Annotated in this window: 41 protein-coding genes; 23 read left to right on the top strand and 18 right to left on the bottom strand. The window is 71.2% G+C overall.

All coding sequences use genetic code 11. The features are described from left to right. The first annotated feature begins 83 nt into the window (after window positions 1-83). From ACWDS7_RS13320 to ACWDS7_RS13300, 5 genes are all read left to right on the top strand, one after another. Window positions 84-2,222, top strand: coding sequence for a protein kinase domain-containing protein (locus tag ACWDS7_RS13320; RefSeq protein WP_451929484.1), 2,139 nt, complete (start codon window positions 84-86; stop codon window positions 2,220-2,222). Continuing rightward, complete coding sequence (locus ACWDS7_RS13315) at window positions 2,219-4,195, top strand: protein kinase domain-containing protein (protein WP_451929483.1); 1,977 nt, start codon at window positions 2,219-2,221, stop codon at window positions 4,193-4,195. Before ACWDS7_RS13320 ends, ACWDS7_RS13315 begins: the two co-directional genes overlap by 4 nt. A 59-nt stretch (window positions 4,196-4,254) precedes the next feature. Continuing rightward, the gene (locus ACWDS7_RS13310; protein ID WP_451929482.1) at window positions 4,255-5,703 is read left to right on the top strand and encodes a serine/threonine-protein kinase; all 1,449 of its coding nucleotides are present in this window, start codon (window positions 4,255-4,257) and stop codon (window positions 5,701-5,703) included. A gap of 384 nt (window positions 5,704-6,087) precedes the next feature. Further along, entirely contained in the window at window positions 6,088-6,867 is a 780-nt protein-coding gene (locus ACWDS7_RS13305) for an electron transfer flavoprotein subunit beta/FixA family protein (protein WP_451929481.1), read from the top strand. 19 nt (window positions 6,868-6,886) lie between these two features. Further along, on the top strand, window positions 6,887-7,840 hold the full coding sequence (locus ACWDS7_RS13300) for an electron transfer flavoprotein subunit alpha/FixB family protein (RefSeq protein ID WP_451929480.1): 954 nt from the start codon (window positions 6,887-6,889) through the stop codon (window positions 7,838-7,840). Between the two features lie 110 nt (window positions 7,841-7,950). Here ACWDS7_RS13300 and ACWDS7_RS13295 read toward each other — a convergent pair whose 3' ends face one another. Together ACWDS7_RS13295 and ACWDS7_RS13290 are read right to left on the bottom strand one after the other, a co-directional pair. After that, window positions 7,951-9,144, bottom strand: coding sequence for an MFS transporter (locus ACWDS7_RS13295; RefSeq protein WP_451929479.1), 1,194 nt, complete (start codon window positions 9,142-9,144; stop codon window positions 7,951-7,953). A gap of 108 nt (window positions 9,145-9,252) precedes the next feature. Next, a complete protein-coding gene (locus ACWDS7_RS13290; protein WP_306864766.1) occupies window positions 9,253-9,759 on the bottom strand; it encodes a TetR/AcrR family transcriptional regulator in 507 nt (168 codons plus the stop codon). Between the two features lie 110 nt (window positions 9,760-9,869). Between ACWDS7_RS13290 and ACWDS7_RS13285 the strand changes: the two genes are divergently transcribed. Continuing rightward, window positions 9,870-11,033 (top strand): cysteine desulfurase family protein, encoded by a 1,164-nt coding sequence (locus ACWDS7_RS13285; RefSeq protein ID WP_451929478.1) that lies wholly within the window; start codon window positions 9,870-9,872, stop codon window positions 11,031-11,033. A 201-nt stretch (window positions 11,034-11,234) separates the two neighbouring features. Here the strand turns inward: ACWDS7_RS13285 and ACWDS7_RS13280 are convergent, their stop codons facing one another. After that, entirely contained in the window at window positions 11,235-12,281 is a 1,047-nt protein-coding gene (locus ACWDS7_RS13280; protein ID WP_451929477.1) for a DUF695 domain-containing protein, read from the bottom strand. Between the two features lie 59 nt (window positions 12,282-12,340). On the opposite strand from ACWDS7_RS13280, the gene mnmA reads away from it, so the two are divergent. The 4 genes from mnmA to ACWDS7_RS13260 all read left to right on the top strand — a co-directional run bounded on the left by mnmA (window position 12,341) and on the right by ACWDS7_RS13260 (window position 16,695). Continuing rightward, window positions 12,341-13,411: a tRNA 2-thiouridine(34) synthase MnmA gene (gene mnmA / locus ACWDS7_RS13275; protein ID WP_451929476.1), complete on the top strand. Its 1,071-nt coding sequence runs from the start codon at window positions 12,341-12,343 to the stop codon at window positions 13,409-13,411. A 210-nt stretch (window positions 13,412-13,621) separates the two neighbouring features. Further along, window positions 13,622-14,017, top strand: coding sequence for a YbaB/EbfC family nucleoid-associated protein (locus ACWDS7_RS13270; protein WP_451929475.1), 396 nt, complete (start codon window positions 13,622-13,624; stop codon window positions 14,015-14,017). Beyond that, complete coding sequence (locus ACWDS7_RS13265) at window positions 14,014-14,331, top strand: hypothetical protein (protein WP_451929474.1); 318 nt, start codon at window positions 14,014-14,016, stop codon at window positions 14,329-14,331. Before ACWDS7_RS13270 ends, ACWDS7_RS13265 begins: the two co-directional genes overlap by 4 nt. A 6-nt stretch (window positions 14,332-14,337) precedes the next feature. Beyond that, entirely contained in the window at window positions 14,338-16,695 is a 2,358-nt protein-coding gene (locus ACWDS7_RS13260; RefSeq protein WP_451929473.1) for a WXG100-like domain-containing protein, read from the top strand. A gap of 55 nt (window positions 16,696-16,750) precedes the next feature. Here the strand turns inward: ACWDS7_RS13260 and ACWDS7_RS13255 are convergent, their stop codons facing one another. The 4 genes from ACWDS7_RS13255 to ACWDS7_RS13240 all read right to left on the bottom strand — a co-directional run bounded on the left by ACWDS7_RS13255 (window position 16,751) and on the right by ACWDS7_RS13240 (window position 19,661). Then, window positions 16,751-17,002, bottom strand: a complete 252-nt coding sequence (locus ACWDS7_RS13255) for a hypothetical protein (protein WP_451929472.1) — start codon at window positions 17,000-17,002, stop codon at window positions 16,751-16,753. A 438-nt stretch (window positions 17,003-17,440) separates the two neighbouring features. Further along, complete coding sequence (locus ACWDS7_RS13250; RefSeq protein ID WP_306864791.1) at window positions 17,441-18,082, bottom strand: MBL fold metallo-hydrolase; 642 nt, start codon at window positions 18,080-18,082, stop codon at window positions 17,441-17,443. Window positions 18,083-18,126: 44 nt separating this feature from the next. Further along, on the bottom strand, window positions 18,127-19,362 hold the full coding sequence (locus ACWDS7_RS13245) for a transglycosylase SLT domain-containing protein (RefSeq protein WP_451929471.1): 1,236 nt from the start codon (window positions 19,360-19,362) through the stop codon (window positions 18,127-18,129). Continuing rightward, entirely contained in the window at window positions 19,359-19,661 is a 303-nt protein-coding gene (locus tag ACWDS7_RS13240; protein ID WP_451929470.1) for a hypothetical protein, read from the bottom strand. Before ACWDS7_RS13240 ends, ACWDS7_RS13245 begins: the two co-directional genes overlap by 4 nt. Before the next feature lie 494 nt (window positions 19,662-20,155). On the opposite strand from ACWDS7_RS13240, the gene ACWDS7_RS13235 reads away from it, so the two are divergent. Genes ACWDS7_RS13235 through ACWDS7_RS13225 form a run of 3 tightly spaced genes read left to right on the top strand, consistent with a single transcriptional unit; the run spans window position 20,156 to window position 22,988 of the window. Beyond that, the gene (locus ACWDS7_RS13235) at window positions 20,156-20,689 is read left to right on the top strand and encodes a hypothetical protein (RefSeq protein WP_451929469.1); all 534 of its coding nucleotides are present in this window, start codon (window positions 20,156-20,158) and stop codon (window positions 20,687-20,689) included. Between the two features lie 5 nt (window positions 20,690-20,694). Then, complete coding sequence (locus ACWDS7_RS13230) at window positions 20,695-21,615, top strand: hypothetical protein (RefSeq protein ID WP_451929468.1); 921 nt, start codon at window positions 20,695-20,697, stop codon at window positions 21,613-21,615. Window positions 21,616-21,650: 35 nt separating this feature from the next. Then, window positions 21,651-22,988 carry a hypothetical protein gene (locus tag ACWDS7_RS13225; protein ID WP_451929467.1) on the top strand — a complete coding sequence of 446 codons (1,338 nt, stop codon included), beginning with the start codon at window positions 21,651-21,653 and terminating at the stop codon, window positions 22,986-22,988. A 153-nt stretch (window positions 22,989-23,141) separates the two neighbouring features. Here the strand turns inward: ACWDS7_RS13225 and eccCa are convergent, their stop codons facing one another. Further along, window positions 23,142-27,212, bottom strand: coding sequence for a type VII secretion protein EccCa (eccCa, locus tag ACWDS7_RS13220; RefSeq protein WP_451929466.1), 4,071 nt, complete (start codon window positions 27,210-27,212; stop codon window positions 23,142-23,144). A 148-nt stretch (window positions 27,213-27,360) separates the two neighbouring features. On the opposite strand from eccCa, the gene eccD reads away from it, so the two are divergent. From eccD to ACWDS7_RS13200, 4 genes are all read left to right on the top strand, one after another. After that, on the top strand, window positions 27,361-28,806 hold the full coding sequence (gene eccD / locus ACWDS7_RS13215) for a type VII secretion integral membrane protein EccD (protein WP_451929465.1): 1,446 nt from the start codon (window positions 27,361-27,363) through the stop codon (window positions 28,804-28,806). 77 nt (window positions 28,807-28,883) lie between these two features. After that, window positions 28,884-29,381, top strand: coding sequence for a YbaB/EbfC family nucleoid-associated protein (locus ACWDS7_RS13210; protein ID WP_451929464.1), 498 nt, complete (start codon window positions 28,884-28,886; stop codon window positions 29,379-29,381). Between the two features lie 13 nt (window positions 29,382-29,394). After that, window positions 29,395-30,468: a scabin-related ADP-ribosyltransferase gene (locus tag ACWDS7_RS13205; protein WP_451929463.1), complete on the top strand. Its 1,074-nt coding sequence runs from the start codon at window positions 29,395-29,397 to the stop codon at window positions 30,466-30,468. A gap of 14 nt (window positions 30,469-30,482) precedes the next feature. Then, window positions 30,483-31,043: a type VII secretion system-associated protein gene (locus ACWDS7_RS13200; RefSeq protein WP_451929462.1), complete on the top strand. Its 561-nt coding sequence runs from the start codon at window positions 30,483-30,485 to the stop codon at window positions 31,041-31,043. 50 nt (window positions 31,044-31,093) lie between these two features. Here the strand turns inward: ACWDS7_RS13200 and ACWDS7_RS13195 are convergent, their stop codons facing one another. The 7 genes from ACWDS7_RS13195 to ACWDS7_RS13165 all read right to left on the bottom strand — a co-directional run bounded on the left by ACWDS7_RS13195 (window position 31,094) and on the right by ACWDS7_RS13165 (window position 36,565). Continuing rightward, on the bottom strand, window positions 31,094-31,432 hold the full coding sequence (locus ACWDS7_RS13195; protein ID WP_451929461.1) for a hypothetical protein: 339 nt from the start codon (window positions 31,430-31,432) through the stop codon (window positions 31,094-31,096). Then, window positions 31,429-31,839, bottom strand: coding sequence for a YbaB/EbfC family nucleoid-associated protein (locus tag ACWDS7_RS13190; protein WP_451929460.1), 411 nt, complete (start codon window positions 31,837-31,839; stop codon window positions 31,429-31,431). Before ACWDS7_RS13190 ends, ACWDS7_RS13195 begins: the two co-directional genes overlap by 4 nt. A 10-nt stretch (window positions 31,840-31,849) precedes the next feature. Then, window positions 31,850-33,838 carry a hypothetical protein gene (locus tag ACWDS7_RS13185; protein ID WP_451929459.1) on the bottom strand — a complete coding sequence of 663 codons (1,989 nt, stop codon included), beginning with the start codon at window positions 33,836-33,838 and terminating at the stop codon, window positions 31,850-31,852. Further along, window positions 33,835-35,373 (bottom strand): WXG100 family type VII secretion target, encoded by a 1,539-nt coding sequence (locus tag ACWDS7_RS13180; RefSeq protein ID WP_451929458.1) that lies wholly within the window; start codon window positions 35,371-35,373, stop codon window positions 33,835-33,837. The genes ACWDS7_RS13185 and ACWDS7_RS13180 overlap by 4 nt, the downstream gene beginning before the upstream one ends. Before the next feature lie 68 nt (window positions 35,374-35,441). Beyond that, window positions 35,442-35,801: a hypothetical protein gene (locus tag ACWDS7_RS13175; protein ID WP_451929457.1), complete on the bottom strand. Its 360-nt coding sequence runs from the start codon at window positions 35,799-35,801 to the stop codon at window positions 35,442-35,444. A gap of 81 nt (window positions 35,802-35,882) precedes the next feature. Beyond that, complete coding sequence (locus ACWDS7_RS13170) at window positions 35,883-36,188, bottom strand: WXG100 family type VII secretion target (protein WP_306864836.1); 306 nt, start codon at window positions 36,186-36,188, stop codon at window positions 35,883-35,885. Window positions 36,189-36,226: 38 nt separating this feature from the next. Further along, on the bottom strand, window positions 36,227-36,565 hold the full coding sequence (locus tag ACWDS7_RS13165; protein ID WP_451929456.1) for a WXG100 family type VII secretion target: 339 nt from the start codon (window positions 36,563-36,565) through the stop codon (window positions 36,227-36,229). Window positions 36,566-36,888: 323 nt separating this feature from the next. Here ACWDS7_RS13165 and ACWDS7_RS13160 point away from each other — a divergent pair, with 323 nt between their 5' ends. Then, on the top strand, window positions 36,889-38,067 hold the full coding sequence (locus ACWDS7_RS13160; RefSeq protein WP_451929455.1) for a hypothetical protein: 1,179 nt from the start codon (window positions 36,889-36,891) through the stop codon (window positions 38,065-38,067). 13 nt (window positions 38,068-38,080) lie between these two features. Continuing rightward, on the top strand, window positions 38,081-38,944 hold the full coding sequence (locus tag ACWDS7_RS13155) for a hypothetical protein (protein ID WP_451929454.1): 864 nt from the start codon (window positions 38,081-38,083) through the stop codon (window positions 38,942-38,944). A gap of 63 nt (window positions 38,945-39,007) precedes the next feature. Here ACWDS7_RS13155 and ACWDS7_RS13150 read toward each other — a convergent pair whose 3' ends face one another. Together ACWDS7_RS13150 and ACWDS7_RS13145 are read right to left on the bottom strand one after the other, a co-directional pair. Continuing rightward, on the bottom strand, window positions 39,008-39,793 hold the full coding sequence (locus ACWDS7_RS13150) for a hypothetical protein (protein ID WP_451929453.1): 786 nt from the start codon (window positions 39,791-39,793) through the stop codon (window positions 39,008-39,010). 24 nt (window positions 39,794-39,817) lie between these two features. Then, window positions 39,818-40,117 carry a hypothetical protein gene (locus ACWDS7_RS13145; protein ID WP_451929452.1) on the bottom strand — a complete coding sequence of 100 codons (300 nt, stop codon included), beginning with the start codon at window positions 40,115-40,117 and terminating at the stop codon, window positions 39,818-39,820. A gap of 159 nt (window positions 40,118-40,276) precedes the next feature. Here ACWDS7_RS13145 and ACWDS7_RS13140 point away from each other — a divergent pair, with 159 nt between their 5' ends. Beyond that, entirely contained in the window at window positions 40,277-40,717 is a 441-nt protein-coding gene (locus ACWDS7_RS13140) for a YbaB/EbfC family nucleoid-associated protein (protein WP_451929485.1), read from the top strand. A gap of 141 nt (window positions 40,718-40,858) precedes the next feature. Here ACWDS7_RS13140 and eccB read toward each other — a convergent pair whose 3' ends face one another. Next, the gene (gene eccB / locus ACWDS7_RS13135; protein WP_451929451.1) at window positions 40,859-42,307 is read right to left on the bottom strand and encodes a type VII secretion protein EccB; all 1,449 of its coding nucleotides are present in this window, start codon (window positions 42,305-42,307) and stop codon (window positions 40,859-40,861) included. A gap of 206 nt (window positions 42,308-42,513) precedes the next feature. On the opposite strand from eccB, the gene ACWDS7_RS13130 reads away from it, so the two are divergent. The 3 genes from ACWDS7_RS13130 to ACWDS7_RS13120 are packed head-to-tail and all read left to right on the top strand — an operon-like array spanning window position 42,514 to window position 44,063. Beyond that, window positions 42,514-42,816, top strand: a complete 303-nt coding sequence (locus ACWDS7_RS13130) for a hypothetical protein (protein WP_451929450.1) — start codon at window positions 42,514-42,516, stop codon at window positions 42,814-42,816. Window positions 42,817-42,831: 15 nt separating this feature from the next. After that, window positions 42,832-43,644 (top strand): hypothetical protein, encoded by an 813-nt coding sequence (locus ACWDS7_RS13125; RefSeq protein WP_306864855.1) that lies wholly within the window; start codon window positions 42,832-42,834, stop codon window positions 43,642-43,644. Further along, the gene (locus ACWDS7_RS13120) at window positions 43,644-44,063 is read left to right on the top strand and encodes a YbaB/EbfC family nucleoid-associated protein (protein ID WP_451929449.1); all 420 of its coding nucleotides are present in this window, start codon (window positions 43,644-43,646) and stop codon (window positions 44,061-44,063) included. Before ACWDS7_RS13125 ends, ACWDS7_RS13120 begins: the two co-directional genes overlap by 1 nt. Window positions 44,064-44,268 lie beyond the last annotated feature (205 nt).

The following is a 44,268-nucleotide window of genomic DNA, read 5'->3' as shown; positions in this document are numbered from 1 at the left end:
CCGGCAGACGTTGTTCAATCGAAGAATATGGCCTGATGGTTCATCTCATGGGCGGTGTTTAAGCCGGTATGGTTCTTCATGCCATGAATCAGGACGACCGACTGGGCCCCTACCGACTGCTCCGGCGGCTCGGTGAAGGCGGCATGGGTGTGGTCCATCTCGCGGTCGACCCCCAGGGCCGGCAGGTGGCGGTGAAGGTCCTGCGGGCGGAGGTGGCGGGCGACGACGTCGCGCGCCGCCGGCTCTCGCGCGAGGTGGAGACCATGCGGCGGGTGCGCACCGAGCACATCGCCGAGGTGCTCGACGCCGACGTGACCGGCCACCGCCCCTACATCGTGACCCGATACGTCCCGGGCCAGCCGCTGGACGAGCAGGTCAAGCAGGACGGCCCCATGGAGCTGCCCGCGCTGCTCAAGGTCGCGCACGGGGTGGCGTCGGCGCTGGCCGCCGTGCACTCCGTCGGAGTGATCCACCGTGACCTCAAGCCGGGCAACGTCCTCATCCTGGACGGCCAGCCCGTCCTCATCGACTTCGGCATCGCGCAGGCCGTGGACGCCACCCGGCTCACCCAGACCGGCATGTTCATCGGCACGCCCGGCTACCTCGCCCCGGAGATCATCGAGGGTCACGAGGCGGGTCCCGAGGTGGACGTGCACGCCTGGGCGGGCACGCTGGTCTTCGCGGCCACCGGCCAGCCGCCCTTCGGCAAGGGCACGCTGGAGATGATCTTCTACAACATCACCGCGGGCAAGGCGAACGTGGACGCCGTCCCGCAGCCGCTCCAGCCGGTGCTGCGGGCCGCGCTCCAGCGCGACCCGGCCAGGCGGCCCAGCGCCGCCGAGCTCGCCGCGCAGGTGGAGCGCCTGCTGCCCAGGGCCGGCCGGCCCCGGGTGCCCGACGAGATCACCACACTCCAGCACCTCGACGACTCCGGCCGCCCGGCGGGCCAGGGCACGGGCGGGCAGAGCCTCCTCGCCGGGCCGGGCGTCCCGGGTCAGGGCCCCGTCACCGGGCCCGGTGTGCCGGGCCGCGTGGGCGACCCGGGTGACGTGCCGACCCCGGCGGCCTCCCGCCCGGCGGGTCCGCCGCAGTCCACGCCGTGGCCCCCGCAGCCGCAGCCGCAGTCGCGCGAATACGTCTCGCTGCTCGGGGAGCAGCCCTACGACCCGGCCTCCACCCGCAAGGTGACGGCCGAGGAGCTGCGCCAGGCGGCGGCCCAGCAGGCCTCGCACGACCTGCCGACCGGCCTGCTCAGCCCCGAGGACATCCCCACCCGGGGGCGCTTCGACGGCGGCCGGCCCGGGGCCGACCCGGCGAGCCCGCTGGAGGCCACGGCGCCGGTGCCCGACGGGGAGATCCCGACCCAGCGGGTCCGCCCCCAGGACCTGGCCGAATACGTCCGCGGCTACACCTCGCAGCCCGGCCACCTCCAGCAGTCCGGCCCCGCCCCGCAGCCCGGCTACCCTCCGCAGCCCGGCCCCGCCCCACAGCCGTATCCGCCGCAGCAGGCGGCCTTCGAGCAGACCCCGCACGTCCGCCAGCCCGCGCCGCCGTCCTACCCCTATCCGCAGCCGTCCCAGCCGCAGCCGCCGCACCTCGGGCAGCGCCCGGGGCACACGCTGCAGCGCTCCAAGGCGTACGGCGTGGCGAGCGCGATGATGCTGATCCTCATGGTGATCGCGGCCGTCCTCGCGCCGGTCATCGTCGCCGCCGTGGCGATCCCGGTGGCGATCCTGCTGCGGGCCGCCGACATCGCCCAGCCCGCCCTCAACGCCCGCCGCCCGGTGGGCGCGGCCGCCGCCGACGTGTTCCGGGTGCTGAGCCAGCCGGCCGCGCTGCTGAAGTCGGCGGGCATCACCGCCGCGCTCGTCCCCTACGCGCTGATCCTCGGCCTGCCGGTGACGCTGCTGCTCACCGTGCTCGCCGTGCGGATGCCCCCCGCCAACGCGCTGAGCTGGGGCACGGCGGTCGCGCTCTGGACGGTCTGCGCCGGGCCCGGGGTGGAGGGCCCCGGCCGGCAGATGCGACGTACCCTGGCATCACTGCTGCCTTCGCGCAGCGCGGCCATGATCGTGGCCTCGGTGCTGGGCGCGGTGGCCGCACTCATGATCCTTGTCGCGATCGGCACCGTGGGGGACAGGGCACGACCGGCGCGGTGGGCGCCTGTCGATGTCGGAACGGTGGTGACGGAACTGACGGATCTACGGAAGGCGGCGCGATGACGGGGGAGACGCAGGCGCCTGAGCGGTTGGGACCGTACCGCCTGCTCAGAAAGATCGGCGAAGGTGGCATGGGGGTCGTCCACCTGGGGCTCGACGAGGACGGCCGGGAGGTGGCCGTCAAGGTCCTGCACCCGCACGTGGCCGCCGACCTCAAGGCCCGCGACCGGCTCACCCGCGAGGTGGAGACCATGCGGCGGGTGCGCAGCTCGCAGGTCGCGGAGGTTCTCGACGCCGAGCTGACCGGCGCGCAGCCCTACATCGTGACCCGCTTCGCCCCGGGCCGCACGCTGGAGGAGACCGTCCTCGCCGACGGGCCGCTCCCGGCCGACGAGGTGATCAAGCTCGCCCAGGGCATGTGCGCGGCGCTCGTGGCGATCCACGCCGCCGACGTCATCCACCGCGACTTCAAGCCGTCCAACGTGATGATCGTCAACGGTGAGCCGCTGGTCATCGACTTCGGCATCGCGCACCTGGTCAACGCCACCCGGCTGACCCAGACCGGCATGTTCGTCGGCACGCCCGGCTACCTCGCGCCGGAGATCATCCGGGATACCGAGATCACCCAGGCGGCCGACGTGCACGCGCTGGCCTCGACGGTCTTCTTCGGGGCGACCGGCAAGCCGCCGTTCGGCACGGGCAGCTTCGAGGTCGTCTGCTTCAACATCATGGAGGGCCGGGCCAACATCGACCTGGCCCCGGTCTGGCTGCGCGGCTGGCTCCGCCAGGCCCTGGCGGTCGACCCCGCCGACCGGCCGAGCGCGCAGGCGCTGCACCGGATGGCACGCGCCCTCGACCCCTCGGTGACGGTCTTCCAGGAGACGCCGCCCCCGGCCCCCGCCGACGGCGGCACCCGGGTGTTCGACGCCGGCGACGGCACGAAGGTGCTCAACACCGACGGCACCAAGGCGCTGGGCGGTCAGGGCGCGTCCCCCTCCACCCCGCCGAACGGCACCCGAGCGCTGCCGCAGGACGGCACCTACGCCGACCTGCTGACGCCGGTGGAGTACGCCAAGCCGGAGCGGCGCGAGCGCAGGCCGCGCGCTGAGCCGACCCGCCCCTCCGAGGCGGCCCCGCCGCCCTACGTCCCGGCCACCCCGCCGCCCTACGTCCCGGCACCGCCCTCGGCGCGGCAGCAGAGGCCCGCCCCGCCGCCCTACGCCGACCAGCGGGTCGCCGGCTACCCGCCGCCCCCGCCGACCGGCCAGGCGCAGCCGTACGCGCCGCCGGCCGTCCAGCCCCGGCCGCACACGCCGCCGCAGGAGCGCCCGCACACCGAGCCGCAGAACCGGCCGCGCTACCGCACCGGCCACCCGCTGGCCGCGGTGCTGCTGCTGACGATCCTCGTCGCGCTGGCCTGCGTGCGGCCGGTCATGGTGAGCGCGTTCGCGCTGGTCGCGGCGCTCTGCCTGCGGGTCGGCGAATACCTCTTCGGAGACCTGGCCCAGCGCCGCTCGGTGCGGGGCAACAGCGCCACCGACCCGCTGCTCCTGGTCCTCGGCACGCCATGGGCACTGATCAAGGCGCTGCTCGCGACGCTGATCACGGCCCCGCTGGCCGCGATGTTCGGCATGTGCGCGTGGGGCGGCCTGGTCTACATCGGGAAGATGGAGACCGACCCGGCCGCCGCCTACGCGGCGGGCGCGTTCGTGGCCGGGCTGTTCGTGCTGCCCGGCGGCGGCAAGCCGCGCAGGGCCGTCTCCCGCGCGCTGACCGGTGTGATCCGCAGCCCCGGGGCGGCCATGGTGACCACGATCGTCCTGGGCACGCTGGCGTTCTTCTCGGTGATGGCGGTGCTGGGGGCGGCGCCGTCCTTCGCGCCGTGGGACGAGCCGACCGACGTGGTCAAGCAGCTCACCAGGGAGTGGCAGGCCCAGGTGGAGAACGGCAAGATGGGCGTGCTCGACCTCATCGGCGGTCTGGTCAAGGACCTGATGACGAGCCTCGGTCTCGGGTTCCTCACCTTCGGAAAGTGATCCGTGCGCGATCGGCCCCGCTGATGCACGATTGAGGGGGACAGGCCGGAAGGAGTCGCATGGGAGCGCCGGACGGTGAGCGTCTAGGCCCGTACCACCTGCTGTCGACGCTCGGGGCGGGGGGCTTCGGCGAGGTCCACCTCGCCCTCGACCCCGAGGGGCGCACGGTGGCCGTCAAGATCCTGCACCCGCACGTCGCGGCCGACGCCACGGCCCTGGCCAGGCTGGCCCGCGAGGTGGAGACCATGCGGCTGGTCCAGGGGCCGCACGTCGCCGAGGTCCTGGACGCCTCGCTGGAGGGCGCCCACCCCTACCTGGTCACCCGTTACGTGCAGGGCCGCCCGCTCAGCGCGGTGGTCGCCGCGGACGGCCCGGTCGGGGGCGGCGACCTCGTACGGCTGGCGCGCGGCCTGGCCGAGGCCCTGGCCGCCGTCCACGCCGCCGGGGTCGTCCACCGCGACCTGAAGCCGGCCAACGTGATCCTGACCGACGGCGGGCCGGTCGTGATCGACTTCGGCATCGCCTGCGCGCTCGACTCGGCCTCGGTCACGGTCTCCGGCGCGGTCCTCGGCACCCCCGGCTACCTGGCGCCGGAGGTGCTGGAGGGCACGGGCTCGGGGGAGGAGGCCGACCTGTTCTCCTTCGGCGCCACGCTGGCCTACGCGGCCACGGGGCGGCACCCCTACGGCATGGGGCCGCCCTCGGCGGTGGGCTACCGCGTCGTCCACCACGACCCCGACCTGGAGGGCGTGCCCGGCTGGCTGGAGCCGCTGCTCCAGGAGTGCCTGCGCCGGGATCCGCCGGCCCGGCCGTCCGCCGCCGAGCTCCTGGACCGCCTGGGCGCCGCGGGGCCGGCCGTCCACGCGGTGATCCCGCGGTCGCGCCCGCCCTCCTCGGCCGCCACGGAGGTCCACGACGCCGCCGGCGCCCGGGAGCCCGGGACCCGGGAGCCCGGCAGGGCGCGGGAGTCCGTGAGGGCGCAGGAGGCCGCCGGGACGCGGGGGTCCACGGGGGCGCAGGAGGCCGCCAGGGCCCACCGGGCCACCCTGGCCCGGGAGGCCGCCGACGTCCAGGACACCGCGCTGCACGAGGCGGCGGCGGGGGGCGCGGTGCAGGAGCTCAGCACCCGGGAGTGGCGTCCGGGACGCCGTCCGGCCCCCGGCAGGCCCTCGGCCGAGGAGGCCCGCGAGCGCCGCCGGGCGGTCCTGCACCGCCGCTGGGTCATCGGCACCGGCCTGCTGGTGTCGCTGGCGGCCGCGACGGCCAGGGAGCCGCTCCCGGAGGTGTCGCTGCTGCTGCTCACCACCTACGGCCTGGCGACGCTGGTCGACGGGGGGATCGCCCTGTTCGCCCGCCGCAACCGCGCGCGGGCGGTCGTGGACCTGGCCTGCGGCGCCGGCGCCGTCGCGCTGTGGGCCGTCCTCGGCACGTTCTTCAGCACGCTCACCCTCGCCCTGGCCCTGGGCACCGTCATCTTCGTCCTGGTCGCGATCCTGATGGCCAGCTGAGGGCCGGGCCGGTCCGCGCTCCCGGGCTCCGGGCCGGCCCGCCCGGCGGCCGAGGGGCCCGGCGGTCACGGATCCGACACGGATCCCGCGCGCGGATTCCGGAATATAGTTCGGTATGGTGGGGGAGGCAGCCGGGCGGGCAGCCGGCCGGTCGTCTGGCGCAAGCCGTTCGACCTGGTGGTTTGCACCTAAACTACCGACGGGTAACATGATGTCGGGGGCCAGGACGGGCGAGCCCCACCCGGCCACCCGCTGTCACACCGCCCTCGGGCACCTGGCAGTCTTGGCACCACGTGCACGTGCCCCGCGTGTGCGTACCGAGCATCCGGCGCCAACCGCAACGACGCGGTGGCGCACGCGAACACGGGAGGTCGGCCACCGGCCATGAACATCGTCGTCTGCGTGAAGCAGGTCCCCGACACGGCGACCGAGCGCAAGCTGAGGTCCGATGACAAGACGCTCGACCGCGATGCCGCCGACGGCGTCATCAACGAGCTGTGTGAATACGCGGTCGAAGAGGCGCTGCGCCTGAAGGAGGCGCACGGCGGTGAGGTGACCGTCCTCACCATGGGTCCCGACAAGGCCGGCGAAACCATCCGCAAGGCCCTGGCGATGGGTGCCGACAAGGCGGTCCACCTGGTGGACGACGCGCTGCACGGCTCGGACGCGCTGGGCACCTCCTACGCCCTGGCGCAGACGCTCAAGAAGATCGGTTTCGATCTGGTCGTGCTCGGCTCCGAGTCGACCGACGCCCGCACCGGCGTGCTCGCCGCCATGCTGGCCGAGCGCCTGGACGTGCCGCAGCTCACCTTCGCCAACAAGGTCGAGGTGGCCGGCAAGGGCATCACCATCCAGCGCGTCACCGACTACGGCTACGACAAGGTGGAGGCCACGCTGCCCGCCGTCGTCTCCGTGGTCGAGAAGATCAACGAGCCGCGCTACCCGTCCTTCAAGGGCATCATGGCCGCCAAGAAGAAGCCGGTCGAGAAGCTCGGCGTCGCCGACGCCGAGATCGACGCCTCCCAGGTCGGCCTGGCCAACTCCTGGAGCGAGGTCGCCGACTTCGCCGTCGCCCCGCCGCGCGCGGCCGGCACGGTCGTCAAGGACGAGGGCGACGGCGGCGTGAAGACCGCCGACTTCCTCGCGTCGAAGAAGTTCGTCTGAGAACGGGGGTTAGCTGAACATGTCTGAGATTCTCGTTCTGGTCGAGCAGGTCGAAGGTCAGGTCAAGAAGGTCACGCTGGAGCTGCTGACGCTCGCCCGGAAGCTGGGCACGCCGTCGGCCGTGTGGGCGGGGCCGGGATACTCCCCCGAGGCCAAGGCCAAGCTGGCCGAATACGGCGCCGAGACGATCTACGTGGCCGACTCCGCCGAGATCGGCGACTACGTCGTCGCGCCCAAGGCGGAGCTGCTGGCCCAGCTCGTCTCCGACAAGTCCCCGGCCGCGGTGCTCGTCGCCGCGACGGCCGAGGCGAAGGAGATCGCGGGCCGGCTGGCCATCAAGATCGACTCTGGTGTGCTCACCGATGTCGTGGGCCTCCAGGACGGCCTGGTCGCCGACCAGTCGATCTTCGGTGGCGGCGTCAACGTCCAGTCGCGCGTGACCAAGGGCACTCCGATCGTCGCGGTCCGTCCCAACGCGACGCCTGTCGAGGCCGCCGCCGGCGCCGGCGCCGAGGAGCAGGTCTCCGTGGCCGTCTCCGCGGCCGCCAAGGGCGCCAGGATCGTCGAGCGCGTCAAGGAGGAGAAGGGCGCCCGCCCCGAGCTCACCGAGGCCGCGATCGTGGTCTCCGGTGGCCGTGGAGTGGGCTCCGCGGAGAACTTCTCCATCATCGAGAAGCTGGCCGACTCGCTCGGCGCGGCCGTCGGCGCCTCCCGCGCCGCCACCGACGCCGGCTGGTACCCGCACCAGTTCCAGGTCGGCCAGACCGGCAAGACCGTCTCGCCGCAGCTCTACATCGCGGCGGGCATCTCCGGCGCCATCCAGCACCGGGCCGGCATGCAGACCGCCAAGACGATCATCGCGATCAACAAGGACCCCGAGGCGCCGATCTTCGAGCTCGCCGACTTCGGCGTCGTGGGCGACCTGCACCAGGTCGTCCCGCAGCTGACCGACGAGATCGCCAAGCGCAAGTAGGCACCGCACGCGAGAACGGCGCCGCACACATGTGCGGCGCCGTTCTCGCGTTTCCGTTTCCCGGGCGCGGGCGCCGGGCGCGTGGGTGCGAGCACTGTCCGGGTGGCGGGTCAGGCGGCCATCGAGAGCTCGCGCTCGGAGGTCTCGGCCGGGGCGGCGGTCCTGCCGGGCCGGGGCAGGAACCGGGCGGCCAGGGCGATCAGGACACCGAGCAGGACGGCGATGGCGAGTGCGGTCCTGAGCGTCGCCACGTCCGAGAGGAAGCCGATGATCACCGGGCCTAGCAGCAGCCCCGCGTAGCCCATCGCGCCGGTCTGGGCGATGGCCGGGCCGGGGTTGTCGACCGCGGCGCCCGCCAGGGACATGGCCATCGGGGAGACCGTGGCCACCCCGACGCCCACGAACAGCATGGCGGCGATGGCGACCAGGGGTGTCGAGGCCGTGAGGACCACGGCGAAGGTGACGGCGGTGACCAGGCCGGAGGTGATGATCATGCCGCGTGCGCCGAAGCGGGCCCGGACGCGGTCGCCGGCGAGCCGGCCGAGCAGCATGCCCGCCTCCAGGATCGGGTATCCCATCGCGGCCAGGGCCTCGGGGGCGCCGAGGACGTCGCGCAGGTAGAGCCCGTTCCAGTCGGCGACGGTGCCCTCGACCATGAACGCGCAGAACGCGATCACGCCGAGCAGGTAGACCACCGGGGGCATCCGGTGCCGCCGGGCCCGCGCCTCGCGGCCGACGGCGACGACGGGGTCGGGCAGGTAGGCGCGGCTGACGAAGGCCAGCAGGGGCAGCGAGAGCAGGGCGACCAGGGTCAGGTGGGCGGTGAAGGACAGTCCCGCCGCGATGGCCGCGGTGCCCAGCAGGCCCGCGGAGATCGCGCCCACGCACCAGCCGGCGTGCATGCCGTTCATCAGCGGGCGGCCGTAGGCGCGCTCGACCGTCGAGCCCTGCGCGTTCATCGCGACGTCCACCGCGCCGAACGCCATGCCGAAGAGCCCGGCGGCCACCAGCAGCGACGGGAACGTGGGAGCCCAGGCCAGCAGGGCCAGGGCGGCCGCGCAGAGGGGGGCGCCGACCCGCAGGATGCTCCGGCTGCCGAAGCGCGTCATCACCCCGCGCATCGACTGCATGGTGACCAGCGCTCCCAGACCCCACACGAGGAGGGTGACGCCGATCGACCCCTCGGACAGGCCGAGTTTGTCGGAGAGCGCCGGGATGCGCACGGTCATCGATCCACACATGAGGCCGGCAAGCACGAATGTGAGAACCGCCCCGGTGCGAGCGGTCCTCAGGTCGCGGGTCATGGCTCAATCCCTTCAATGATGTTTCAGTCGCTGAAAATTGGGCACACACAAAACGGTCGCTTCCGCAGAGCGGAAGCGACCACCAATGCGTGCGGAGAGTGATCCCGCCTAGGCGGGCAGCAGGTCCAGCAGACGCCGTTTCAACTCGGCGTAGTGGTCGTCGTCGTAAAGGTCGGGGTCGTGGCTGGCCACGTCCCACAGACCCTCGCAGGCCAGGCGCACGATCTGCGCGGCGGCGGGGTCGGGCTCGGTGGCGAGCCCCTCGCGGTGCCAGCGGGCCATCGCCAGCCGCAGGGGAGCGAGCAGATAGAGGTTGCCGGAGGCGCCGGTGACCACCGCCCAGCGTCGCAGCCTGCCGCTCTGCACGGCGGCGAACGTGGCGGCCAGATAGTTCTTGGTGTAGGTGTCGTGGCCCTGGGCGGCGATGAGCTGGTCGAAGTCTTCGATCAGCCGCTCGACCATGCTTTTGATCAGGGCTTCTTTGGTGGCGAAGTGATAGAGCAGGCCGCCCTTGCTGCATCCGGCGCGCTCTGCGACGGCTGCCAGGGTGAGCGCCTGAGAGCCCTGGTCGCAGAGCAGATCCTCTGCCGCGTCCAACAGCTCTTCCCGTCTCATGCAAGCTACTGTACCGTCTGGACGGTTCAGTGGTCAAACCCGGGATGGCGCGCCTCAGGAGCGCGGATACGCTTGGAAGGCAATAGAGGGCTGGGGAGGGGAGTGCGGCCGTGGAGTCCGCCTATCTCGATCACGCGGCGACCACGCCGATGCTTCCCGAGGCGATCGAGGCGATGACCGCCCAACTCGGCCGGGTCGGCAACGCGTCGTCGCTGCACGCGGCGGGCCGCCGCACCCGCCGGGTCGTGGAGGAGGCGCGCGAGACCATCGCCGACGCGCTCGGTGCCCGGCCCAGCGAGGTGGTCTTCACCTCCGGCGGCACCGAGGCCGACAACCTGGCCATCAAGGGCCTCTACTGGGCACGCCGGGCCAACGGGGCGAGCCGGATCCTGATCAGCGCGGTGGAGCACCACGGCGCGCTGGACCCCGCGCACTGGCTGGGCGACCGTCAGGGCGCGACCGTCGAGCTGCTGGAGGTCGACGAGTTCGGCCGGGTGCACCCGCAGACCCTCCGCGCCGCCATCGAACGCGATCCCGACAGCGTCGCCCTGGTCAGCGTGATGTGGGCGAACAACGAGGTCGGCACCGTCCAGCCGGTCCGGGTGCTCGCCGGGATCGCCCGCGACCACGGCATCCCCTTCCACACCGACGCCGTGCAGGCCGTCGGCCAGCTCCCGGTCGCGTTCGCCGACTCCGGCGTCGACGCGCTGACGATCTCCGGCCACAAGGTCGGCGGGCCGATGGGCGTCGGCGCGCTGCTGCTGGCCCGGGGCGTGGACCCGGTGCCGGTGCTGCACGGCGGCGGTCAGGAGCGCGACGTGCGCTCGGGCACGCTCGACGCCCCCTCGGTGGCCGGGTTCGCCGCGGCGGTGCAGACCTCGGTGGCCCGCCAGGCCGAGACGTCGGCGCGGCTGGTCGGCCTGCGCGACGACCTGATCCGCAGGGTCCGCCAGGCCGTGCCCGACGTGATCCTCAACGGCGATCCGGTGAACCGGCTCCCTGGCAACGCGCACTTCTCCTTCCCCGGCTGCGAGGGCGACGCGCTGCTCATGCTCCTGGACGCCAAGGGCGTCGAGTGCTCCACCGGCTCGGCGTGCTCGGCGGGGGTGGCCCAGCCCTCCCACGTCCTGCTCGCCATGGGCGCCGACGCGGTCCGGGCGCGGGGCTCGCTCCGCTTCTCCCTCGGCCACACCTCGACCGAGGCCGACGTGGACCGGCTGGCCGCCGTCATCGGCCTGGTCGTCGAGCGCGCCCGCCGCGCGGGTCTGAGCTGACCGCCGGGCCGGTCCATCGCGGTCTCGGTGTCGGACGCGCCCGCCGTACGGGTCTGGACTGACCGCCGGGCCGGCTCGGTGTCGGGCGCGTCCGCCGCGCGGGTCTGGCCTGACCGTCGCGCGGGTCTGCGCCGCCCGCCGCGGCCGCGGGCGCATGCCGTCCGCGGCCGTGTCCGGGGCACGCGGGGGCATGCGGGGGGATCAGGTCAGGAAGGGCGAGACCGCGGTCCAGCCGGGGTCGCCGACCACGTCGACCCGGGGCCGGCCCTCCTCCCAGCTCACGATCAGCTCCTTGGCGTGGATGGCCGCCTCGCCCACGGGGTCGGCGTATACGTGCAGCACCCGCTGGCCCTCGGCGCTCATGTGCGCGGCGAACACGGCGCTGCCGTGCAGCCTGCTGATCCGGCCGGCGAGGCGCTCCTCGAAGTCGCGCAGGGCCTCCAGGGACCGTCCGGCGGGCAGCCCGTCGGCATCGTGGTGCAGGTAGGGCAGGGTGATCGCGATGTGCTGGTCGAACAGGGGATAGTCGACCGGGCGGAGCGGATAGCGGGCGGTGGCGATCAGGCGGGCCCCGGTGGCGGTCTCCCCCTCCAGGAGCGCCCACTGCTCGTCCTGGAAGCCGGAGGCCAGGTCGGAGACCACGCTGGGCAGGTGCACGGCGGGCACCGCGTCGATCGGCGGGAAACCGGCGGCGGAGATGTCGCCGACCCAGCGGGCCACGTCGTCCTCGCCGAGCAGCCAGTCGAGGGCGAGCAGGGCGGCCTCGGTCCTGGTGTCGTCGTCGAGGATGTCGAAGATCGGGTGGTGGGCGACCACGTCGACGCGGGGGGCGCCCAGGGGGGCCCGCAGGCCGAGCACGAGCTTGTCCAGCGCGAACTCGTAGCCGCCCACGTCGAGCGTGAGGTCCATGGCGTGCGGGTTGGCCTGCCGGGACGGGTGGAACTCCCACAGGGCGTCGGCGGCGGGCGCGGCCGCGGCCCAGCGGTGCGCGGTGGGGCGCAGCTCCGGATCCCCGGCGGAGGTGACCACGAGCGCCTGCTCGGAGCCGAGCCCGGGGGCGATCTCCCACACCAGGGAGGGGTGGACGACCTGGACGGCCGGCCCGATCCACTCGGCCAGCCGGTCGGCCTCGCCCGCGGCGACCATCGCGTCGAGCTCCGGTCTCGCCTCGGCCCACCACGTCCAGAACTCACCGATGCCGTCGGCCGGATCGGAGGTGAATTCGCTCTTGCGCCCGAACAGTCGCATGACCCCGGATTCTCCCAGCACGACGGGGTGCACGCCAACGCGGGTACGCTCAGGGTGTTATGAGACTTCGTGTGCTTGCCGCCATGTCCGGCGGCGTCGACTCCGCCGTGGCGGCCGCCCGCATCGCCGAGGCAGGCCATGACGTCACCGGCGTGCACCTGGCGCTCTCGGCCAACCCGCAGTCGTATCGGACCGGCGCCCGGGGGTGCTGCACGATCGAGGACTCGCGAGACGCCCGCAGGGCCGCCGACGTGATCGGCATTCCCTTCTACATCTGGGACATGGCCGAGCGCTTCCACCGCGACGTGGTCGAGGACTTCGTCAGCGAATACGCCGCCGGCCGCACGCCCAACCCCTGCCTGCGCTGCAACGAGAAGATCAAGTTCGAGGCGGTCCTCGACCGGGCCCTCGCGCTGGGCTTCGACGCGGTGGCCACCGGCCACCACGCGCGGATCGTCGACGGCGTGCTGAGCCGCAGCCCCGACGAGGGCAAGGACCAGTCCTACGTGCTCGGCGTGCTCACCAGGGAGCAGCTCAAGCACGCGATCTTCCCGCTGGGCGACTCGACCAAGGCGCAGGTCCGCGAGGAGGCCGCGCGGCGCGGCCTCATGGTGGCCGACAAGCCCGACAGCCACGACATCTGCTTCATCGCCGACGGCGACACCCGGGGCTTCCTCGCCGACCGCCTCGGCGCGGCACAGGGCCCGATCGTCGACGAGTTCGGCTCGGTCGTCGGCAGGCACGAGGGCGCCTACGGCTTCACCGTCGGCCAGCGCAAGGGCCTGCACATCGACCGCCCGGCCGCCGACGGCCGCCCCCGTTACGTGCTGTCGATCGAGCCGGTCTCCAACACCGTCACGGTCGGTCCCCGCTCGGCCCTGGAGGTCACGGAGATCGTGGCCACCCGGCCGGTCTGGAACGGCCCGGTGGCCGAGCCGCGCGAGCCGCTGGCCTGCACGGTCCAGCTCCGCGCCCACGGCGAGGTGTACGGCTGCCGCGCCCAGGTCTCCGGTGCGGAGGTCCACATCACGCTGGAGGCGCCCGCCACCGGTGTCGCCGCCGGTCAGGCGGCGGTCCTCTACCTGGGAGACACCGTGATCGGGTCGGCCACGATCGCCTCCGCGATCTGACCGGTCCCGGATCCGCGAGGCGGTCGATCGGGGACGCCGGCGTCAGACGGCCGGCCCGCCCGGATGGGGGCGCACGCCCGCGTGGGGCCCTCATCCGTGGCGTGAACGCGTGAGGCGCTCCTGAGATGAATGTGCGGAGAGCTTCGCACGCCAACCTGGTCCGATCAATAATGGCGACATGTCTGGAATGCTTGGTGCGGGTGACTGCCGATGACAGACGAGTTCCGGGCCGTGATGGATGGGCTCGTCGAGGACTACAACCGGCAGGCCGGGCAGCTGCGCGAGATGTACGGCAAGCTCAGCGAGCTGACCGCGACCGCGCGGTCGGAGGACCGGATGGTGACCGTGACCGTGGGAGCGCGCGGCCAGGTGCGGGACATCCAGTTCGATCCGCGGGTCTATCGCAAGCTGTCACCGTCGGAGCTGGCGCAGTCGGTCATGGATCAGATCGGGGCGGCGACGGCCGAGGTGGCCGAGCGGACCCGTGAGCTGATGGCTCCCTTCGTGCCGGAGGGCCTGCCCTACGAGGAGATCTTCGGGGAGGGGGCGGACTTCGCGTCCTTCCTGCCCCAGCCCGTGGAGCCGCTGCCGGAGGAGCGCGGGTGACGGGGCCGTTCGACGGCTATTACGCGGCACCCGAGGAGATACGCCTGCGGAGGGCGGGGCAGTTCGGCGACGAGCGTGACCACGTCGAGGAGCAGCGCGCGGCGCTGGAGCAGGTCTTCCTGCGGGAGGGGATGCCGCTCGGAGACGATCAGTACGGCGCGGAGCTGGAGAAGAATCTCCCGAAGATCAAGGATTCGATCTTCGGCGCCTTCAAGGCGTACACCGACGAGCTCGAGAGCGTGCGCGTGCGGCTGATCACCGGTGCCGGTGGATACCGGTCGGCTGACAGCCCCGGATTCTCTCCCGGCGCGTGACCCCGCATGGGATTCGACGGTTTCCTGGTGCCGGACTGGGTGAAGCCGTGGGTGGGCTGGGTCGTGGGGACGGACTGGCCCGAGGGCGACGAGTCGGGATGCTTCCGGTTGGCGGACGCGTGCGCGGCGACGGCGCGGAGTGTGGCTGAAGGGGGACCGCACGGTGGCCCCGGCACGATGCGGGCGGCCCGGCCGGACTCCGACTGGGACGGGACGGCGCTGCGGGCGTTCGCCGACCATGTGCGCCAGGTGTCGGGCGGCAAGCAGGCCGAACTGGTGGACCGGCTGGTGGCGGCGGCGCTGGAGTTCAACCGGGTGGGCGTGAACGTCGAGTACACCAAGCGGATGATCGAGGTTTCGGTCTGGCTGCTGATCTTCCAGATCGTCTGGCTGCTGGCGGCGGCGGCCGGGCCGTGGGGCGGGGTGTCGCTGGCGTTGATCGGAGCCAGGGCGCAGCTGGCCCGGATGACGGTCCGGCAGATCGCCATACGGCTGATGATCAACATCGGGCTGTTCGGCGGTCTGATGGCCGGGATGGATCTGGGAGTGCAGGCGTCCCAGTCGCGACGTGACGAGATCGACTGGCGCCAGGTCCTGGCGTCCGGTGGGACGGGCGCGCTGGCGGGAGCTTTTCTGACAGGCATGTCGGGCGGTCTGTCGCGGCTGGCTACCGGAGGTCTGCAGGCCGGACTGTCCCGGGCGGAGATGTCGGCGCTGGAGAAGCTGCTGGTGGCGTCGGGCCGATCGATGTGGGGACTGATGGGGCAGTCGGGGCTGGCCAACGGCGCCGCCACGGCGGTCAGCCTTGGGCTGAGCGGCCACTTCGACTGGGAGACGGTGCTCAAGGGGACCACGGCGGGCGTGGTCGGAGGCGCGGACGCGCACTGGGCGGGCGCGAGCCCGTCGTGGCATGGCAAGGACGGCGGGGCGGGCGGGGAGGGCCCTCGGGGCGGACCGGAGCCGCAGCGCGGCGGCTCCGACGTCCCTCCGGGACCGGACGGCCCCGCCGGCGGCCGTCCGACGGGCACGGCGGCCGACCCGACGGCGCTCCCCGGTGGCGCTCACGACTCGGCGGGACAGGCCCGTGAAACGGTGGGTCCAGGCAGGGAGCCGGTCGGCGAGTCGGTCACCGAACTGGCGCACGCCGTGCCCGCCGGTACGGCACGGCCAGAAGTCGGGCTGTCGGAAGGTGGGCGGCCGGAAGGCGGGCGGCCGGAAGGCGGTCCGCCCCGCGCTGACGGTCCGTCCCCGCACCCCGCCGGCCTGCCGCATCAGGCCCCTACCCGTCCCGGTGGGGAGACGGGCCCGGGGCAGGCCGCGCCGGGGGCCACCGGTGGGCGGTCCGGCGCGGCACACGCCGACGGCGCTCCGGGCCCGGCGCGCTCCACCATCGACAGGTTGATCAACTGGGGTAACTACCTGGCCGACGAGCCCGCCGCGAGACCGCAGGACGCACCGGCGCCGCACCGCGCTGAGGCGGCCGGGCGGTCCGAGGGTGAGGGTCCGGAGGGTGGTGAGGCGGCCGGGCGGTCCGAGGGTGAGGGTCCGGAGGGTGGTGAGGCGGCCGGGCGGTCCGAGGGCGAGGGTCCGGAGGGTGGTGGGCCGGAGGGGGAGGGCTCTGACACGCGAGACGCGGTCATGAGCGATGCCGGCGACGGCGGCCAGAATCATGCGGCGGAGCAGCCGAGCCTCTCGCCGGAGCAACTGCGGGAACTGGCCGATGTCCAGGCCGAGGGGCAGCAGCTCCTCTCGGACCGGTTCGGTGACTCCGCTCCCACGGTGGACTACACGTCCGTGCCGATACATCCTGACGTCGCGCGGGAGTACAACCGGGTGCTGAATGAGCTCGCGGACAGGTTCCCGGAGGTGATGAGCGAGGTGGGCACGGTCAGCACGGGCGATCCGATGAACAGGTTCACCCAGCCTGTGGGGGGTTACTCCGTGCTGAGCGGCCCCGACAAGGGGATCTATCTCAACCCCCGCTATCTACGTGACCCCGGGCAGGTCGCTGACCTGTACGGGGCCCGGATGCGGGCGGGCTGGCTGTCGCTCGGCTACGAGGACCTCGGCGCGGTCCTTCACCACGAGTTCGGCCACCACCTGGTCTCACACATGCCCTACAGCGTGGAGCGGGCGCTGATGCAGGCGGTCAGGGAGGTGATCGGCGCGCGGGTCGGCCTCGACACGCCGTTCCTCCCGCATACCGCCGAGAAGGTGGAGGGGGCGTTGTCGCGTTACGGTGCCAGCGACCCGCACGAGATGATCGCCGAGGCGTTCGCCGAATACATGGGGGCGGGCACGCCACGCCTGCTCGCCCTCGCCATCGGCCAGATCCTGGAGTCCTACCACATGGGCGGGCGGTGACGGTGATCACCGAACCGGTGCCGGTGGGGCGGACCGTCTCGCCCGGGACCGGCTCTCAGGAGGCGCCGGTCAGGCTCTCGTAGAGACGCAGCACGCTCTCCTGGCCCTCCCGGAGGACGAAGCGGACGCCTTCGTCGCCGGGATACTCCTCCCGGTGGTCGAATCCGCCGAGGAAGATCGCGTCCGGCACCTTGTCGGGGAAGGCGTCGCAGTATGGCGTCCACATGTCCACCGTGGTCCGCGCCTCAGGATTGCGTCTCAGGCGCAGGCGGGCGCACGCGTCACAGATGCTCGGATCTCGGAGCACGGATGTCTCCCTTCGCAGGATGCCGTCGAGCCTACTCAAGCTCTCGTCCGTCCGTCCGTCCGGCGGGGAGGGAGGGCACCCCCACGCCGGTGGCCGGATCCCGGCCGCCCTGGAAGCCGGGGACCGGCGGTGATGCCGCCTGGCACCTGGCGGTGACCGCGCCGGCGGCCACCATGCTCGGGGTCGGCCGGTAGCAGGGGTCGGATGCGTGTCCAGGCGTCATCGGTGGGTCCGTGGCGACGGATCATGTGCTTCACCGAGTCACGTCATCGTGGTTCCGTCAGGGAAACCGGTCGACGGCCGGGGAGTGTGAGGGGCCGGTAGGCCCCTTGTCTGGAGTTGGGGCAGAGCCCTGATCGAGCGCGGACCGCGCAGCGCGGAGGCTCGGCGAGGCCCGCGCTCAGCGCACAGTGATCTACAGAACAGGGCCCAGGTGTGCTAGGGCAGCGTGACCGACTCACCCGGCTTCAGACGGCGGATCTCGGCCTTCTGCCGGTCCGCCTCCAGGCCCAGCCACGAGTCGATCAGGCCGAGACCGGTGTCGTTGAGCAGCCCGTCGTGGGTGGAGAAGGCCCTGGCCGGGCGGATCTGGCGCAGGTATTCCACCATCTCCGCCGCCTTCATCCACGGCGCGTTGGTCGGCACCATGAGGGTGGGGACCTCGACCCCGGGTGGGGTGAAGGCGTCACCCGGGTAGAAGACCTCCTCCTCCACCAGGAACCCGACATTGCGCACGGTGGGCATGTCCGGATGGTTGGGGGCGTGCCACTCGCCGACGACCCGCACCGCGAAGCCCGCCGTGTCGAAGGTGTCGCCGTGCCGTACGACCTGGATCTTCGCCGGGACGTCGGTGAGCGTGGCGGCCACGCCCTCGTTGGTCCAGATCTCCAACGCCGGGTTGGCCTCGGCGGCCCGGCGCAGCCGGTCGGCCTCCACGTGGTCGAAGTGCTCGTGGGTGATGAGAACGGTGTGCGCCCCCTCCAACGCGGACTCCTCGCTGAAGGATCCCGGGTCGATCACCAGGATCGAGTCGCCCTTCTCCAGGCGGACGCACGCGTGTCCATACTTCGTGAGCTTCATCGACTCAGCCTAACGGGGGGCATGGCGGCCGGGGCCGCCCGGCCTCAGTAGGGCTTGTAGCCGCCGCCGCGCTCGATGGAGGCGATGCCGGGATGCCCGCCGAGAGATCCGTAACGGCCGTAGGTGTACAGGACTCCGGCGATGATGTTGTCGACAGGGTCCTTGATCACCTTGTGGCCCTCGGGGCTCCAGGCGGCGAACGTGGGCGGGATCGTCTGCATCAGGCCCTGGGACGGGACGCCGTTCCTGGCGTTGATGTCCCAGTTGTTCTGCGCGTTGGGGTTGCCGCCGGACTCGTGGAAGATGATCGTCCAGATCCGCTCGACGTCCTTCGGGTCGTTGGGATCCAGGTCCTTGACCTTCTCCAGGAGACCCTTCCTAGACAGGAAGCCGTCGATCTTCCCCGACCTGATGATCGTGAGCGCCTCCTTGATCCACTCCACGAGCTTCTCCTTCGGCGCGGGGACGGTCCCGCCCGGCGACGTGCCGCCGGAGCCGATCACGCCGGACACGTCCCCGCCGGAGCCGCCGGAGCCGCCGGAGCCACCGGAGCTGCCGGCGCCGCCGCTCCCGCCCGAGCCGCCGTTCGCGCCGGCGAGCGTCGTCCGGCTCGGGTCGTCCAGCGGGGTTTTCTTCCAGTCGAGGGTGCGGCCGTCCCCCGGCGTGAACTTCTCGTCACCGGCCACCGGGATGTCGGAGAAGGTGATCGCCCGTTTGTCCATGTGCTGCTTCAGGTCGGCCACCGCCTTGGTGACGGCGCCGTTGGCGTTGTTGAGATGGACCCGGGCATCGGCGATGGCCTTGACGACCGTCGGATTGATCCCGGCGGCGCGTTCCTGCTCCGTCTGCTGGGGATTGTTGGTGCAGTAGGTGTTCCAGTCGGTCACGAGCTGGTTGACGATGCCGTTCACCTCGGTCTCGGCGGTGCCGAGGACGTCGGCGGCGGTATCGAGGGCGCCCGCGCAGTCCGCCAGCGCGAGGTGCATCGCGTCACCGGCCTTGCCGTACTTGCGCATGTGGTTGTCGAACGCCTCCGCCGAAGCGCCCTGCCAGGCCCGGTCCACCCCGTTCACCGTGCGGATGAGCGTGATGGTGTGCTCGCTCACCTTGCCCGCCGTGGTCCGCCACCGGGTGGCGATCGCCTTGACCGATTCCCGGTCGCCGTTGACCTTCATGGCGATGTCGAGCAGTTCCGAGCTGCCCGGGACGACGGGGGTCAGCGGTTGCCTGTCACCGCCCCGGTCGGTCAGCGGTTGCCTGTCGCCGTCCCTGTCGGTCATCGGCGGCCCCCCGGAGGCTCGTCGGCGGTGCGGAGGTTGGTCTCCACTTCCTGCAGGGCGTCCCTGACGGAACGGAGCCGCGTCGCGGCCCAGCCGAGCTCGCTGTCGATCTCGTTCTCGATACCGTCGACGGCCCGTGCCAGGTTCGTGGAGTCGATCAGCCATCCGAACATAAGCGAGTTGGTCAAGCCGCCGGGGGTGGGATAGCCCCCGGCGAGGGTGTCGAAGTCCACCGCCCGGTTGTTCGCCGCCGTGCGGCACGTCTCAAGTGCCTCGAAGTGAACGTCAACACCTGCCACGCAGCCGACCCCCTCCAGCGCTGACACATGGTCGATGAGCGTTGATCATAGTGGATAGCGGTACATCTGGGGGGATTTGTTCCGTCTGTCGCCGGTCCGGTGGGGACGCCGCGGAAGATTCCGCCGGGCGCCTCGGAAACGGCCTCCGGGTGTCACGGTCCGTCCGCCGTCCTTCCGCGCCGTTGACACCGTGCCCGTCCGCCGTCCTTCCGCGCCGTCGAAACCGTGCCTGTCCGCCGTCGGCCGCCGGCATTTCTGAATGCCATGTCTCGCCGCGTTAAATGCGCTGTTCACTGTCGAAACGGATATCGCCACGGTTGCGGCGGAAGTAAGTCACGGAGCCGTGTTTGCGCTGGCCAACCGCCTGTTGCGATGTCTTTTAATCGGTGACACGCCGGGCGTGGTGATCTTGCGTCGAGTATGTGCGTCGCTACTTTATGCATGCGTCTCGTCGATGCGCGGAAACCAATTCCCCATTTCGCCGGAAGAAGGACATGCATAGCATCCGCATATCTGGTCTCATCGTCATGCTCACCTCGGCACTGGCGGTGACCACTGTCTGCGCCCTCACCCCCGCGGCCGTCGCGGCGGCGGCCGCTCCCTCCCGCACCGCCGTCCAGCCGGATCCGCCGCAGGAGCCGGCGGAGGAGCCCTGCCCCGGCGGGGAGCCGAAGCCGTGCGGCGCGCCGAAAGAGGAACGGGACAGCGTCGACTCCGGCCGCCAGGACGCCAAGAAGGACATCGCCGCGGCCAAGGAGGACATCGCCACGGCCAAGGAGAAGGTCGGGCAGTGCCCTCCCGGGTCGAAGCAGTGCATGGAGAGCCTCATCGGCGACGGCGCCCAGCAGCAGAAGGGCATCGACGACACCCGGCGGACGCTGGACGACTTCCGGCCCGCGCCGTCGGACAACGCCGCGTCGGTCATCGACGCGACATGTGACGCGTTCGGCGCGGATCTGCCCGCCGTGTTCAAGTCCTCCGAGTATTTCTCCCAGCTGACCGGTGTCTGCGAGCTGATGAACCCGTGATCGCCATGAACTCCCGTATCCGCAGGATGTCACTGCTGTCCGCCGCCGCCCTGGTCACACTCACGCCGGCGGCCGCGTCCGCCGGACCCCAGCCCGGCCTGCCCGTCGCGCAGGCGTTCGACGGGGACAGGCCGCTGCCGTCGACGAGCCGGGCGGTCGAGCAGTGCGCCGCCGACCCCGGCAACTGCCGTTTCCGGATCGACCCGGGCGCGTCCCGCGAGTACTACAGCGCCGTCAAGTCACTCGGCAACGCGGTCATTAACTGCACCGACGACCCGATCACGGTGCAGCGCCAGGTCACCCTGCGCACCGGCAGCACCGACAACCTCGGCGGCGAGATCACCGGCTCCATCACGGTGGAGGGACAGGTCAACGCCTCCGGCGAGGTCTCCGCCCAGGTGACAGGGGAGGGCAGCGGGACCTTCACCACGCCGAACACGAAGGAGGGCCCCTACGCCACGCTCGGGGCCAAGGGCGGCGCCACCGGCAGCGGCAAGCTGGCGGGCTCGCTCGGCGCCAAGGGCGCCTTCCAGGGCGCCTTCAAGCTCCATTACCAGCGCAGCTGGACCACCGAGAACACCGAGTCCACCAGCTACACCACCACCGTCCGCTCCGGCGACGCCCTGGTGTTCGGGGCCAGCTCCGCCATGCAGCGGGTAGCCGGGAAGATCACCGCAGGCAGCGGTCTGGAGGTGCGCGACGTCGTCGTCGACGGCCCCTCCACCGTCAACACCAGCACCTTCGTCGCCGACACCTTCACCGTGCCGGGCAACACCTGCGAGCGGCTGCGCCCGGCGGGCAAGACCGCCGTGGACGACACCACCAACCGCCCCACCCGCATGGCCGACCTCTCGACGGTCCTGCCCGCGCTGCCGCGGGGCGCACGGCTGAAGGAGCACACCGTGCTCGCCTTCGAGCGTTCCTGACCGTCCCGCCAGAGCACCCTTCCGTGGAGATCATCATGAGAACACCGCACACTCCCGTCTGGGCCGGCGCGGTCCGGGCCACCGTCGTCACCGGCGCCCTGTGCCTGGGTCTGCCCGCGGTCGCGCAGTCCTCGCACGCCGCCCGGCTCGACAGCAAGCAGGTCGCGGTCATCAACGGGGACTTCGCACTGCCCGCCTTCGCCGGCACCGGCCCGGACTGGGCGGCGGTCCAGGGCTGGTCCGTGGGCTCGACCTACGGATCCGGCACCGCGTACGGTGTCGGGCGCTACTCCGGCGCGGCCGCCGGGCACCCGAGCGGCAAGGCGGCCGTCATGCTCCGCTTCCCGACGGCCGCGACCTACTCCTTCAAACAGCGGCTGCGCGGCGTGCGCGCCGGCGCCCAGGTCACCGTCACCTTCGACGACAGCCCGGGGGTCGCCACCGCCTGCACCCCGGCGTCCGTCGCCTCGGGCCAGCCCTACACCGTCGAGGGCTCCGGCGGCCAGGTCGACAACCGGACCACCGCCCCCGACCCGGACAAGAAGGCCAACACCCTCGGCAAGGGCGTCTGGCGCACCGGGCAGACCTACACCTTCACCGCCGGCGAGCACGAGCCGCTGCTCACCTTCACCTCCCAGGTGCCCGCCGCCGACAACGCCAACGGATACTGCGGCCCCATGATCGCCGCCGTGCGGGCGGTCCAGGTCCCGCCCCCGGTGGACAAGTCCATCCCGAAGACCGCCCTGCCGGCCTCCCAGGCCTTCTACGGCAATGACCGCAGGACGGTGGCCGAGGCGGTGAACCACTGCGCCGGCGCGCCGAACAGATGCGCCTTCACCCCGGAGGAGGCCTACTCCTACGCCTACTACGAGCCCGCGAAGGTCAACAGCGACACCTACATCAACTGCACCCGCAACGCCCTCACCCGCAACCGCCCCGTCACCTTCGCCGGACGCTCCTACGGTGACCTGCCGGCCAACGCCGGGCTGCCCGGGGGCGCGGCCGGGACCCCGGTCAGCAACATGTCCCAGCAGTTCACCGCCGGTACCGGGACCAGCCCCAGCTGGAGCACCGCCATCACCCACAACGTCACCGAGATCGTCCAGCCCTCGGAGGCGTCCTGGATCGAGACCCAGGCCGGCCGCCGGCGCACCGAGGGCTGGTTCACCTCCACCCCGGCGCCCGCCGACCCGCACACCGAGTGGCGCCTGTACACCGTCCTCGACTACTCCTCCGTCGAGCTGTCCGACCGCGTCTACCAGCGCACCGGCCCGATGACCGCGTCCGAGAAGCAGCGCTGCCAGTCCGACCGCCCCAGCGCTACCACGCCCATCGGCGCCGGCGCTCCCGCGGGCGGCGAGCGCACTCCCTGACCGGCCGCCCATCCGGGACGGTCTCACCAGGGGCCGGGCAGCCGTGGACGACCGGCTCCCCGGCCTCAGGTCACGGCCGCCGCGGCGGGACCTGAGACCGGCCCTCGCAGCCCGCGCCCGCACGCCCCCGCGGGCGCGGGCTGCCCGCCGCCCTTACTGCGCCTCCCCTTCCGGCTCCCGCGGCTCATCCGGCTGCGGTTCCTGCGGCTCTTCCGGTTCCTGCGGCTCATCCGGCGGCAGGGGCTCATCCGGCGGCAGGTACGCGGTCTGCGTGAGCCGGGCGCCGAACTTCCTGTCGACGTAGTAGCCCCGGCCCGGCGGGAGCGGATGCGGCCGCACGTTGCCGAACAGGAAGCCCTCGTCCTTGTTGCCGGACAGGATCACCGCGGGGCTGGCCATGTCCTTCATCCGCTGGATGAGCGGGTCGTACATCGCCCGGCCGACGCCGCCCATCGCCCGCGACATGATCAGGTGCAGCCCGATGTCACGGGCCTGCGGCAGCAGGTCCGCCAGCGGCAGCAGTGGGTTCGCCGAGGTCGCGACCAGGTCGTAGTCGTCGACGACGATGTACAGGTCCGCCCCCTGCCACCAGCTTCTCGTCCGGAGCTGCTCGGGGGTGAGGTCGGCCGGGGGCAGCCGGTTGAGCAGCGCGGCGCGCACGTCGTTGATCAGCCCCGTCGCCGCCGCGCTGGAGGCGGCGTAGCCGATGCGGTGCTCGGTGACGGCGGAGTCCAGCAGCGCCCGCCGGTAGTCGATCACGATCATCCTGGCCTCGTACGGCGTGCGCCGGGCGACCAGGCCCTCGGTGATCAGGCGGAGCAGGTTGGACTTCCCGCTCTCGGTGTCGCCCACCACGATGAAGTGCGGGTCGGTGTCGAAGTCGATCATGACGGGCGCCAGGGTGGCCTCGTCGATGCCGATCGGGATCCGGCCCGGCCCCGTCTGCTCCGGGTCGGGCAGCGTCTCGGCCGGCAGCACCGGCGGCAGCAGCCGCACGCCGGGGGCGGGGGGACCCTGCCAGGCGTCCCTGACCGCGTGGACGAGCGCACGCACGCCGACGGACAGGTCCTCGGCCTTCTGGACGCCGTCGATCCTGGGGAGCGCGGACAGGAAGTGCAGCCCCTCCCTGGTGAGCCCGCGGCCCGGGACCCCCTCGGGCACGGCCAGCGCCGACTTGCGGTTGACCTCGGACTCGTAGGCGTCACCGAGCTTGAGCTCCACCCGGGTGCCGAACAGGTCCCGGATGCCCGGCCGGAACTCCGACCACTTGTTGGTGGAGGCGACGACGTGGATGCCGTAACCGAGGCCACGGCCGGCCAGGTCGGTGATGACGGGTTCGAGCGACTCGAAGTCCTGCCGGACGGTCAGCCAGCCGTCGACCACCAGGAAGACGTCACCGAACTTGTCCCCCTCGATCGTCCCGTCGGCGACCTGGCGCCGGTAGGTGAGGATCGAGTCGATCCCCTGCTCGGTGAAGTCGCGTTCCCGCTGTTCGAGGAGGGCGGAGATCTCGGCGACCGTGCGGCGGACGCGGTCGCCGTCGAGACGGCTGGCGACCCCGCCCACGTGGGGCAGTCCCTCCAGCGAGACGAGCGAGCCGCCGCCGAAGTCCAGGCAGTAGAACTGCACCTCGCGCGGGGTGTGCATGAGCGCCATGCTGGTGATCAGCGTGCGCAGCACCGTGCTCTTGCCGCTCTGCGTGCCCCCGGCGACGCCGACGTGGCCGGCCGCCCCCGACATGTCCAGCCAGAACGGGTCGCTGCGCTGCTCGAACGGCTTGTCGATGAGACCTACGACGGCGTGGAGCTGGCCCCGGCCGCCCCACCCGGTCGTGCTGAGCCCGAACTCCGGCGTGGCCGACAGCGGCGGGAGCAGGTGGGCGAGGGTCGGGGGCTCGCCCAGCGGGGGCAGCCAGATCCGGTGTGCGGGCGGTCCCTGGCCGTTCAGCCTCTCCACCACGATGTCGAGCAGGCTGACCGAGCCCCTCTCGGGAGGCGCGTCCGCCGACGTCAGCTCCTTCTTGGGCTCCTCCACGACGGGGACCGGGGCGAAGTCCGGGCCGTACTCCACCACCTGCCGCAGCGGACCCTGCCCGTCCGGCACCGCCGCGTTACGGGGGTCCACCTGATAGGACCCGGACACGTAGGCGGCCTTGAACCGGGTCATCCCGGTGGTGTCGAACTTGAGATAGCCGTTGCCGGGGGCGGACGGCAGCTCGTAGGCGTCGGCGACGCCGAGCACGACCCGGCTCTCCATCGCCGAGAAGGTGCGCAGGCCGACCCGGTAGGACAGGTGGGTGTCCAGACCGCGCAGCCGTCCCTCCTCCAGCCGCTGGGAGGCCAGCAGGAGGTGGACGCCGAGGGATCGGCCGAGCCGGCCGATCATCACGAACAGCTCGATGAACTCGGGTTTGGCCGACAGCAGTTCGCTGAACTCGTCGATCACGACGAACAGCGTGGGCATCGGCTTGAGGTCGACGCCCTGCTCGCGGGCGCGCTCGTAGTCGCGCAGGGAGGCGTAGTTGCCGGCGGCGCGCAGCAGCTCCTGGCGGCGGACCATCTCACCGTGCAGGGCGTCGTACATGCGGTCGACGAGGGGCAGCTCGTCTTCGAGGTTGGTGATGACCGCCGAGACGTGGGAGAGGGTGTCGAGGCCCAGGAAGGTGGCGCCACCCTTGAAGTCGACCAGGACGAAGTTCAGGATCTCCGACGAGTGGGTGATCGCCAGACCGAGCACCAGGGTCCGCAGCAGCTCGCTCTTGCCCGACCCGGTGGCGCCGATGACCAGGCCGTGCGGCCCCATGCCGCCCTGCGCCGACTCCTTGATGTCGAGTTCGACCAGGCGCCCGTCCACGCCGAGGCCGATCGGCACCCGCAGCCGGTTGCGCCCGGCCCTGGGCCGCCACGCCAGCGCCGCGTCGAGGCGGGTCGGGTCGCCGACGCCGAGCAGGTCGGTCAGGGAGGTGTTCATCGAGAGCACGTCCTGCGTCTCCCCGCCCTTGGCGGTCGACACGCGCAGCGGGGCGAGCTGGCGGGCCAGCCCCTCGACCCGCAGGAAGTCCAGCCGGTCGGGGTCGCCGAGGCGGGTCGAGGTCTCCTTGCCGGCGTGGTCGATCTTCACCATGAAGAAGCCGTCCTCCTGGATGTCCAGCCGGAGGGTGTTCTTCTCCTCGATCGGTCCCGCCGACCCGGACAGGTCGATCACGGTGACGCCCTGGATGGCGTCGGTGCCGAGCTGGGAGTCGTGCGGCACGTGGCCGCCGTCGATGATCAGCACGTGGTACGGCAGGGCGTCGGAGGAGGCGCCGGGCCTGAACCGCGCGCGCTCCTTCAGCTCCGGGCCGAGCAGCCGGTCGAGCTCGCCGAGGTTCTCCGCCATCAGCCGCACCTGGCCGGCGGCGTCGGTCTCCTCCGGGTGCAGCGCGTGGGGCAGCCACTTGACCCAGTCCCACTGGGTCATCCACTCCTTGCTCGCGCACACCATGATCCGCATGTCGTCGGGGGAGTGGAACACGGTCATCTGGGCGATCATCGCCCGCACGAGCTCGCGCACGGCGACCGGGTCGCCGGTCAGGTTGATCCGGGCGAAGGAGTGCAGGGCCACGGCCACCGGCAGTTCGGCGACCGTCGAGTGCGCCCGGACGAATCTGCGCAGCGCGCCGGCCGACAGGGCGTCCAGATCCTCGACCGGCTTGGAGTCGGGCGGGATCAGCTGGACGGCGAGCTTCTGCACACCCGTGCCGAGCCGTACCGTGCCGAAGTCGTCGTCGCGGGGCCGCCGCTCCCACAGGCGCTGGCTCATCGCCACCCACCACAGCGAGTCGGGGGCGGGGCCGCTCCATTCGAGGGCCTCGCGCTGCTGCGTGGCCGCCCGCCGCACCTTCTTGCGGACCTGGGAGAGATAGCGGAAGTAGTCGCGGCGCAGGCCGTTGAGCCGCTGCTTGCGCTCACCGGACTGGCGGCCGATCTGGCCCAGCGTCATGCCCATCATGGATATGGCGAACAGGCCGCTCGCCACGTACATGATCGGGTTGGAGTTGCCGCCGGCGGTGAACATCAGGCCCATCGCGGCGCCGCCGGCGACCATCGGCAGATAGGTGAGCACCGCGGTGAACCCCTGGGACTGGACCTCGGGGATCTCCGGCGGAGACTCGAGCAGGATCTCGCCCCGCGGCGGCTTGGGCGGTGGCCGGCGCTCCGGGCGCCGTACGATGACGATGCTCACCCTGGAATCGCCCCCCTGATCGTTTGCGGTCCTTTCCTACCAGAAAACGTTTATGTGCGGCTGTCGCGCATGATCCCCGTTCTCCCCGATACCGTATCCGTGGATGTCCACGATGTCCGTGATGCCTGTGGTGAGAGGGAGTACGACTGTGAGGTCGCTGGCTCAACCGCCCGCTCAGGGGCCGATGCTGCAGAGCGCGCTGGCGCAGTTCGCCCCGCCGCTGCCGACCCTGTGCCACGTCACGATCGTGGCCCCCCGCAGGAAGGTCGATCTGGCGCTGCCCGCCGACATCCCGCTGCCCCACGTGCTGCCGAGCCTGCTGCGCGCGGTCGACGAGGTGGGCGGCGACTCGGCGGCGGCCCCCGGATGGGTGCTCCAGCGGCTCGGCGGCCCCCCGCTCGACATCGGCCAGAGCCTCGGCGCCCTGGGCGTGCTCGACGGCGAGGTGCTCTATCTCAGGCCGCGCGAGGCCGTGCTGCCCCCCGCCATGTTCGACGACGTGGCCGACGTGGTCGCCACCGGCGTCACGGAGGGGAACGGGAAGTGGACCGACCGGCACACCCGCCTGGTGGGGGTGGGGGTCGCGACCGCGGTCCTGGTCGCCGGTTCGGCGGCCCTGGCGCTGACGGGGCCGCCGTGGACGGTCTCCGCGGTGCTCGCCGGGGTGTTCGCGTTCCTGCTGATCGTCGCGGGCACCGCGCTGTCCCGGGCCGTGGGCGACTCGCCCGCGGGCGCGCTGATCGGCTACGCGGCCCTGCCGTACGGCTTCTTCGCCGGGCTCATGGCGCCGGCGGGCGCCGGGGGCGCGTTCGGCTTCGGCGCGCCGAACATGCTCGCCGCCTTCGCCACCGTCGGCCTCGTGGCCACCATCGGCGTGATCGCGATCGCCGACGGCGTGCCGGGCTTCCTCGGCACCGCGATCGCCTCGATGGCCGGATCGCTGAGCGCCGCCGTCGTGATGATCTCCGGTGCCTCCGCCGCGGGAGTCGCCGCGGTCACCCTCGCGATCCTGCTGGCCTTCAGCCCGCTGATCCCGATGCTGTCCTTCCGGCTGGCCCGCCTGCCGATGCCCACGATGCCGACCAGCGCCGACGAGCTGCGCAACGACAACCAGCAGATCGACGGGGCCTCCATCCGGGAGCGCACCGTCCACGCGCAGCGCTACGCGACCGGGCTGGTCGCCGGGGTCGGCATGGTGGCGCTGGTCGCCCTGCTGTATCTCGCGATGGCCGACGGCTGGGTCGCCGTGGCCACCGCGTCGACGCTGTCGCTGACGCTCATCATGCGGGCCCGGGTCTTCCAGGGGCTCGGCCAGCGGCTCTGGCTGATCGTCTCTGGCCTCGTCGGGATCGTCACCCTCGTGATCTCGCACGTCGCCGGCGCGGGCGGCGTGGCGGCGGTCGCCGCGGTGATGGGGCTGCTGGGCGTCGCGGTGATCTCGGCGGTCATCGGGCTGTGGCTGCCGTCCGGGAAGCCCTCCCCCTTCTGGGGGCGCGCCGGGGACATCCTGGAGGTCCTGCTGATCGTCTCGCTGTTCCCGCTCGCCCTCGGCGTGCTGGACGTCTACTCCTGGGTGCGCGGTCTGGCGGGCTGAGCGCGGGCCGGAGAGATCACCAGGTCGGTGTCCCGGAAGTACGGGAATCGGTTAGGTTGTTGCGGAAGTGGCTGGATGTGCCTTCCGGTACGTACGTGGCCGACCTGACCGCGGTGGAAATGGAGCAGCCGGTGGCGGAGCTCGGAGATTTCGCGAACGTCGACATCCACAAGGTCCTGCGGGACACCGAGGCGCACTTCGCCCGGTTCGAGGAGGTCCGGAAGTCCCTGACCACGGTGGTCGGGCGGGCGCGTGACGAGGACGGGCTGGTCACCGTGGAGTACTCGGGCGACGGGCTGCGCGAGCTGGAGCTCAATCCCAAGGCGATGCGCCTGAGCTCGGGCGAGCTCGCCGAGAAGATCAAGGAAGTCATCCGTGACGCGGCCCGTGACCTCCAGGAGCGGGTCGGCCAGGTCATGGAGGAGGCCTTCGGGGAGGAGGCCAATCCCATGAGATACGTCAACGACCCCGACGCGGCGCTCAGCCAGGTCAGGGAGGCGGAGGCGGCCTACAACCGGACCTTCGAGGACGCGATGGGCGAGCTCGACCGCATCGCCCGCCGCCTGGACCTCTGAGGCCGTACGTCACTTGGCGCTGCAACCGCCGGCCGAGCTGGCCGCCTTCGCCAACATCGTCGGAGTGCCCTGGCCGGTGTGCGACGAGGACAAGATGCACGAGTCCGGGCAGCAGTGGATCTCGTGCGGGACGACGTTGGCGCGCGCCTCGGCGGCCGCCGACGCGCACGCCGTCCGGACCGTCTCCCGTAACGAGGGCGGCGACGTCAGGGCGTTCGAGCGGGACTGGGAGAAGAACTCGGGCCGCAACGGCGACGCGGTCAGCGCCGCCATGCTCATCGGCTCCGCCCTGCAGATCACGGCCATGGCGGTGCTCGCCCTGAAAGTGGCGCTGATCGTCATCATCGTCCGGTTCGCGGTGAACATGTCCCGGCTCGTCACGGCCGCCGGACCCACCGCGGGAGCCTCTCTCACGGTGATCCCCGCCGTGGTGGGCGGCGCCCGCCTGGCCGTACGGCAGGCCGTCCGCCGGATCGTCGACCTGCTGAAACGGAGCGCGCTCCGGCTGTTCGGACAGGCCTCCAAGCTGCTGCGCAAGTCCTCCGCCCGGCAGCAGGCCGCCCCCGGCCCCCAGCCCCCGAAGCGCCCGCCCACGCCCCTGCGCGGCCCCGACAACTATCTGGAGTCGGCCGTCGACAAGAACGTCGACGTGAAGTCGATCGTCCCGTACCCGATCTGGCGCAGGGACCGCCCACCGGTCTACCGGGCCGACAACAGGCCGCCGGAGGAGGTGTTCGAGCAGGGCTTCCACCCGCGGGACACCTCCATGACCAATCTGGACGACTACGTCAACAGAAACCGGCCCTCCGCCTTCGTGGGCACCAGCACGCGCCAGGACATCGACAACGTCCTCCCGAGGCGCTACGTCTACGAGGTGGACGCCCCCGGCGGGATCGACGTCCGTGACACCTTCTCCACTTACGGCAGCAACGGCGCCCGCCTGTACCACGAGCAGGAGATCGCCTTCCCCGGAGGCGTGCACCGGCGGTACATCTCCGGTGCCTGGCCGGAGGGGGTGCCCAAAACGCCGGAGAACTTCATCCCCAATCCGCACTACGACCCTTACCCGGGCTACCCTCGGGCATGACCAGGAGGATCTGAGTGAACGACGCCCCACCGCCCCCGCCGCTCACCGACGAGCTGCGCGAACGGGCGCGGCGCAGCCCCGGGACATGGCTCTACGCGATCGACCCGTTCTTCGACCCCGGGGGCGAGGTGCCGCCGTACGGCGTCGTCGGCGCGTGGCGGGCCGACGAACGCGGCGAGATCACCGGAGAGTTCCGGCGCAATCCGAACTACCGGCCCTCGCCGGTGGCGCTGGGCTACCCCGAGCCGACCGACCCCGTCGACGGCGCCGTCCAGCTCAGCTCGGCCGGCTACGCCACGGGGGAGGAGATCGTCCCGCTGCTCCTGGAGGCCCAGGTGATCGTGGCCGCCGGGCCGGACGGGGGCATCCCCGTGTTCGACACGGGTGAGGGGCGGGCGGCGTTCGCCTACACGGCCCAGGCCCACCTGCCCGGCGAGCTCCCGGAGGGCGCCACGGGCTGGCAGCGGATCCGCGGCGGCGACCTGGCCGGCCTGCTGCCCGCCGGCGTCGGCGTCGTGATCAACCCCACCAGCCCGGCCGGTGTGATACTGCCCCCCGCCGACCTGCGGCGGTAGGCGGGCCCCAGACCCGCTGGACCGGCCCGCGGGTCGGCGGCGGGTGGGCCTCAGGCCTGCTGGACGGCCCGCAGGAGCCGGGCGGTCTCCTCCTCGCTGCGCTGCTCGACCGACCGGTAGTTCACCGATGACGTCTCGACGTTCTCACCCGTCGTCACACGGTGCTCGACCAGTGAGTCGTAGACCTCCAGCGCCTGCCGGGTCACCTCTCGGTAGGCCGCGCCGACCATGCTCCCCAGTTCGTCGTCCCCCCAGGGGTCGCCCTCCCCCTCAAGGTAGGCGCGCAGGGCCCGGACCCCCTCCGCCTGGCTCGCGCCGGCCGCCGAGAGCCCCGTGCCCCCGCTCCGGCGGTCGGCGTGCGAGACGGTCACGCCGTCGCCGGTGCTCAACGCTCCTCCAGGCGCCGCACGGTGAGCTCGATCCCCGAGGCGAACTCCTCCAGACGGCGCACCACGTCGTCGTGGACGCCGTCCAGGCTCTCGGCGAGCGCCGCGGGGTCTACGGCCGTCACCGCGTCCAGGCCGGGCAGGCCCGCACGGAGGTCGTCGAGAGCGGCGTTCACCGCCGTGAGGATCTCCCCCGCGAGATCCTCCGAGGCCATCCGCATGACCCGCGGGTTGAGGTTCAGCTCGCACAGCCGTCCGTCCGGGCCGACCACGGCGCTCACCTGCCCGTCCGCCGCCTGGCCGCTGCCCCGGAGCGGCTGTTCCGCCAGATCCTGAAGGTTCTCCAGCTCCGAGAGCAGCCGCCCGCTGTCGGCCAGCAGATCGCCGAAGAACTGTCCTTCCTGGTGCATCTCGTCCCTGTCAGCAGATCAGGGGAGGGATGGTCTGGTTCTGGGAGGTCCACACGTCGCCCTCCGGGTCGTAGACCGTCCGGTCGCGCTCCTGCACTCCCTCGTCGTGGGCGCCGGCCCCCGGCATGAACGGCATGAACGGCGAGCCCGTCGCGGGCATGCCCGCCCGCAGGACGCCCATCTCCGCCGCCGCGGCCGCCGCGCCGCCCTGGCCGCCGAACATCGTGCCGGGACCGAGGACGGGACGGAGACCGGTCGGGCCGCCTTCCCGGATGGGCGGGATCACCCCGGTGTTGGTCAGTGTGTTGGGACCCGTCCCGGTGTTGGTCAGCGTGTTCGGCCCCGTCTGGCCGTTGAGGTTCGGCCCTCCGGTCCAGGGGTTCTGGTGGGCGTTGGCCAGCTCGGTCTGCTGGGACTGCTGGTCGGTCCCGCCGATGACGGCGGGTGCCTCCGGGCCTGTCCCGTCCTGCCGGCCGTCGTCGGAGCCGTCCTGACCGCCCGAGCCGTCCTGGCCGCCCGAGCCGTCCTGACCACCGGAGCCGCCATCCTGGCCACCGGATCCGTCGGAGCCGTCCTGGCCGCCGGAGCCGCCGTCCTGACCACCGGACCCGCCCGAGCCACCGGACCCACTGGACCCGCCCGAGCCACCGGACCCACCGGACCCGCCCGAGCCACCGGACCCACTGGACCCGCCCGAGCCACCGGACCCACCGGACCCGCCCGAGCCACCGGACCCACCGGATCCGCCCGAGCCACCGGACCCACCCGAGCCACCGGAGCCGCCCGACCCGCCGGACTGGCCGCCCGAGCTACCGGAGCCGCCGTTCCACACCCCGCCCGAATCCTTGTCGGTCGGGCTCACGTCGCCCACGGTGATCGGCTTCTGCTGGGTCTTCGGGGCGAACTCGACCGGATCGATGGCGGGGAGATCGAAGGCCAGCCCCTCGGAGATCGACTGGTTGATCGTGTTGATCTCCTCGTTGAACTTGCGCAGGTGGGCCCGGGCCGGCTCGTTCGGGTCCGGCTGCAGGAGGAGGGACGGCGGCGTGTACGGGGAGGGGGTGGTGCCGGAGGGGGTGCTGCTGGTGTTCGGCGTGGGGAGGGCGTACGGCGGGTCGGTCTTCAGACCGGGGGTGCTGTTCAGATTGGGAGTCAGGAGCAGGGGCGGGACGGTGTCGCGGTAGTGCTTGAGCCGGCCGGCGTACCAGGACAGCGCCACACCGGTACCCAGCATCGCCTCGCCGAGCGCTCCCGCCGTGCCGTGGAGCCTATGGAGCACGGCCTGCACATTGGCCGAGCCCTTGCCGTTCCACGCCTCCGAAAGCTCCTTGGCGTTCTTGCTGATCGCGGCCTGGATCCCCAGCTCGCCGCCGCCGTTGCCGCCCGACTTGCCGCCGAGCATTTCCGCGGCGGTGCGGAAGGTCTGCCCGGCCCGCTCCAGCCGATCCGGATCGGTGGCCTGGAGCTTGGCCTCGATCTGAGCCCTGGTCAGCTGCCCCTCGTCGATGCCGTAAAGAGCCGAGTAGACCCTGAGCGGTTCCCAGCCGCGCGCGCTCGCGGCGGCGGTACCGCCGCCCTGGCCTCCCGTGCTGTCGCCGCCATGGGCCTTCTCGTAGTTGCCGACGGCCTTCTCGACCGCGGCGACCAGGGCCTCGTAGTGCTCGACCAGCTTGTAGTACTTGCCGCTCAGCACCTTGTAGCTCTGGGCGATGTTCTGGCCGAAGTATTCGGCCGTCTGCCATTTTCCGGTGTCGGAGGGGCCCACGTTGCCCAGCCCGGAGACCTCGCCGAGGGTGCCGGGGCCGCTCCAGGTGGCGCTCATCGACGCCGGGCTCTGGCCGTGCAGCGCGTCGAGCTCGCTCCGCAGCGCCTTGGCGATCTGCCTGATCCGCTCGTGGTCGGCCTTGATGTCGGCGCCGCTCGCCTCCACGAGCCCGGGCCAGCTCTTCGCGAGCTCCAGCTCGGGAGGCGGGTCGCCGAAATCGTCATTCTTGCTCATGTCTTACCTTTCGCAGCCCCGTTGATGAAGGGCGACGTCACGGGCTTGTCACTCATGAAGAGGTCCTCGTCCTCCAGCATCCAGGTGGTCCGCGAGCGCTCCTCGCTGTCCTCGTCCGCCTTGGATGCGCCGTGCGGGACGACGGGCATCGTCGATCCGGTGCCCGCGCCGAGGGCGCGCGCGCCGCTCATGCCCCTGGCGTCGGCTCCCGCCCCGCCGGCTCCGTGGCCGCCGGCGCCCCCCGGCGGGAAGGATCCGACGCCCGTGACGGTGTTCGCCGAACCGTTGCCCGAGGAGCCCTGCTGGCCGGTGCCGCCCAGCAGGTTCTGCCGGCCCGCGTCGCCCAGCTGGCCCTGCTGGCCGGCGAGGTCGTTGAGCTGCGCGTTGTAGCCGGCCAGCTTGGTGTCCTGCCCGGGGTCCCCACCCGGACGGGTGCCGTTCCCGCCCGTGCCGCCGGTCCCCGGGCCGCCGGGGTATCCGCCGTCCGCGCCGGGGCCGTTCTGGCCGGGGTCGTTCCAGCCGGGCCCGTTCCCGGTGGGGTCGTCCCAGCCGGGCCCGTTCTGGCCGGGCCCGTTCCCGTCCGGGCCGTTCCAGCCCGGCAGGCCGCCGCCGGGCAGCCCACCGCCGGGCAGGTCGCCTCCCGGGACGCCGGGGCCGCCGTCCAGCCCGCCCGGCCCGGAGCCCGGCGGGAGGCCGTTCATGGTGAAGGCCGGGACATACGGCTGTCCGCCGCCCGGGGGGTAGGAGCCGGTGCCGTTGGGTCCGTACTTGTCCCCGGTGGGCGTGATGGGCGGGATGGTGAGGTCGGGCGGGGTGAATTCCGGGATGTCGGTCTTGACCGAGACCGGGAAGGCCTCGTTGACCTGGTCCGTGGCCGCGGTCAGCTTCTTCAGGTGTTCCTTGGCGGCCTTCAGGTCCTGCTCGGCCTTCGAGTCGCCGAACATGTTCTGGAAGGGCCCGTCGGTGAACAGCGACGTGACGCCGCCGATGACCGTGCCGCCGACGGCGCCGATGACCGCCCCGGGCACGGCGCCGACCCCGCCGACGAAGAACCCCACTCCGGCGCCGGCGCCGGCGCCGGCCATCCCGCCCTGGAAGGCGCCTTCGAGGAAGGAGACGTCCTTATCCGCTTTATCCGGTATGTGATCGCCCCTGAACGCCCTCAGGGTGGTGCTGTACATCTCCATGGCCGGGGCGATGCCCCGGGGGGCGAAGGGCCCCATCTTCCCGGGGGGATTGGGCGCCACGACCGTGTCGACCACGTTCTGCGCCGACTCGCGGATCCGCCGGAGCTGGGCCTTGACCACCTTGGCGTCCTCGCCGGCGGTCCAGTGCTCGTCGAAGGCCTTGAGGTGCCGATCGAGGGACTCGATGAGGGTCTTCAGGTTGGCCATCGCCGTCCTGAACTCTCCCGCCGCGCTCTCGATCAGCTCAGGTTTGGCGTTGCCGAGCGCGGACTTCAGCGTGTCCAGCGTGACGCCGTCGAATTCGGAGGTGTCGATCTTCTGCTTGATCGGCAGTTCTTTGGCGGCCACGGTGCCTCACCCGTCCCCTCGGACCGGCATGATGCCTGTCCCGTCGTGCATGAGCAGTCCCGCGCCTGTCAGACCTGGGCCTGTCCGGCGTGCTCGGTCCCGGCCTTTTCGGCGGTCTCAAGGCGCGTGAGCGCCACCTTGAGCAGTCCGATCGCGTTCGTGAGCTGCGTCGTGATCTCCACGTAGGAGTTGCCGACCGCGCTCCCGGCGTTGCGCACGCTCGTCTGGAAGCCCTGGGCGGCGGGCCAGAAACCGCCGATCGCCGTGGGGTCCTGGAGCAGTTGCTGGATGGGCCCGCTCTGGGAGAAGACGGGGGTCGCCTTACGGTCCTTCGGATCGGGACTGAGTATCTTGAGCACTTCCTCGAGGTCGGTCTTGGCGTCCTTGACGGCCTTGTGGGTGACCTCGATCCCACCATCGCGACCCATGTCTAAACTCCCCGTTCATGGTCACGCCCCATGCCCTCCCAGCCTTCGGCGGCCGAGAGGGCTGCACGGATGTGCCTTCGATCACTTGCCGTCGAACATGGCGGCGTTGATCCGCTCGACGTCCTGCATGTTCATCCGGGTGATGGTGATGTTCTTGGCCATCAGCGACACGATGTCCGACAGGCCCTTGGCCTCGGTCTGCCAGAGCGTCCGCGTGGTGTTGAAGGCCTCCTGCGCGGAGCCCTGCCAGATCGCGGTCTTCTGGAGGAGCTTGGTCTCCAGGTCCTCCAACTCGCCGACGAGGCTGTTGAAGGCCGACTGGAAGGCGCCCTCACCGGTCTCCAGGCCGCCGAAGTTGACCTTTGTAACGTCGAAATCAACCATCATGGTCTCCGTTCGTCATCGAAGAGCAGTCGGGGAGGTGTTCACTTGCCGTACTGAGCGGGGGCCGCGGCGTTGATGAGCGCCTCGATCTGGTTGATCGCCTGCTCCCGCTCCTGGTTGAACGCCGCGTAGTTCTTGTTGTTCGACCCGATGTTCTCCGCGAGAGTCTGGAGACTGCCCAGGATGACGTCGATGCGCTGGTGCCACAGCCGGTGGACCTTGTCGAACGCCGCGTGCGACTGGCCCACCCAGTTGACCTTGAGCTCGGCGCCCGCCGTGTCAAGCTTCTTCTGGATGTCGCGGATCCGCCCTGCGGACTCCTCGATCCAGTTGATGGCCGCCACCAGGTCGGCTTCGCTTACCTGTGTCTGCTGCGCCACGGTCACCTCCACGTGATCTGCTCGCACTCGCCCGCCCCCGGATGGTCAGGCGATGACGACGAAAAACCACAGTAGCGATCAAGTGTCACAGCAACACCGGCCGATCAAGTTAACATTTGATTACAATTGCATATATATCCGATATATGTGTAATCCGTAAGGTGATGGTGACTTACATGGACTTATATGAGTTATGTCCCACATAGAGCCTTAAGTCCATATTTGGTAGCTGGTCGCCCTGTACGGCCTCCGAAAGGCTGACGTAGTCTGCGTGATCGACGCGATCAGCTTTCGCGGGGCCCGTCCCCGTGGTGGAGGGCACTGTGACCGACTCCTCCGGCTCCTCGGGAGCCACCCCCTCCGGCTCCTCCGGAGCCAACCCCTACGGCGCCTACGGCCTGCCGAACGCGAACACGAAACCCGGTGTCGTGGACCCGCGCATGATGGACCCCGGGTTCAAGATGGAGCACGACAGGGTCATCGGTCTTGGCGACAGCATGGGTAAACGCGCTCCGGTCATGACGGAGCTCAGCGGCAGGACCAGGGCCATCGACATGCACGTGCTCACCTTCGGCGTCATCGGCGGAGGTCTGAACGTGGCGCACCGCGAGGTGCGTGACAGCGCCGCCGACGCCCTGACGAAGGCCAAGGATGTGCTGGAGTCCTGGAAGAAGGCCCTCGACGGCGTGGTGGCGAACGCCAAGGAGGCCCACAAGGCCAGTTCCGCGGCGCCGCCGGAGGAGAAGGGCGGTCCCGAGCTCCCCACCGGGGGCATCAAGCCTGCGAAATTCGATCCGAAGGACCTGGGCGACCCCAAGTTCGGCGATCTTCCGAAGTCTCCGAGTGAGGATGACCTGCTGAAGCCTCTGGATGATCTGAAGAAGCCTCCGTATGACGATGGTCTGGATGATCTGAAGAAGCCTCCGTATGACGATGGCCTGGATGATCTGAAGAAGCCTCCGTATGACGATGGCCTGGACGATCTGAAGAAGCCTCCGTATGACGACGACCTGCCGAAGCCTCCGAGCGAGGACGACCTGCCCAAGCCTCCAGGTGCCGGTGACCTGCCCAAGACCCCGAACTTCGACGACGGCACGCAGGGCAGGAACGGGCTGGACGACCCGCTCAAGACCCAGCTCGCCGGATACGACCCCAAGCAGTCGATCGCGGACGCCCTGGCCAACACGCCGAGGACACCGAACATCTCGGACCTGAGGGCGCCGGGGACGGACGGCTCGTCCACCGGGGGCCTGGGCACGGGCAACCGCGCCGGCGTCGGATCCTTCGCCGGGGGGGTGAACGCCGGCCCGGGCGCCGGCGCGGGTCTGGGGCGCGGTCTGGGCGCCGGTCTGGGTGCCGGCGGCATGCCGATGATGCCGATGGCCCCGATGGCCGGCGGAATGGGCGAGGGGGACAAGGACCGTGACCGTTCCACCTGGCTCTCGGAGGACGAGAGCGTCTGGGGTGGCGACGGCGACGTCGCACCCGCGGTGATCGAGTAGGGGAGAGACATCCATGGGGAAGTACGACTCAGCTCCGGCCATGTACATAGGCGCCACCGCCCTGGCCGGGATGGCCGCGGTCGTCATCCCGTACGCGCGGCCCATCACGTTCCTGATGGGGCTGATGGGCGGCGACTCGCCCGAGATGGAGCGGGCCGCGGCGCAGTGGAACGACAAGTCGCCCGTCCACATCCAGCCGCTCGCCAGCCCTGCCTCCCTCTTCCTCAAGCCCGGCGCCAAGCCCGATCCCAAGCCCGCGGAGGTGCGCCCCCCGATGATCGACCCGGTCCAGGCCGCGGGCGGTGACATCGCCCTCCTCCGGCAGGAGATGGGGCGGCTCGTGAGGGAGATCGGCAACAACAAGCAGTGGGTGGGTACCTCCTACGACACGTTCGTGAAGACCTTCAACGAGTTCGACACCAACCTCGCGCTGTTCGAGAGCCGACGCAAGGGCGTGGGAGGCAGCCTCGACGTGGCGGCGGAGGTCTACTTCTGGGGTGCGGTCGTCTGCCAGGGCATAGCGACGGTTCTGGCGGGGCTCGCGACGTATGTTTCGCTGGCCCGCGCCACCGCCGCCTTCGCGGCGACCGCCGAGGGCCAGGCGCTGGGCATCACGCTCAGGCTCGGGGCCACCATGCAGCGGATCGTGGACGCGCACACGAAGGGCGTCTGGAGGATCACCGGGATCGTCAGCGCCATAGCCGTCCTCTACAACCAGCAGAGCCAGTCACTGCCCGGTGTGGCCGCCGTCCAGGGGAAGACCCCCGAGTTCACCCAGGCCCTCAACTACGATCCGAGCACCGGAGGGCTGACCGCCCCCCTGCCCAAGACGCCCGAGGTGAAGATGCCGTCGCTGCTTCCGGACTTCGGCTGGTGACACCCGCTCGGGGCGGCCCGCCGAGTGGCCGCCCCGAGCCGGCCGCGGGCCGGCGGGCGGGGGTCAGCGGCCGCCGGCGGGCGTGGTCGGGGGCGTGCTCGGGGGTGTGGTCGGAGGCGTGCTCGGGGGTGTGGCCGGGGGCGTGGTCGGAGGCGTGGCCGGGGGTGCCTGGTACGGCGCGGGGACGTCGCGCTTGGGGGCCACCCACTGGGAGGGCGGAAGCGTCGAGATCACGGCCTGCCTGAAGTCGATCTTGAGGCCGTCGGTGGGCTTGATGTTGAACAGGTCGCTCATCGACTTGAGAAGATTGACCAGGGTGTCGCCCGACAGCTGGAGATGGGTCACCAGGAGCCCCGACATCTTGGCGAGAAGGATCTTCTCGGTGATGGCGAGCTTGGTCATCATCAGCCTCGCCTGGAGTCCCCACGGCGTGGCCGCCAGCGCGGTGGTGGTCATGGCGAAGAGGAGGGCCACGCCGGCGATCTTGACGACTCCCAGCCAGTAGTCGTAGTAGGCGCCGCGTACTTTGTCGAGCTGGCCCTCCATGTTGTAACAGATGCCGCTGAGCCGCTGCAGCTCGCCGCCGAACACCGCGGTCGCGTGCAGGAAGGACTCGGCGTCGTCGGCGATCCAGTTCCCGCGGGACAGGAAGACCGCGTTGCCGACCATGCTGGGGTACTTCACCTCGAGATCCTTGGCCAGGCCGTTCCAGTTGGCCTTGGCGTCACCCATGCCCGGGACGTTCGCCAGCGCCGGGGTGACGATGGCCACCGCGAACCAGAGGCGGGGGTCCAGCTTGGCGGCGGCCTTGAGTCTCTCGATGGCCACTGTGGCCAGGGGGAAGGACATCTGTCCCCTCCTTCTTCCCGGTCGTCACCGGTAGACGACGGTGTTGGCGTCCTCGGCGTCGCGCCAGTTCTTCTTGATGGTCTCCAGCGCGGAGATCCAGGCGTCGACGGTGGTGACGGCGTCATCGACCATCTGCTTGATGTCGTCCTGCGTCTGGGCGTATTTACTGCCCATCAACATGCCGAGCAGCCCGAACCCTGGAAAGCCCACATCGGTGGAGTCGATGTCCTTCTTGAGCTCATGGAGTCCCGGGATGACCCGCTCGCCGAGGTTCCGCTGGATGTTCGCGATGGCGGAGGAAGTGACGTACTTGTCCTGGGCCATGGGGTGACGATCCTCCGGTCCGTATCACTGAACGTTTTGCCCGGTGTTGCTTATTAATGGTGTGCTGTTAACGCTGTCGGGACACTATCGGTTAATTTCTTCCATGTCAGGAGTGGTTTGAGTTACTTTTGATCACACACGGTTCGGTTGGGGGCGCGGATGTTTGATCCCGATAATTTTGATCTGGAAAGTCTGGAAAGAATCGGGAAGGAAGCCGAGAAGGCGATGGAGCGTCTCGCCGACGTCCAGCAGGAGCTCGGGGAGATCCGCGGCACGGGGACGGGCGCCAACGGCCTGATCAGTGTGATCATCGACGGGTCCGGCCACGTGGAGAAGATCGAGCTCAACGCGCGCGTGATGCGCCTGGACAGCCATGAGCTGGCCGACGAGCTGACGAAGGCCTTCCGCCAGGCTCAGGAGGACGGCGAGCGTCAGACCCGCGAACTGCTGAGCGGTGCGCTGGGGGAGGACATGCCACTCCCGCAGGGGCCGATCGACTTCACCAAGACGGAAGATCAGTTGTCGCAGGCGTACGAGAGCTTCGCCCGGTCGATGGACGAGCGCATGGGCGGGCCCACGCGACGGTCGGACCGCGGCTGAGCGGCCGCCCGGCCTGAGATCCGGTGCCCGCCCCGCCCTGTCCGGGACGGAGCCGGGCACCGGGGAGCCAGGGGCGGGCACCGGAACGCGGGCCCGCCCATCACCGGTCCACGGGTCCGTGCCCGCCCGGTGGGGCTGTCCCTACGCCCCCGGGGAGCGGACCGGCGCCGGCTGGCTGACCTGGATGGGTGTCCTCGCGGCCGCCGGGTCGAGCACCGGGCCCTCGGGGATCAGCCGCACCAGATGCGCCGGCAGCGGGGCGACCTCCTGCGGGGTGTAGCCGAGGATCGACAGCACGTCCGCGGACGGGACGGAGTGCCGGCGCCCCTGGTCGCTGATCAGGAAGAGCGGCCCGATCGCGTCCATCCTGCCGTTGCCCGGCAGCAGGCCCACCAGGGCGCCGCGGCCCGGCGGGAGCACCACCTGGTCGACCACCTCCTGGTTGAACCAGCCCCTCGGGGGCGGCGGGATCCGCGCCGTGCTGCCCACCGTCAGCACCGCCCGGGCCGAACCACGCTCGGTGTTGGCGTAGACAGCGCAGAGCGGGCTCGTCGGCGGCGCCGTGGTGAGCTTCGGCATGGTCGGGGGGAGCTCCTCGCCGCCCAGCTTGGTGGCTGAGTGCTTCATCCCGTTCGCTTCCGCGGGGGCCAGGTCCGCAGGCAGCGGCTTCATACGGCCGTACGCCTTCTTGATGGCGGGGTCCCCCAGCAGCAGGGCGGCCTGGGTGGGAGTGAGGTCCGCCAGGCCGTCGGCGAGCAGGACGTACCACTTCGGGGCCCCGCCGGTCATCGACGGCACGGTGTACACCCTGCCGACCGCGGACCTCAGGCCGTCGGGCCCGCGCGCCGCGGTGCCGAGACCCGGGATGGACGGGCTCTGGAAGTCGGGTCCGATGGGCAGCGCGTTGAGCCAGGCGGAGGGGACCTGGCGGGGCTGTTCCTGGGTCAGCGCCGGCATGCTCTTGGCCGGCACCCGCATCCGCTGGTCCGACCAGAGCAGCCAGACCTGGCCGCCCTCCTCGACGACCATGCCCGTGTCCGCCCCGATCGGCCTGCCGCCGATGTCGAGGCCGCCGACCAGTGAGGTGTACGGGCGGCGTTCGCCGTTGGCGTCCACCCCCTCCACCACGCAGGCCGACCAGGGGGTGCGGACCAGACGGTCGTGGGCGGGCAGGGACTTGGGGGCGCCCGGGATGCCCACCAGCGCGCCGCGCGGGAACCCCGCGAGCGAGGCCGCGGTGACCGTGCGGACCTTCACCTCCCCCTCACCCAGCAGCAGCCGGGCGGAGGTCACGTTGTCGACGGGGATCATCTTCCCCTGCGGGGCGCTGTAGACGAAGGTCGCGCCCGACTCCTCCTCCACGATCAGGGTCCCCGGCTGGGTGAGCTTGGTCGCGTTGCCGGGCCACAGCAGCCCCAATATGCCGAAGACGGCCGTCACCAGCACCGCGACCAGCACACTGCCGAACATCGCCACGTTGTGCCTGCGCATCGGCGACTCGGGAAGGTCCGGTTCGCCCTGGAGCAGGGCCATTCCCAGGCGCTGGGTCATCAGCTTGTACGCCTGGTAAAGATCGCGACGGGTCTGCATCCCACCTCCGCCTCGCCGGGTGCGCGGTAGCCCACAGCATAGAAGCGTGATCACCGGACGGCCGCACCGGTGTGACAGGTGAACGGCGGCTGTCCGTGAAGTTTCCGATCATCGAAACCATGCTGAACAGGCCAGATGAGGGCGCGGGACGGCCGGGACGGGGTGATAGGAGATATTCCGGAACGGTTGTTGATCGGGGAGGCCGCATGACTCAGGACAGGTACGTCACGTCGAAGGCGATCCAAGGGATCCGCACGGAGATAGGCGAGGACGTCCTTCCGAAGGTCACGGAGCTGCGCCGGATGGTGGACAGTACCAACCTGGACGGCCTCGGCTGGGGCCTCGTCGGGGAACTGGCGGTCGGGATCCGCTACCGCGACGTGCAGAAGGACGTCAGGGAGAAGTTCATGCAGGCCGTGGATGTGCTGGAGTCCTGGCAGGAGACGCTGGACAACGCCAGGATCAACTGGCGGCGCGCCGAGGACAGCAGCACCGTCGTCTACACGTGACCCGGAAGAGCCGACATGCCGGTACCGCCGGGTAAGAAGCCGAGCCCGCTGACCGCGGGCAAGAGCGCCAGAGGCGTGCTCGTCAACTCCACGAAGGTGCTCAGCAACCTGGAGAAGGGGGCCCGGCTGGCGCCCACGCTCTGGGCGGGCGTGGCGATTGCGACGACCGCGGTCGCCAACGTGCCGGGGATGGCCGACATCTACAACAACTGGGACTCCATCCACGCGCGCCTGGACACCGCCAACAAGAGCTACGCCGCCGCCCTGCTGAACAAGCACAAGGACGGCTGGATCGCCGAGGACCGCGACGCCTTCGACGACGCCGTCCAGCGTTACCAGGAGGCGCTGGAGAGCCTGCGCGCCTACATCAAGACGATCGCCGGGATCGTGGACGAGCTGGGTGACTCCTACCGCGCCTACTGGCTGGCGATCGCCAAGGTCGCCGGGACCCTGCTCTTCCTCGCCTCGATCGCCGCCGCCATGCTCGCGACGCCCTACGCGGGCAACGCCGCGCTCAACCTGCGGATGCTCGGCGTCATGGCCAGCAAGGTCATCGCCGCCTCGACCGCCGCGCTCGGGAAGGTCGTCGCCGCGGGGGCCAGCAGCATGTCGATCTACTTCTCCGGCAAGGCGTGGCTGCAGGCGTTCAACCTGGAGCCCACCGAGAGCGCGAAGATCGACTTCACCCAGGCCAAGATCAATATCAAGGGACTGGCGCCCTTCCAGGAGCCTCCCGTCCAGAAGCCCGGCCAGCAGCCCCAGCTCCCGCCGCACGCGGGCTTCGAATGGCTGTCGCCCAAGAAAGAACTCCCGGAGAAGTACAAGTGATGAACTTCAACGCCGACGACCTGAAGCTGGAGAGCCTGGAGGACCTGGAGGAGGTCGTACGGCGGAGCGAGGAGACGCTGGGCCGGCTCGGCGGCGTCTACGGCGAGCTGGCGGCCGTCACGGGAGAGGGCTTCGGCGCCGACGGCCTGGCCCGGGCCCTGGTGGACGGCACCGGCCGGATCCAGCAGATCACCTTCGACCCGCGCATCACGCGCCTGGACAGCCAGTCGATCGCCGAGGCCGCGACCGAGGCCGTCCGGGCCGCCCAGGACGCCGCCCAGCGCCAGAACGAGGAGTTGCTGAGGGAGGCGACGGGCGGGGAGCCGGTCGCCCTGGACATGGACAGCGCCCGCCGACGGTTCGAGGAGATCGGCGAGGACCTGGCCCGCACCCTGCGCGACCTGAACAGCCAGGGCTGAGCCCGCAGGGCGGAGAGACCCGGCCGGGAGCCGGGACGGACCTGGGGGACGGCCGAGGACTCGGCCGTCCCCCGGATCTCATCCGCAGTTCGCCCAGTCGGAGCTGGTGCTGCCGCCGGGGCCGCCGCCGGAGAAGCGGACGCACTTGCCCTTGGCGGGCAGGATGACCGGGCCCGCGTAGTACTCGAAGTTGCCCCGGTCGGTC

Source organism: Streptosporangium sp. NPDC003464 (assembly GCF_053588315.1).
The sequence above is the reverse complement of the archived record's forward strand: the minus strand, read 5'-3'. Positions and strand labels throughout refer to the sequence as shown.

Coding starts and splice junctions, on each gene's coding strand:
- ACWDS7_RS13320 (WP_451929484.1), top strand. CDS start 84: ATGAATCAGGACGACCGACTGGGCCCCTACCGACTGCTCCGGCGGCTC.
- ACWDS7_RS13315 (WP_451929483.1), top strand. CDS start 2,219: ATGACGGGGGAGACGCAGGCGCCTGAGCGGTTGGGACCGTACCGCCTG.
- ACWDS7_RS13310 (WP_451929482.1), top strand. CDS start 4,255: ATGGGAGCGCCGGACGGTGAGCGTCTAGGCCCGTACCACCTGCTGTCG.
- ACWDS7_RS13305 (WP_451929481.1), top strand. CDS start 6,088: ATGAACATCGTCGTCTGCGTGAAGCAGGTCCCCGACACGGCGACCGAG.
- ACWDS7_RS13300 (WP_451929480.1), top strand. CDS start 6,887: ATGTCTGAGATTCTCGTTCTGGTCGAGCAGGTCGAAGGTCAGGTCAAG.
- ACWDS7_RS13295 (WP_451929479.1), bottom strand. CDS start 9,144: ATGACCCGCGACCTGAGGACCGCTCGCACCGGGGCGGTTCTCACATTC.
- ACWDS7_RS13290 (WP_306864766.1), bottom strand. CDS start 9,759: ATGAGACGGGAAGAGCTGTTGGACGCGGCAGAGGATCTGCTCTGCGAC.
- ACWDS7_RS13280 (WP_451929477.1), bottom strand. CDS start 12,281: ATGCGACTGTTCGGGCGCAAGAGCGAATTCACCTCCGATCCGGCCGAC.
- mnmA (WP_451929476.1), top strand. CDS start 12,341: ATGAGACTTCGTGTGCTTGCCGCCATGTCCGGCGGCGTCGACTCCGCC.
- ACWDS7_RS13270 (WP_451929475.1), top strand. CDS start 13,622: ATGACAGACGAGTTCCGGGCCGTGATGGATGGGCTCGTCGAGGACTAC.
- ACWDS7_RS13260 (WP_451929473.1), top strand. CDS start 14,338: ATGGGATTCGACGGTTTCCTGGTGCCGGACTGGGTGAAGCCGTGGGTG.
- ACWDS7_RS13250 (WP_306864791.1), bottom strand. CDS start 18,082: ATGAAGCTCACGAAGTATGGACACGCGTGCGTCCGCCTGGAGAAGGGC.
- ACWDS7_RS13245 (WP_451929471.1), bottom strand. CDS start 19,362: ATGACCGACAGGGACGGCGACAGGCAACCGCTGACCGACCGGGGCGGT.
- ACWDS7_RS13235 (WP_451929469.1), top strand. CDS start 20,156: ATGCATAGCATCCGCATATCTGGTCTCATCGTCATGCTCACCTCGGCA.
- ACWDS7_RS13230 (WP_451929468.1), top strand. CDS start 20,695: ATGAACTCCCGTATCCGCAGGATGTCACTGCTGTCCGCCGCCGCCCTG.
- ACWDS7_RS13225 (WP_451929467.1), top strand. CDS start 21,651: ATGAGAACACCGCACACTCCCGTCTGGGCCGGCGCGGTCCGGGCCACC.
- ACWDS7_RS13190 (WP_451929460.1), bottom strand. CDS start 31,839: ATGCACCAGGAAGGACAGTTCTTCGGCGATCTGCTGGCCGACAGCGGG.
- ACWDS7_RS13185 (WP_451929459.1), bottom strand. CDS start 33,838: ATGAGCAAGAATGACGATTTCGGCGACCCGCCTCCCGAGCTGGAGCTC.
- ACWDS7_RS13175 (WP_451929457.1), bottom strand. CDS start 35,801: ATGGGTCGCGATGGTGGGATCGAGGTCACCCACAAGGCCGTCAAGGAC.
- ACWDS7_RS13170 (WP_306864836.1), bottom strand. CDS start 36,188: ATGATGGTTGATTTCGACGTTACAAAGGTCAACTTCGGCGGCCTGGAG.
- ACWDS7_RS13155 (WP_451929454.1), top strand. CDS start 38,081: ATGGGGAAGTACGACTCAGCTCCGGCCATGTACATAGGCGCCACCGCC.
- ACWDS7_RS13150 (WP_451929453.1), bottom strand. CDS start 39,793: ATGTCCTTCCCCCTGGCCACAGTGGCCATCGAGAGACTCAAGGCCGCC.
- ACWDS7_RS13145 (WP_451929452.1), bottom strand. CDS start 40,117: ATGGCCCAGGACAAGTACGTCACTTCCTCCGCCATCGCGAACATCCAG.
- ACWDS7_RS13140 (WP_451929485.1), top strand. CDS start 40,277: ATGTTTGATCCCGATAATTTTGATCTGGAAAGTCTGGAAAGAATCGGG.
- eccB (WP_451929451.1), bottom strand. CDS start 42,307: ATGCAGACCCGTCGCGATCTTTACCAGGCGTACAAGCTGATGACCCAG.
- ACWDS7_RS13130 (WP_451929450.1), top strand. CDS start 42,514: ATGACTCAGGACAGGTACGTCACGTCGAAGGCGATCCAAGGGATCCGC.
- ACWDS7_RS13125 (WP_306864855.1), top strand. CDS start 42,832: ATGCCGGTACCGCCGGGTAAGAAGCCGAGCCCGCTGACCGCGGGCAAG.
- ACWDS7_RS13120 (WP_451929449.1), top strand. CDS start 43,644: ATGAACTTCAACGCCGACGACCTGAAGCTGGAGAGCCTGGAGGACCTG.